This is a genomic window from Nocardia gamkensis NBRC 108242, from assembly GCF_001612985.1.
In the GTDB taxonomy this organism is placed as follows: domain Bacteria; phylum Actinomycetota; class Actinomycetes; order Mycobacteriales; family Mycobacteriaceae; genus Nocardia; species Nocardia gamkensis.
Genome location: NZ_BDBM01000010.1, coordinates 115,344 through 173,014, shown reverse-complemented (window position 1 = coordinate 173,014; position 57,671 = coordinate 115,344). Strand labels below are relative to the sequence as shown.

Sequence of the window (57,671 nt, the reverse complement as noted above, 5' to 3'; positions counted from 1 at the left end):
GGCCGACTGGGGTGCAGACGTGATCAAGATCGAGGACACCAAGGGCGGCGATCCGTGCCGCAACTTGGTTGTGGGCGGCCTCGACGGCACGGGCACGCCCGTGCGGGCCAACTTCATGATGGAGCTGGGCAACCACGGCAAGCGCAGCATCGGGGTCGACATCAAGTCCGAGCAGGGCAGGCGAATCATCGCACGATTGATCGCGAACGCGGATGTCTTCCTGACCAACTGGCTACCCGCACCGCTCGAGCGGGCCGGATTGTCGGTCGAACAGATCCGCGAGTTCAATCCGAACGTGATCATCGCCAGAGGCAGCGGTCAAGGCAGCCGTGGCCCGGAGAAGGATCGCGGCGGGTTCGACGCCGCCAGCTACCTCGCGCGCGCCGGTGTCGCCTACGCTCTGACGCCGACGAACGCCGAGTTCCCGATGGCGCAGGGACCGGCTTTCGGCGATCTCCAGGGTGGCATCACCCTGGCCGGCGGCATCACGGCGGCTCTGTTCCATCGCGAACGCACCGGCCACGCCCCGATCGTCGACAGTTCGCTGCTGGCGCAGGGCATGTGGGCCGTCGCACCGGATATCGCGGCCGCCGACTACTACGACATCGATCGAATTCCGGCCGGCGAGGCGGGCACCGCGCTCAATCCCGCGGTCAATCGCTACAAGACCCGGGACAACCGATGGGTGCAACTGGTGCTGCTCCAGGCCGATCGCTACTGGCGTGGTTTCTGCGAGCGCATCGGCCGTCCGGACCTGGGCGTCGACGAACGATTCGTCCCGCTGGCGAATCTGGTCGCCAACCAGGAGGCCGCGACGGCGGAATTGCGCAAGACATTCGCCGAGCGCGATCTGGCCGACTGGCAGAAGGCGCTCGCCGACGAACCGGGCGTGTGGGCGACCATCGCGAGCCCGCGAGAAGTACTCGCCGATCCACAGGTCACGGCCAACGGCTACCTCATGACGGTGACCGACAGCGCGGGCAACGAGTACCGGACCGTCGCAGCCCCCGTGCAATTCGACGAGACACCGGCCCCGCCGAGCCGTTCTCCCGAGTACGGGGAGCACACCGAGACCATCCTGCTCGAACTCGGCATGGAATGGGACGACATCATCGCGGCAAAAGACGCCGGCGCGATTCTGTGACATCGATCGGCACTTCATGAAACGCCACCTGAGTTGCCCCTGCGGGGAGTTCCTCGTCGGCCTCGACGAGGACGACCTCGTGGACAAGGCGCGACGACATCTCGCCGAGCAGCATCCAGATCACGAGTACACGCGAGACCAAATCCTGTTCATGGCCTATTGACCCCGCCGGAAATCCTGGTCGGAGCCATCCCGGCCAGCGCGACCATGGGCTATATTGTAAGGCATACTGTAGATATGTTAGGAGTGCGGTCGTGGATAAGAACGACATGATCCTGATCAGCGTCGATGATCACATCATCGAGCCGCCGGACATGTTCAAGAACCACTTGCCCAAGAAGTACGCCGACGATGCCCCCCGGCTGGTGCACACCGACGACGGCGCCGATGTATGGAAGTTCCGGGACACGGTCATTCCGAACGTCGCGCTCAACGCCGTGGCCGGACGTCCCAAAGAGGAGTACGGACTGGAACCCGACGGCCTCGACGAGATCCGGCCGGGTTGCTTCGATGTCGACGAACGCATCAAGGACATGAACGCCGGCGGAATCCTGGCGTCGATGAATTTCCCGTCGTTTCCCGGCTTCGCCGGACGACTGTTCGCGACCGAAGACCCGGAATTCTCACTCGCCCTGGTGCAGGCGTACAACGACTGGCACATCGACGAATGGTGCGGGGCCTACCCCGGGCGCTTCATTCCGATGGCGCTGCCGGTGATCTGGGATGCCGAATTGTGCGCCGCCGAGGTCCGCCGGGTCGCGGCCAAGGGCGTGCACTCCCTGACCTTCAGCGAGAATCCGGCGGCGCTGGGCTACCCCAGCTTCCACGATCCGTACTGGAACCCGTTGTGGAAGGCGCTGGTCGACACAGGCACCGTACTGAGCGTCCATATCGGGTCCTCGGGAAGGCTGTCGATCCCCGCGGTCGATTCACCCCCGGACGTGATGATCACGCTGCAGCCGCTGAATATCGTGCAGGCCGCGGCCGACCTGTTGTGGTCGCGGCCGGTGAAGGAGTACCCGGATCTGAAGATCGCCCTGTCCGAGGGCGGGACCGGCTGGATTCCCTACTTCCTCGAGCGCGTGGACCGCACCTTCGAGATGCACTCCACCTGGACCATGCAGGACTTCGGCGGCAAACGGCCGTCGGAGGTCTTCCGTGACCACTTCCTGACCTGCTTCATCAGCGACCCCATCGGGGTGCGGTTGCGCCACGAGATCGGCATCGACAACATCTCGTGGGAAATGGACTACCCGCACAGTGATTCGATGTGGCCGGACGCTCCGGAGGTGCTGGCCGGAGTGCTCGAGAGCGAGCAGGTCCCCGACGAGGACATCGACAAGATGACGCATCTGAACGCGATGCGCTGGTACTCCTTCGATCCGTTCAAGCACGTGCCGAAAGAGCAGGCCACCGTCGGTGCGCTGCGGGCAGCCGCCGCCGGCCACGACGTCAGCATCCAGGCACGCAGCCACCGGTCCACCACGGCCGAGGACAAGCTCCAGTCGTTCCAGTCCCAGATCAAGGCGGCCACCGCGCACACCGCGAGCTGACCGAAACGAATACGCGGCCACCCTTCCACCCGCGGCGGGGTGGCCGCATCCTCCTGCGAGACCGATGAGGTGATGCGTTGAGCATTTCGGTGATGCTCGAGATGGTCACGGCGAGTGATCCGGATCGGGTCGCCGTCGTATCGGACGGCACCCGCACGACCGCGGCGGAATTGAGCCTGCTGGCCGACCGTGCGGCCGGATTGATCCGTACGTCCGGCGCCGACCATGTCGCCTATGTCGGCACGGGCGGCCTCATGCTGCCGCTGTTGCTGTTCGGATCCGCGCGGGCCGGACGGGCGTTCACGCCGTTGAACTACCGGCTCAGCGCGGCGGCGTTGCGCGAATTGATCGACCGGCTGCCCGCGCCGCTGGTCGTGGTGGACGCCGAATACGCCGAGATGGTCGCGGGTTCCGGCAAGCAGGTCATCGACTCGGCCTTGTTCTTCGCCACCGTCCGCAGCACCGGAGGAAACGAAACGGTCGTCGACGCCGCGCCCGACGACATCGCCGTGCTGCTGTTCACCTCCGGGACGACCTCGCGCCCCAAAGCCGTCGAACTGACGCACGCCAATCTGACCAGTTACGTGATGGGCACCGTCGAGTTCGCCTCCGCCGAACCCGGAGACTCGGCGCTGATCTGCGTCCCGCCCTATCACATCGCCGGTGTCGGTGCGGCGCTGTCGAATCTGTACGCCGGTCGAAAGACGGTGTATCTGCGGCAGTTCGACCCCGGCCGATGGATCGGGTTGGTACGCGAGGAACAGGTCACCAATGCCACCGTCGTTCCGACCATGCTCGACCGTATCGTCGCAGCTTTACGAGCCACGCCCGGCGTCGAATTACCGACCTTGCGCACACTCGCCTACGGCGGATCCAAGGCACCTCTCCCGCTGGTCCGCGCAGCACTCGAGTTGCTGCCGGGCGTCGGCTTGGTCAACGCCTACGGTCTGACGGAAACCAGTTCGACGATCGCCGTGTCGACTCCCGAGGATCACCGGATCGCCTACGGCTCCGACGACCCCGCCGTCGCCAGACGACTGGGTTCGGTCGGCCGGGCCGTGCCCGGCGTAGAGTTGCAGATCCGCGACGCGGATGGCGCGGTCCTCCCACCGGGTGAAGTCGGTGAGTTGTTCGTCCGGGGCCCGCAGGTGTCGGGCACCTATGCCGAGATCGGTTCCGTCCTCGACCCCGACGGGTGGTTCCCCACGAAGGATCTCGCCGAACTCGACGCCGACGGCTACCTGTTCATCGGTGGACGCTCCGACGACACCATCATCCGCGGCGGGGAGAACATCGCCCCCGCCGAACTCGAGGAAGTCCTGGTCGAGCATCCCGACGTGCGAGAAGTCGCCGTGGTCGGCGTACCCGACGAGGAGTGGGGCCAGATCATCGTGGCTGTCGTCGTGCCCTCCGGTTCCGTACCGGATCCCGAACACCTGCGCGCGCATGTGCGCGAAAACCTCCGCGGTTCCCGGACACCGGACCGAGTCGTCTTCCGCGACCAGTTACCCACCACCCCCACGGGCAAGATCCTGCGGCGCACCCTCGTCCAGGAACTCTCCCCTGCCCTGTCCACCACCCAGGAGTCATCGTGATCAAGAGCGGCGCCCGACTCGAAAGCCAGGTCTGTGAGACCCAGGTGATCGTCATCAAATCCACCGACGCCATCGACGGGCTGCGCTGTGGTGGCGCACCCATGGTGCCGCTCGGCGAGCAGAGGGACGCCGGTGCCGTCCTCGATCCGGAGTTCTCCGGCGGCACCGCCGTGGGTAAGCGCTACGTCCACGACAGCGGCGCCGAAATCCTCGTCACGCGGGCGGGCGGCGGCACTCTCGACGTGGACGCGGTTCCGCTGGCTCTCAAGGAAGCCAAGCAGCTCCCGTCCAGCGACTGACGGTACAGGCACGGGGCGCGGAGAACCCGCGCCCCATCGGTCGAACATGTCCGGACGCAGAACTATACGGCGCTCATACCTTCCGAAGGTGGGAGCGCCGTTGTCGTGCGGCGGCCGCGGCCGGAGTCAGCGCCAGGCCGTCAGCAACTCTTCGGTCGTGGTGACGGTGGCGATCATCGACAACGTGTTGTCGATGATCGCTTCGCCGTATTCACGCGGGACGCCGGCGACGGCGTCCCGCGGCACCACGACGTCGTAGGCGGCATTGACCGCGTCCATCACCAGGTTGGGAATGGCCACATTCAGCGAGACTCCGACGGCCACGATGGTGGAGACACCGAGATTGCGTAGCACGGCATCCAGATCGGTACCCCCCATCGGCCCGAGTCCGTGCTGACGCCCGAGCACCAGATCGCTGGGCTCGGGTCCGAACTCGGGAAGCAGTGCCGCACCATCGCTACCCGGGGTCACCGCGACACCTCGCCGCCCGAGCGCGAACAATTTGGCGTTGTGATTGGAGCCGAGTCCATCGGCTCGCCGCCAGACCAGGCAGTGCACCACCCGCACGCCGGCGGCGCGGGCGACCGGAAGCAACATGCCGATATTGGGCAGAGCCCTGCGGCGCGCTTCCTCGGCCAGCACGGGCAATCCCGCGGCGGGGCCGACCACCGCGCCCTGGCATTCCTGAGTGATGACGGCGGTATGCGCGGGCGCGACGAGATCGGCCAGAGGGCGTGCGCTCATGCCACCACCCCCGAGGCCGCGTACCCGAGCGCTCCGCTCACGCCGAGACCGTCGTGGAGTCCACCGGCGGCACGTCGTAGAACTGGGTGGCCCATTTGCGCAGCGACAGATACGGTTTGGCGTCCTTCGGCGACAGCGGCGGCCGCTCGACGTACTTCTGGTAGCGCCAGATGCTCAGGTCCTCCCAGACCGTCACCAGGAACTGCTTCTCCACGCGCTCGCGGACTTCGGGCGGCGGCACATCGGAGTCGTCTCCGGGATTCTTCGGCCACCAGATCGAATAGAACAGGTCCGAGCACTCGTCGTCGACGGGTGTGGTGGCGAAGATCAGCCGGTGTTTCGACGAACCCTCGAAAGCGCTGATCGAGCCGCCGAGGCCGAACATCTGAGCGTGGATCTTCAAGGCCATCTTGTTCGGATCGTCACTGCGGGCGTCGGGCCAACCGGTCAGGAACGACCAGGTGTGATCGACCGCACTGTAGTCCAGCATCTGCGGCGTGACAGTCGCGCCGTGCACGTACTCGAAATGCAGACTGTCCGGGCCGTTCTCGAGCACCACCTGCGGGTGCACCGGCTCCCGCTCGGTCTTGCGGGAGAATTCCGGGTAGGGACGGTAATAGCTCGCGGGATCCGATTCGAGATCCGGGAACAGCCGCAGGATATCGGGCATCTCCCACTGCGGCGGCTTACCCTCGGGCTGGTGCCACATGAACACGCAGCCGTTCTGCTCGTTGACCGGATACACCTGCAACCGCAAGCCGCGGTTCACCCGATCCTCGCCGGGGATCTTACGATTCCTGCCGTCCGGCCCCCACTGCCATCCATGGAACGGGCATTCCACGCAGTCGCCGACCACCTTGCCACCGTGGCCGAGATGCGCGCCGAGATGCCGGCAATGACCGGTCAGGATATGCAATTCGCCGGACTCGTCACGGTAGGCGACCAGATCTTCTCCGAAGTACCGCAGTGGCCGCGCCTCGCCGAGCGGGAATTCGGCCGACCAGCCGACCATGAACCAACCGGTGACCTTCCAGGTGAACGGAACTTTCACAGGGCACCTCCAGGGCCGTTGAAAATAGTGTTTGGTATGTCGTTGAGCATTTCCACTGCGGTGCAGCCGACTGCCCGCCTGGATGATGTCGGAAGGTCTCGCATTCCGACCCGGATCACATGGTGACGACCGTGGCCCCCGCGGTGCCGGGAGCGCCGTAGAGAAGGGCGAATCCTGCCTTGGGCGCACCAGCGACTTGACGGTCGCCCGCGGTTCCGCGCAATTGCAGCACCAGTTCGTGGAGCTGTCGCATTCCCGAGGCACCGATCGGCTCGCCGTTCGCGATGAGTCCACCGTCGGTGTTCACCGGCATGGAGCCGGAGATCTCGGTGACACCGTCGGCGATCAGTCGCTCCTGGTCGCCGTCGGCGCAGAACCCGGCCTCGGCCATATGGATGACCTCGGCGCCGGCATCGGTGTCCTGCAACTGGATGACATCGATGTCCTCGGGCGATACACCCGCGGACTCGAATGCCGCGCGAGAGGCGTAGACCGAAGGCGACGCGTCCTCCTGTACCGGTGCGTACGCCGTGTTGACCTCGTAGGCACCGTATTTGCGCGTCCGCACCTCGACGGCTCGCACATACACGGGTTTGCTCGTGTAGCGATGCGCGATGTCGGCACGGCACATGATCACCGCGGCGGCACCTTCGTCCGGCGCGCAGAACATGTAATGGGTCAAGGGGTAGTTGAGCATCGCCGCGTTGAGGATGTCCTCCTCGGGGACCGGCTTGCGGCGGAAAGCGTTCGGATTCAATCCGCCGTTGCGGTAGTTCTTTGCCGCCACCTTGGCCAGCGTTTCCACGGAGATGCCGTGATCGTGGAGATAGCGATTGGCCTTCATCCCGAAGAACTGCGTGGTCAGGTACTGACCGTTCTCGCCGTACCACTTGGGCATTCCGACCAGGGTGGGGTCGACGGTGAAAGCTCCGCGCGGATGCTTGTCCATGCCGATCGCGATTCCGATGTCGTATTTGCCCAGCCGGATCGCGTCGGCGCACGCCTCGGTGGCGCTGGCCGACGTGGCGCACGCGTTGAAGACGTTGGTGAAGGGGATCCCGGTCAGCCCCATCAGGCCCACGATCGCGTCGGGATTCGCGACCTCCCAGCTGCCACCGATAGCGAACTGGATGTCTCGCCATTCCAGTCCGGCGTCGGCGAGCGCGGCTCGGATCGCGTCGGCCCCCATTTGCATGGCGGTCTTGCCCTCGAAGCGGCCGAAGGGATGCATACCCACGCCGATGATCGCGACGTCGTTGGTCATGTCGGAACTCCTGTCCCTCAGATGGGTTGGAAGGCGAAGGTCAGGACCTCGTTGCCTTCTTGGTCGGTGCCGAGCGGAACGGCCGTCAGCGCGACCTCCATCCCGAACGCGAGCTTCTCCGGGTCGTTCTCCGTGAGCCGGCCTTCGACTCTGATCACGTCGCCGAGCTGGACCAGCCCGACCCCGAAGGGCACGAAGGTCTTCGGCGTCTCATCCCCGAGATAGGGGGCCCCCGGAAGAAATCCTTGCGTCGTCCACGCCACCAGCGTCCCGGTGCGCGGCAACGTGATCTTCTCGATGGACTGCCGGCTGCACCGCGGGCACAGGTCCTGGATCGGGAACACCGTCGCACCGCAGTCACCGCACGACCCACCGACGAGCCGGAAATCCTCCTCCGGCCAGTTGGAGATCTCGGGGGCGATCATTCTCTGCATCTATCGTTCCTCACATTCGGATTTCTGGGAGGTGTCACCATTTCGGCTCGAAATGGTTCGACCGCGGCGCGCATTCCTCGACGAACGACAGCAGGCCGAGGTGATAGGCCGCGGCGCCGAATCCGACGCTGATGTTGTGCCCGCTCCCGGCTTGCCGGTGAACCACGAAACGTGGTGTGGCGGTGAAATATCCCTCGACCTCGGCGAGTGCGGCGGCGTCGCCTCGCCACACCCGCTCGTATTCGGCGTGAGTGAACCGCACGGGAACGCGCACCCGTGGGGCCAGCGCGGGAAAATCCGTCGGCCAGTCGCGCACGACGGCGACTTCGTATCCCGGCGTGCCGACCGTGAGTGAACGACCTCCGAACACCTCCGGCGGATAATTATCCCGCGGGGCCCAGAGAAGATCGCGAATCGCGCCCGCCTTGCGGGTATGGCGGATCTCCTCGATGATCCGGATGGCTTCGGGATGCTTGCGGATACCGGTGCCCGCCAGTTCGAGGCCGAGCAGTTCGTCGCCGCGATCGTCGGCGGCCATCCGCGCCGCCAGATCACAGCCCGCCGAATGGCCTGCGAGGAACACCCCGGCTCCTCGCCCGCTCGTTTCCAGCAGCGCGTCGATGGTGGCGTAGCACGCGTCGACTCGGCGCTGCGGGGTCTCGAAGACCTCGCCCCATGGTTCGGACGCGCCGTAGCCCGGCCGGTCCAGGGCGAGCACGGTGAATCCCAGTCTGGCGCCGAGACGCAGCAGCGACAGCCACGGGCTGCCGGGTACGTCGAAGTAACGCGCCGTGGTCGCCCCGCCGTGCACCGCGACGAGCACCGCGCGCGGATCGCCGACCTCGGCGCACAGCGCCGACATCGGGATTCCGTCCACCTCGACCGTGCGGGCGACGACGGCGCTGTGCTCTTGCACCAGGCCTGCCCGTTCGGCATTCATCGGTCCGCCCGCAACAGCATCACGCCGCTGGGCGTCAGTCCGCCACTGCTGACGACCGCGACCCTGGCATCGGGTATCTGCCGTTCGCCCGCCTGCCCGCGCAATTGCGCGACCGCCTCGTGAATCAGGCCCATCCCGTGGGTACGCCCGTGCGAGAGCTGGCCGCCGTGGGTGTTCAGCGGAAGCAGGCCGTCGCGGGCGATGTTCTTGCCGCCCCGCAGGAAGTCCTTGGCCTCGCCGATGCCGCAGAATCCGAGCGCCTCGATCCAGGACAGGCAGTTGAAGGTGAATCCGTCGTAGAGTTCCGCGACGTCCACGTCGTCGGGTCGCAGTGTCGTGCGGGTCCACAGATGCGCTGCCTGCCCGAGAACCTGCGGCTCGTGGGTGAGCGTGCTCTGGTCCCATTCCAGCCGTTCGATGATCTGGGTTCCCACCGCCTCCACGAACACCGGCGGCTTCGCCAGGTCGGCCGCGGTCTCACGCGCCGAGACGACCACGGCGACCGCGCCGTCGCACGGCACATCGCAGTCGTACAGCCCGAAGGGTGTGGTGACCGGGCGTGCGGACAGGTAGTCGTCCATGGTCAGCGGATCCCGGTAGATCGCGGACGGGTCGAGCGCGGCGTTCGCGCGCTGATTCAGCGCGATCCAGCCCAGCGTCTCCCGGTCCGTGCCGTACCGGTGGAAATGGCGTTGCGCGGTCTGCGCGAGCAGGTGCGCGGCCGAGATCGCCCCGAACGGCGTGAGCCACGGGTCGGTGATGCCCCCGGACGGCGCGATCGAGCCGGCGCGGAGGAGTTCGGCGTATGTCGATTCCCACACCGTGCGGAAACACAGCACGTGCCGAGCCAGGCCGCCTGCCACCGCGAGCATGGCGGCGATCACGGAACCGCCGGGGCCGAAGGTCTCGGCACCGCCGTTGTGCCACGTCGGATGGAGACCCAGCGCCGATTCCACCGCCGTGACGCCGCCCTCGGTGAACGGACCGAGATTCCCCGACCCCGGATAGGTGCACAGTCCGTCGATGTCTTCCAGGCGCAGTCCGGCGTCCTCGACCGCAGCACGGCAGGCCTCGAGCGTCAGTGCCAGCGGATCGGCCATGAGCCTTCGACCGATCCGAGACCTCCCGATACCGGTGATCGCGACCTTGTCCTCGAATTTCTCCCTCGTCGCCATCGGCCGGACGTGCTCGCGTATGGCGGACGGCTCGATCGGGTCCGCCGGGAGCGCGGCAGGCGGCGACCCCGGCCGCGCAGGCCGGAACAGCGGTATCCACACCGTGCCGGCCTGGTGGAACACCACCTCCATGCGCTGACCCAATTCGAGGTCGTCCGGATCGCATTCCACCGCGTTGGTGGTCAGCCGAACCCGCGAATCCTCCTCGAGCGCGACCTGGGCCACGACATACGGCGCGGGCAACCCGGGCACCGCGAAGCGGTGATTCACCGTGAAGCCGATCAGCGTGGCGAATCCCGAGACCACGCCGGCCGACATGCTGTCACCGCGGCAGTACCTGCACACCGGCTGGGGCGGATGGTTGAGTGCGGCGCAGGACCGGCACTGCTGAATCCGCAGGCGGCCGTCGGCGCCGGATAGCCAGTAGAACTCGGTCTCCGGTGTGATCGACGGCAACGGCCGTGATGTGGTGTCGGCCACGCGGGCTCCTTTCCAGCCACCTGCGGAGCTGTTCAGCTCGCCTTCGCCTTCGGCTTGGCCGGAAGCGAGTAATTGGCTCGACCGAGGCCGAGAACGTGCTGGGCGATCATGTTCCGGAAGACCTCGAGCGTGCCGCCGTAGATGCCGCACAGCGGCGCCCAGCGGTAGATGTACTCCATCCCGCCGTTGTCGGCGGCGCCTTCGGTGTCCACCGGCAGCGCCGAAGCGGGGCCGAGGATGTCCATGAGATCAGGCGAGATGTCGCGCATGGTCTGCGCGATGGCGACCCGCCCGAACATGTGCGGCGCCGACAGCGCCGCCTCCATCCGCGCGATGCTGCGGCCGAGGCGATACGCGACCGAGCGGTCGTCCAGCAGCCTGCGCCCGTCGGGGCCCTTGCGCGCCGCGACCGAGACCACCGCGTCGACCGAGTTCGCCATCATCGTCCCCTGGTGAACCATGATCGAGACATCCTGGAGGCCGTCGTCGGCGGCGCCGACCACGCCGTGTTCCTCATTGAGCGGGCCCATCAGCACCGTCCAGCCGCCGTTCACGTCACCGAGGCGGTATTTGTCGTCCACGCGGACGTCGCTGTAGTAGACGATATTGGTGCGGTCGCCGTCGACGGTGCGGATGCCCTGGATCTCGATGCCGGGGCTATCGAGCGGGACCAGGAACATAGTGAGGCTTTTGTGTTTCGACGCCTCCGGGTCGGTGTTGGTGATGAGGAAGACGTACTGGCAGTTGTGCGCACCGGTGGTGAACATCTTCGAGCCGTTGATCACCCACTGGTCGCCGTCACGCACCGCCCGCGTCTTGCACATCGCGACATCGGAGCCGCCTTCGGGCTCGGTATATCCCAGGCACAGCCTGATCTCGCCGCGCTCCAAGCCGGGCAGGACTTCTTCCTGCAATTCGGGAGACCCGTGTTTGCGAACGGATTTGGCGACGATGGCGGTCGTCCCCCAGGTCACCCAGGGAATATGGACCCGGCGCTTCTCCAGATCCCACATCCGCCGCCGCAGCCGGTTGAGACCGCCCTCTTCCTCGGAATTCAGTTCCGCGGTCAGCCACCCCTCCGCGCCGAGGGCCAAGTGCACGCCCTCGTCGAAATTGTCACCGGTCTCGCGGTCCCTGCGGCGGACCTCGTCGGTGACGTGGGTGGCGAGAAAAGTTCGCGCCCCCGCCAGGAACTCCTGGTCGTCGGCGGAAAGTTCGACTCGTGAGAAATCCATGATGTGCTCCGTCCTAGGCCGACGCGGCGGCGAAATGTTCGGCGACCTGCGCAGCGCTCGCGCCCAGATCCCCGGCGGCCAGCGGCCAACCCCTGGCCCGCACCAGATATGCCGACGCGGCCGATTCCGTGGCCACGCCGAGTCCGCCCTGCACCTGCACGGCCATGGTCGCGGCTCGCGGCGCCTCCTCGGCGATGTAGACGAACGCCGCCGCGGACAGGCCGGGCTGGAAATCGGGCTCGTGTTCGAGGAACCACGCCGCGCGCCGGGCCAGGTTACGTGCGGCATTGACCGTGATCGCGATATTGGCCAGCGGATGGGAAATGCCCTGCAGGGTGGAGATCGGCACACCCATCGTGTAGCGCGTGGTAGCGAATTCCGCCGCGATGCGCAAGGTCTCATCGACGAGGCCGACCAGCGCGGCGGCTGTCAGCACTCGCCACTCGTCGAGTGCCCTGTCGTATTCCGCGAGCGCCTCTTCTCCGCTGGCGAGCACCGTCCGGTGATCCGCGGATGCAGGGTCGACCCAAGCCATCGGCAGCCGGCCGATATTGTCGACCTTCCCTGGCCGGGTGTCGAAGCTCAGGCGCACGATCTCCTCGCCGTCACGCACGACAACGTGGTCGGCGGCCGAACCGGAGGCGATGAGCCGCAGGCCATCCGCCGAATCGACACGAGTGTCGAGGGTGACCACCCGCCTGCCCTCGACCACATCGGCGGCCTCCTGGTCGCCCCCGGTCAGCGAACCCAGCCGTGCCAGCAACCGAGCCGCGCAGATGTGATCGATCCACGGCAGCGGCGCGATCGCGCGCCCGAGTTCCTCGGCGACCAGCGACAGTTCCACCAGCGTCGCGCCGTCGCCGCCCACCGACTCCGGAAGCGCCATCGTGGTCGCGCCCGTCGCGCACAACTGCTCCCACAGATCCTTGTCGAATCCGGTTTCCTCGGCAGCGCGGACGGTGTCGAGTGAACACCGAGATTTGAAGAACTTCGCGTAAACGGCCTGGAGTTCGGCCTGATCTGCCGACAGGCTGTAATCCTGCCGGCGCAATTCGTAGCGGTCCATATTCGTTTGCTCCTGGTTCCGGCGCGTCAGTCGCCGACGGATCGGTCGCCGAAGAAGAATTCCTGCGCGTTGTTGTAGAGGTAGTTGTCCAGCACGTCCTCGGGCAGATCCAGTGCCAGCGCCTCCGGTACCAGCCTGCGCATGGCCAGCACCGGCCAGTCCGAACCGAAGATCACCTTGTTCTTACCGCGGGTGCGCATGAAGTGGATCAGGCTGTCCGGCAGTCGCTTCGGCGACCACGCCGAGGTCATCAGCCGCAGATTCTCGTATTTCATGAGCAGCCGGATCGCGGTGTCCCACCACGGATCCGCGCCGTGGATCATGCACAGACGCAGTTCGGGGAACTGGTAGCACACCCGGTCCAGGTATATCGGGTTCTGCACCTCACCCGGAATGGGCGGCCCCGGAATCCCGGTGTTCATGCACAGCGGCAGACCGATCTCCGCACATTTGTAGTAGAGCGGATAATAGACCGCGTCGGTCGGCGGATACCGTCCGTCGCCCCAGAAGCTCGGTCCCGCCGTCGTATACGACACCGGCAACCCGGCGACCAGCGAGGTGAGTTCGCGCAACGACGCGACCGGATGCAGCAGGTCCACCCCGTTCAGCGCCAGCGAGAACCGATCCGGCCGGGCCTCGACGAATTTGAGCGCGGTAATCGACGGCTTTACCATCGAAAACATCAAGATCGCCTTCTCGACGCCCTGCTCATCCATCTCATCGAGCAATTCCGTGAGATCGACCTGGGCGTACATCGAACTCCCGCCCTTGAAGTAGTCGTCGCGCACCTTGAGCATCCAGGTGGGTTGGTCACGCTCACCGAAGTGAACGTTCACCAGACAGTCGTTTACTCTCCGCATCCTCATGCTCCGATTTCTTCCGCGCCGTCCGACGCCGCTAGTTGCATCGCCCACCGATAATCCGGCTTACCGTTTCCCAGCCGCCGGATCTCCTCGACGAAGATCACCGCCTTCGGCACCTTGAACCCGGCCAATCGCGACTTGCACAACTGCCGCAGAGCGGATTCGATGCCGGCGTTCCCGGAATCGGCACACACCAGCGCGACCACTTCGTTTCCCCATCTCGCGCTCGGGCGGCCGACCACGAGCGCGTCGCTGATCTGCGGATGCGCGCGCAACACTTCCTCGACCTCCTCCACGAACACCTTCTCGCCGCCGGTGTTCACCACGAGGGCATCGCGCCCGAGCAGGCGCAATGTCCCGTCGGCGTCGACGGTCGCCCGATCGCCGGGTATCGCCATGCGAAGCCCGTCGATGACGGGGAAGGTGCGCTCGGTGGCCACGCGATCGTCGAAGTAGCCCAACGGCACGCGGCCGGTACGGGCGGCCCAACCGACCTCCGGCTCTCCCGGCGTCAGGAAGCGCGTGCGGTCGTCGGAGACGGCCGTCCCGCCCGGCATCGGGGCGAAGGTGTCCACTTCGTTGCCCTTCGTGCTGCGCCCGAATCCCATACCGCCGGTCTCCGAGGATCCGTAGCCTTCGACGACGTAGGCGTGCGGAAGCAACTCCAGCAGATTCCGCTTGTGCACCGGGTTGGTCGCCGCTCCACCGCTGCCGATCGCCAGGAGCGAGGACAGCTCGTAGTTGCCTTCGCGCAGAGCCCGTACCAGAGGTGCGGCATAGGCGTCGCCGACGATCGTCATGAGCGCGGCTTTCTCCTGCTCCGCGATCCGCAACGCGTTGTGTGCGTCGAACTTCTGCCGATCGTCGTACAGCACGATGGTCTGGCCGGCGAGCAATCCGGCGAACGACGTCCAGATCCCGGCCGCGTGCGCCAGCGGTGACACCGCGAACCACACGTGACCGGTCATCCGCGCGAGCTGGTGCAGTCCGTCGGCCGATTCGTGGTCGGCGCCGTTCATCGACGAGACGTACATGTCGCCCTGGCGCCAGAGCACACCCTTGGGCCTGCCCGTGGTGCCACCCGTGCACAGCATCACCAGGTCGTCCGGCGAGGTGGCGATGACCGGCTCGGCGGCGCCCAGGTCCACCGCTTCCTCGTAACCGATCGCGCCCGCGAGCTCGGGTGCGTCGCTGCCGTCGTCGACCGAGACGAGCAGTTCGACACCCTCCGGCACCGCCTGCTCCACGACCGATCCGAAGGACCGGTGGTAGACGATGCCGCGTGGCTGGATATAGGCCAGCAGGTCCCGGATCTCATGCGCGGTGTAGTGGTGGTTGACGTTGACCGGAACGACGCGCGCTTTCATACAGCCGAGCATCACGTCGAGGTATTGGTCGTTCCGCATCACCAGCGCGATGCGGTCCTGGCCGCACTCCCACCGCTCGAGCTCCGCGCGGGGGGTGTGCTCGCCGAACCCGCGCTCGGCCAGGAAGTTCGCGAACTTCTTCGTACGCGTCGCCATTTCGGCGAAAGTGCGGCGTCGCTCGCCGCACACGGTCACCGTACGATCCGGCACTGCCGCCGCGATTTCGTCGAAGACGGCGCTGATCGTCCATTCGGTCAACAGAGCGCTCCGATCCCGGAGCCGGGAGCCGTATGTGCTAAGTCCATGGTTTCGTTCCTTGGTCCTATCGGGACGCGGAGGCGACCGGCACCCCGAGCAGTTTTCAGGGCGTTGTCGCGCATGATCTTGCGCATGCCGGGACACCTCCTACGGTCGAACCGTATGCCGCAAGCCGAATAGATATGTCTACTGTATACGTATCAGTACGGCTCGGCGCAAGACTTGTGGAGGACGAAAATCCAGGAGCATCGGGCCCCGGTCGCGCCAGGGCCCACCCCTGCGGCACAGTGAGCGAACCGGTCGAATCCATCACCGAGATCGAAGGCAAACGGTATTCTCTACTGTATATGTGACAGTATGCACCGAGGGCCCAACACGAGCAGGAAGAATCGGGGACCACAGTGACCAACGAGAAGACCGCCGAGGAGGACGCCGGCGCGGTGGGCGTCGAGCGCGACGGCCCGGTTCTGCGCCTCATCATCGACCGCCGGAATCGGCGCAACGCACTCTCGCACGTCATGATCGACACCCTGGTGGCCACCCTCACCGACGCAGCCACCGACGACGAGCTGCGCGTCGTGCACATCAGCGGCGCGGGCGAGAACTTCTGCTCGGGCGTCGACTGGGTCGCCACCAACAGCGCGGGCAAACGGCCCCCGACCGGCGACCTGGTCCGGCGCATCCCGCATACCGCGCACCGCGTCATCGAACTCGTGCACTCGATTCACCTGCCCGTGGTCTGCACCGTCCGGGGATGGGCCGCCGGAATGGGATGCAATCTCGCGATCGCCGCCGACTTCACTCTCGCCGACACCGATGCCGTGTTCTGGGAGCCTTTCCTGCCCAGGGGATTCAGTCCCGACACGGGCTCCACGTGGCTGCTACCCCGCTTGGTCGGTGTGACCCGAGCCAAGCGGATGCTGCTGCTCGGCGAGAAGATCGACGCCGCGGAGGCCGCCGACTGGGGGCTGATCCACCGGGCAACGCCACCCGATGAACTGGACCGCGCGACCGAGGAACTGCTCACCCGCCTGGCCGCCGGTCCGACCGTCGCCCTCGGCATGGCCAAACAGTCCATCCACCGAAATCTGCGTACCGGTCTCACCGAGGCGATGGACAACGAGCTCTACGGTCTCGAACTCGCTTGCCGCACCGCGGATTTCAAAGAGGGACTGGCCGCGTTCCGGCAACGCCGCAGCCCGGAGTTCCACGGCCGCTGACCCGCAGGTGCCCATCCTTCGCCAGTCCGTAAGAAAATGAAGAGGTTCGAATGAAAACCAGAGGCGCGCTGATCTGGGGCCGTAACCAGCCGTGGTCGATCGAGGACATCGAGATCGGCGAGCCGAGGGCGGGCGAGGTGAAGGTCAGGATGGAGACGGCCGGGCTCTGCGATGCCGACCACCATCTGGTGACCGGCGACATCGCGATGGCCGATTTCCCGGTGCTGGGCGGCCACGAAGGCGCGGGGGTGGTCGTCGAGGTCGGCGCGGGAGTTCACGACCTGAACGTCGGCGACCACGTCGTGATGTCGTTCGTCCCGTCCTGCGGCACCTGCCCGCCGTGCCGGGCGGGTCTGTGCAATCTGTGCGATCTCGGCGCCGGCCTGCTCGGCGGCGCCGCCGTCGCGGACGGCACCTTCCGCGTCACCGCGAAGGGGCGCGATGTCCATCCCATGGCCCTGGTCGGAGCCTTCGCACCGTACGCCGTGGTGCACCGGGCCTCGGTGGTCAAGATCGACCCGACGATCCCGTTCGAGATCGCCTGCCTCGTCGGCTGCGATATCACCACCGGCTACGGATCGGCCGTCCACACCGCCCGGATCCAGCCGGGCGAGGATGTCGCCATCATCGGCCTCGGCGGCGTCGGAGCGTCCACCCTGCAGGGCGCGGTGCTCTCGGGAGCGCACCGGATCTTCGTCATCGATCCGGTGGAGTGGAAACGCAAACAGGCCGAGAAACTCGGCGCCACCGATGTCTATCCCGACCTGGCTGCCGCCGCCGAGGGAATCGCTGAGGCGACCGGCGGGCGCATGTGCCACAAGGTGATCGCCTCGATGGGACGGCGCGCCGGCCACGACCTGGAAGCGTGGATGGAACTCACTGCCAAGGCAGGCACCTGCGTGCTCACCGCCATGGGCACCGCGATGGCCGCGGAGGTGCCGCTGACCCTGTCGATGCGTACCCTGCTGCAGAAGAACTTGCAGGGCAGCCTGTTCGGCGGCGGCAATCCCCACGAGGACATTCTCGAGGTACTGGCCCTGTACAAACTCGGCGACCTGGATCTGAACGGCATGATCACCAAGGAATACCGGCTCGATCAGATCAACGAGGGTTACCGGGAGATTCACGAAGGACACAACTTACGCGGCATCATCCGCTATACCGATGCCGACCGCTGAGTTCGGCACGGGAAGGGCGCCGGATGCGAGTCCGGCGCCCTTCCCGTTGTCACTCAGGGGATAATGACGGTGCGCTGCACCGGCTCCGCAGCGGCCTGCCTGGCGTAGATACCCCGTTGTAGCGACAGCAGCAGCGCATTGCGGGTTTCCTCCGGCCGGATCAGCTCGTCGAACCCCATGTGCTCAGCCGAATGATAGGACGCCTTCAGTTCCATTTCGCGCAACTCGGCGGCCAGGTCGTCCTGCGCGTGGGAAGCGTTGCTCAGCGCGGCCGCGCTCATCGCGCCCATCGTCGCACCGGGATAGGCGAAGGTTCCCGCTTGACCATCGAAGCCGATCAGCGACATCACCATCGAGCCGAATCCGTACGCCTTGCGCAGGGTCACATGCAGTTTCAGCGTCGTCGCCGCGGTCTGCGCCACGAACATCCTGGCACCGCTGCGCAGGACGCCCTCCCGCTCGGACTCGCTCCCCGGCAGCATGCCCGGATTGTCGGCCAGGAAGACGATCGGCAGGTGGAAGGAATCGGCGACCATGATGAAGTGCGCCGCCTTGTCCGCGGCGTCGGCGTCGATCGACCCCGCCAAGACCTGCGGCTGATTCGCCACGACCGCGACGGGGTGGCCACCGAGGTGGGCCAGCGCGCAAATGATGGCCGTCCCGTGGTCGGGCTGCACCTCGAACCAATCCGTGCCGTCGAAGACCACGTCGAGCACGGCGCGCATATCGTAGGTGTTCCGGTTGTCGCGGGAAACGATGTTCAGCAGCTCCGGTGTCGCCCGAGGGCCCGTCGACTCGTCCGGGAGATACACCGGCGGATAGGACCAGGCGCTCGACGGGAAATACGACAAGTAGCGGCGGATCTCGTCGAGAACGTCCTCGTCGGTCTCGGCAACATTGTGGATCACCCCGCTCGGCAACGCCACGTCCGGACCGCCCAGATCCTCCTTCGAAATGTCCTCCCCCGTCGAGATCTTCACCACCGGTGGCCCCGCGGTGAAGATCGCGCCCTGCCTGCTCATGATCGCGAAATCGGAAACCGGCGCGATCAGCGCACCGTGCCCGGCCGACGGTCCCAGCACGCCGGTGACCATCGGCACTTTGCCCGAGCATTGTGCCTGAGCGAGCAGATCGGTGGGAGTACGCCCGTAGTGGTCCCCGGTGGGCCGGAACCCGGCGCCCTCCAGCAGCATCACCAACGGCACCTTGTTGCGCACCGCGAGCTCGGCCAAGCGATAGCGTTTGGAGTTGCTGCCCGGGGCGATGGTGCCGGCCAAAGTGGTGAAGTCCTCGGCGCCCACCATCACCGGCGTGCCGTTGATGAGCCCCGACCCCGTCACGATCGCGTCCGCGGCCACCTCGCCGCCGACCAGAGTGCCGAACTCCTGGAAGGTGCCTGGATCCAGCAGCCGCTCGATGCGCGTCCTGGCATCCAGCTTGCCTTTACCCCGGTGCTTGGCGAGACGCTCGGGGCCTCCCATCTCCAGTACACGCGCACGACGACGCCCGAGATCGTCGAGCGTGTCCTCCCAGGTTTCGGCATTGGTCATTTCGGGCCTTATGTGGTTCGGCGCGCTGGTGAGGGCGCGGGAGCAGGACGGGGACGCGGCTCGACCGTCCGGTCGGTCGAGGCGATGATCAGTCGAGGGAGAACCGGATCGGCAGGTGCTTGAGCCCGCCGACGAAGGTAGTGGCCGTCAGTTCGGGCTCACCCGCGAGTTCGATCGACTTCAGCCTGGGCAGCAGTTCGGCGAAGAATTTGCCGATCTCCATCCGGGCCAGCCCCGCCCCCAGGCAGAAGTGCACACCGAAGCCGAAGGCGACATGTTTGTTCGGCTCGCGGTCGATATCGAAACGGAAGGGCTCGTCGAACGCCTCTTCGTCACGATTGGCCGACACATACGACAGAAGCAACGAGTCGCCTGCCGGAATGGTGACACCGTTGACCACGGAGTCCTCGGCGGCGGTGCGCATGAACGCCTTCACCGGAGTCACCCAGCGGATGATCTCCTCGGTGGCGCGCGGCATCAGGTCGAGGTTGGCGCGCAAACGGTCGAGCTGGTCGGGATGCTCGATCAATGCGCGCAGACCGCCGGAGATGCTGCTGGTGGTGGTGTCGTGTCCCGCGGTCGCGATGATCGCGTAGTACGACATCGTCTCCACATCGGACAGTGGCTCGCCGTCGATCGTCGCGTTCGCGATGGTGGAGGCGAGGTCATCGGTCGGATTCGCCCGGCGCGAGTCGGTCAGCGTCTTGAAGTACGCGAACATCTCGAGCAACGAGTTCATCGTCTCGTCCGACGGCGTCGAACGCTTCAGTTCGTCGTCGTCACTACCCACGAGCTCCTGGGTGAGTTTCAGCATGAGCGGGAAGTCGGACTCCGGCACGCCGAGCAGCGACATGATCACATACAGCGGAAAGTTGACCGCGACTTCGCTGACGAAATCGCATGAGCCTCCGGTGTCGCGCATCTTGTCGACGTAGCGCTTGGCGAGCTCCTCGATCCTGATCCCCATGGCGCGCATCGCTTTGGGTCCGAACCAGTCCGCGGCGATCGCCCGCACCACGCGGTGCTGGGGATCATCCATGTGGATCAAGGTCTTGATCCCGACGGCCGCCTGCATCTCGTCCGACGCCGCGGTCATGAGCACGGGCCTGGGCCAGTTGGTGAACACCCGGTTGGCGCGTTCCACCGCCATCACGTCGGCGTGCTTGGTGATCGCCCAGAACGGCTTGTACGAGGGCACCTCCACCCGCGCGACCGGACGGTCGGCGCGCAGAGCGGCCAAGGCGGTATGCAGCCTCGCCTCGTCCGTGTACGCGGTGGGATCCGCGAGCACGTTCGCGGCTTCATCGACGATCGGCATGCTCATCAGCACCCTTTCCCGGTCCTCACAATAATCCCAGAGCCTCGATACGCCGCGCATGCGGCGTCCCGAGGCATTGTCTCCGACACCAGCCTGATTTATAGTTGCCCTTACTGTCAAGCATTCTGTAACGGATGCCCGTGTGCGCATCGGAACGGTGGAATCCATGGTCTCTCAGCAACGCAGGATCGTCGTGGTCGGGGCGGGGTCGGGCATCGGCGCCGCGACGGCGGCGCACTTCCACGAGCGCGGTGACCACGTGCTCGCGGTGGATCTGCGCCCGAACGACACACCCGCCGCGCAGCGGGAGACGTGCGATCTGCGCGATGCGAGTGCCATCGCCGCCTTGCTGGAACGAATCGGACCGGACTGGGATGCGCTGGCCTTTGTGGCGGGCGTGCCGGGCACCGCCCCCGCCGCCGACGTCCTGAAGGTGAACTACCTCGGCATGCGGCTGTTCACCACCGGCATGCTGCCGCTGCTGCGCCAGGGCGGCGCGATCGTCACCGTGGCCTCGGTTGCCGCGCTGGGCTGGCAGCAACGGATCGACGACCTGGCCGGCCTGCTGTCGGCGACCGACGCCGACTCCGTCGAACGCTGGCAGGAGTCGCAGGACCCGGCCTATCCCGTGTACAGCACGTCCAAGCAGGCCGCGATCATCTTCGCCAAACGCCTCGCGCCGTCCGCGTGGCAGAAGTACGGCGTCCGGGTCAACACCGTCAGCCCCGGCCCCACCGAGACGCCCATCCTCACCGATTTCGAAGCCTCGATGGGTAAGGAAGTCCTCGATACGGTGAAAGCGACGGTCGGCAGGCACGCCTCGGTCGCCGACATCGTGCCGGTGATCGCCTTCCTGGCCGGACCAGAGTCCCGCTGGGTCAACGGTCAGGACATCCACGTCGACGGAGGATTCGTCGCGCCGATGACGGTCGGCCCCGCGATCGAACTCTGACCGCAGCACGACACCCGGCGCGGTCCGCCCGACGGCGGGCCGCGCCTTGTCGTTGCGGAGCGGCACCACATCCGGCAACAGCCCCCTGGTCCACGGCATTGCCGAAGTGAATGAGGTTGTCTACTGTATGGGTTACAGTATGTTTCACTCCAACTGCCGTGCGGTGTGACTCGAGTCAGAGGTGAGCTGTGAACAGTCCAGTTGAGGACAAATCGCAAACGATCGGGGAAGTTCCCGATCCCCATGATCCCTACCCCTTCTTCGCCGCTCGACGGCGCGAGGGCGGCGTGTTCCACGGAACCGTGATGGACTACTCCAGAACCCCGGAGGAACTGCGCCCCGCCGACACCTTCGCCGCCGTGTCCTGGACAGCGGTGAACAAGGCGTTGCGCAACAACACCGTGTTCAGCACGCAGCTCTACGACAGCACGATCGGCGTGTTCATGGGACCGACCATCCTGGCGATGAACGGACTCACCCACAAAGCGCACCGGAATCTGGTGTCCGCGGCATTCAAGCCGCAATCGCTGGCGGTGTGGGAGCCGGAAGTCGTCCGGCCGATCTGCGAACAACTCATCGATGAGTTCATCGAGGAAGGGCGCGCGGACCTGGTGCGCGATTTCACCTTCGAGTTCCCCACCCGGGTCATCGCCCGGCTGCTCGGGCTACCGGAGGAGGATCTGCCGTTCTTCCGCGAAGCCGCCGTAGCCATCATCAGCTACGCGGGCAACGTGCCGAGAGCACTGCAGGCGTCCAAGGATCTGAAGGAATACTTCCTCCGTCATATCGAACTCCGCCGGTCCGCGCCGAGCGACGACATCATCAGTGATCTGGTCACGGCCGAGATCGACGGTGAGAAACTGAGCGACCGCGCGATCTATTCCTTCCTGCGACTGTTGTTGCCGGCGGGACTGGAAACGACCTACCGGTCGTCGGGCAACCTGCTCTTTCAGCTGCTCACCCATCCCGAGCAATTCGCCGCGGTCCAGCAGAACCGCGACCTGCTCCCGCAGGCGATCGAAGAAGGGCTGCGTTTCGAAACGCCGCTGACACTGGTGCAGCGGTATGTGACACAGGATACCGAGCTCGAGGGCGTCAGCATCCCCGAAGGCGCGGTGCTCGACCTGTGCCTCGGTTCGGCGAACCGCGACGAGAGCCGCTGGGAGCGATCGGAGGAATTCGACATCTTCCGCACCCACATTCCGCACATCAGTTTCACCGCAGGCGCGCACACCTGCCTCGGCCTGCACCTCGCGCGCCTGGAAACCCGGGTAGCGATGGAGTCGCTGCTACAGCGGCTGACGAACATCACCCTGCTGCCGGACGGCGATCCCCACATCTTCGGCCAGCCCTTCCGCTCGCCGACCGCGCTCCCGGTGACCTTCGATGTCGCCTGAGCCGCACCGCCACCGTAGGTTCCGACTCCGAGGAGAGCTGTGACCGACCGTAATATCTTCGATCTCACCGGCCGTTCGGCGTTGGTCACCGGCGCCGCTGCCGGAATCGGCGCGGCAGTCGCCGCCGCCTTGGCGGCGCAGGGCGCTGCGGTGCTCGTCACCGATGTAGACGGGGCGGCCGCGGCGGCCACGGCGGAGAAGATCGTCGCCGACGGCGGGCTGGCCTCCGCCGCCGCGCTCGATGTGCGGGACCGGTCCGCCGCCGATGCGGCGGCCGCGGCCGCGGCGGAGCTGACCGGCGGAACGCTGAACATCGTGGTGAACAACGCCGGAGTCACCGAGCCCGCCATGTTCAGCGCCACCACCGAGGACTCGGTGCTGCGCATGCTCGATATCCACGTGCTGGGCGCGTTCCGCTGCGCGCAGGCCGCACTGCCGTATCTGCCGACCGACGGGACCGGCCGCATCATCAACGTGACCTCGTCCGCGGGATTGGTCGGCACGCTCGGACAGGTGAACTACTCGGCGGCCAAGTCCGGCATCGTGGGGATGACGAAATCACTGGCACGGGAACTGGCGCGCAAGCAGATCACCGTCAACGCGCTCGCGCCCGCCGCGGCCACGCCGATGACCGCCACGATCCGCACCGATCCGAAATTCGCCGAGCAGATGCTGAACCGGATTCCCATGCGCCGCTGGGCCGAACCACAGGAGGTCGCGGGAGCTTTCGTCTTCCTCGCCTCCGACGCCGCCTCGTTCGTCACCGGGCAGGTACTGCCGGTGGACGGCGGCCTGGTGATGTGATGGGTGAACCTCCGGCGGGTCCGCTCGCGGGTATCACCGTGGTATCGCTCGAGCAGGCCGTCTCCGCCCCGATGTGCACACGGACACTGGCGGATTTCGGAGCGCGGGTGATCAAGGTCGAGCATCCGCGCGGCGGCGACTTCGCGCGCCACTACGACGATGTCGTCCACGGGCTCGCGGCGCATTTCGTTTGGGCCAATCGCGGGAAGGAGTCGGTGACACTCGATCTGAAGCATCCCGATGGCTTGATGATTCTGCACCGATTGCTCGACCGCGCCGACGTTTTCGTCTCCAATCTCGCGCCGGGGGCGACCGCCGCGCTCGGCCTCGCACCGGACGATCTCGCCCGGTGTCATCCGGAGGTCGTCGTCTTGGAGATCGACGGTTACGGGGCGGGCGGTCCGCTGTCGCACAAGCGCGCCTACGACCTACTGATCCAGGCCGAGGCCGGAGTCTGCGCGGTCACCGGCGGCCCGGGGGCGCCCGCGAAGCCGGGCCCGCCGATCGCCGATGTGTGCTCGGGCTTATACGGGGCCTTGGCCATTCTCGCGATGCTGCACGGCAAGCGGAGCGCGGCGCCCGGGGCACAGTCGACGGGTTCGGTGAGCCTTTTCGACACCGCCGTGGAGCTGATGGGATACGCCTTGACCTACACCAGGCACACCGGCGTGGACCAGCAGCCCCTCGGCATGAGTTCACCCGCGGTCGCCCCATACGGGGCCTACGCCACCGCCGATGGCCGCACGGTGGTGCTGGGGACGACGAACGACCGAGAATGGCAGCGTCTGGCCCGTGAACTCATCGGCAGAGCGGATCTGGCGGACGATCCCGCCTACGCGGGCAATGCCGATCGCGTACGGCACCGCGCGGAACTCGACGCGGCTTTGGCGCAGTGGTGCGCACGGCATGATCTGGCCGACATCCAGGACCGCGCCGACGCCGCCGGGATCGGGAACTCCCGTTACAACACGCCGAGCGAAGTGAACGCACACCCGCATCTGGCGGCGCGCGATCGCTGGCGTCGCGTCGACACCCCCGCCGGTTCGGTGCCGTCGCTGTTGCCACCTCCGATCATCGCGGGCTACGACCCTCCCATGGGCTCGGTTCCCGATCTCGGTGACCACACCGGCGCCGTGCTCACCGAGGCCGGATTCGGCGACACGGAGATCGCCGGATTCCGCGCATCGGGCGCGATAGGGTCCGCCGCCGACACGGCGCAGACGAAAGGATGAACCCGTGACCGACGAGTCACCCCTTCTCATCGAGGATGTGGGCGCTGTCCGCACCCTGACCTTCAATCGCCCGCACCGCAAGAACGCGATAACGATGGCGATGTGGGCGGCGCTGCGCGACACACTGCACGACGCCACCTACAACAAGAACATCCGCGCGCTGGTGCTGACCGGCGCGGGCGACGCGTTCTGCTCCGGCGCGGACATCTCCGACGCCGCGGATGTCGCCGAATTCCCCGATCCCAGCCGCGATATGCGCGCCATCAACGAGGCGGTCCTGCGTCTGCACGATCTGCAGGTGCCGACTATCGCCAAAGTGCGCGGCGTCGCGGCCGGCGCCGGATGGAATCTGGCCCTCGGATGCGATCTGGTGGTCGCCACCCCCGAGGCGAGATTCTGCCAGATCTTCAGTCGCCGGGCGCTTTCGCTGGACTGCGGAGGTTCCTGGCTGCTGCCCAAGCTGGTCGGTCTGCAGCAGGCCAAGCGCCTCGCCTTCCTCGCCGAGATGATCAGCGCGGCGGAGGCCCACTCCCTCGGCCTGGTCACCTGGGTCCAACCGGACGACGACATCGACACCTTCGTCTCCGATCTGGCGGCTCGGCTGGCCGCGGGACCACCGACGGCGCTGGCGCAGACCAAAGCGCTGTTGAACGACGGCACCGACCACACGATGCGAGACGCTCTCGCCGACGAGGCACGCGCCCAGACGATCAACCTGTCCGGACGTGACGTCCTGGAAGCTTTCGCGGCGTTCTCCGAGAAGCGTGCTCCGGTCTTCACCGGCACCTGGGGCACAGGCGGGTAACGGAACTCGGAATTCCGCGTCATCGCGGACGGGTTAATTCGAGGAGCGATCACCGAAAGTGTGACCCGCGCGACTTCGAACTGAATATGCGTGGCACCCGTGCACCGGAAGCACCGACATAACCAACCCCGGAACAGGGCGACGAATCGTACCGACAGTAACGGCCGTGGTACGATTTACCGTGCTACTTTCAGCCCGACTGATGGTCGCTCGGATCACCTTTCGCGGACTGGATTTCAGCGCAGGCTCATCGGCTTGGACCTGAAGTGACGTGTTCGTGTTCAGGTAAGTGGACCTATCACGGAAGTGGGACCGGGAATGACGAAACGAAGCGCCGCAGCGAAGCGGCCCAGGCGCGAGCGTGGTTCTCTCAATCCGGAGGACATCATCGAGGGCGCGTTCGAACTCGCCGAACAGGTGTCGATCGACGGACTGAGCATGCCGCTGCTCGGCAAGCACCTCGACGTGGGTGTCACCAGTATCTACTGGTACTTCCGCAAGAAGGACGATCTGCTCAACGCGATGACCGACCGGGCGTTGAGCCGGTATGTCTTCGCCACCCCATTCGTCGAGGCCAGCGACTGGCGCGAATCCATGAGCAATCATGCGCGCACCATGCGCAGTGTCTTTCTCGGCAATCCGATTCTGTGCGACCTGATTCTGATCAGGTCGGCGCTCAGCCCGCACGCCGCGCAACTCGGCGCACGACAGATGGAACACGCGGTGGCCAGCCTGGTGGAGGCAGGCCTGTCGGTGGACGATGCGTTCGATACCTATTCGGCGCTGAATCTGCACATCCGCGGGTCGGTCGTCCTGCAACGGCTCTACGACAAGAACAAGGAGCAGGACGCCGAGGGAGGTGCCTACTACGATGACATCCTCATCGAACCGGAGACCACTCCCCTCCTCGCCGAGGCCATGTCGAAGGGACGCAAGTCCGGCGCTCCCGACGATCGCAATTTCGAATACGGCCTGCAATGCATCCTCGATCGCGCGAGTTCGCTCATCGAGGCCGACAAGGCGAAGCCGCGCGCGCCACGCCGAACTGCCAAAAAGGCGGCGGCAGCCAACAAGTAACTCAGTTACTCATTGTAGAAACCAGGTTACTCCGAGCTCGAGGGGCCGACGCGATCGCGTCGGCCCCTCGATACGTTTCTCGGCTACCGGTTCAACTCAGGTCGGGCTCCGGCACATGGAAATGCTCGTCGCGCAGGCGGAACGCCTCCCGGGTACCGTGCTCGGCCCGGGTTTTCACGAAATTGAATTCCCCCGGTGCGAATTGCAGATTGGTGCCGAAGGCGTGGAAGATATAGCTGGCCACCTCCTCGCCCTGATAAGCCTGGCTCTGCTCGACCAGCCGGAACGCCTCCTTCGCGATGACGACACCGTCGGCGGGCATCTTCGCCGCCTTCTCGGCCCAGTAACGAGCACGCGCGGTCACCGCCGCCGGGTCACAGGTCTCGGTGAAGACGCCGAGAGGTTCCAGCTCGCTCGCTTCGACGATATCCCCGGTCAGCAGCATTCGGCGGGCGAGCACCGGACCGAGCCGATGGAAGAACATGTGCAGGCTGCCCAGCGCCGGACCGAGGAACCGCGTCGCGGGCATTCCGATCCGCGCGTCCCGGGCGATGACCGAGATGTCGGTCATCAATGCCATCTCGAAGCCGCCGCCGAGAGCGTAGCCGCTGATCTCGCCGACGGTGACCTTCGGAAAACCCATGAAGTTGTGATAGAAGCCGAAGGACTTCCGGTCCACCGTGAGGCGACGACGCTGGCTCGGCCTGCTCTTGGCGGGGCGATCGCCGTTGCCCGCGGCACGTTCGCCGTACCAGCCGTAGGCGTTGTTCATATCGGCCCCGGTGCTGAACACCCCCTCGGCCCCGCGCAGCAGCACGACGGTGATGTCGTCGTCCTCGGCGACCTCGTCCAGGTAGCGCGCGAGAGCGTCGCGCATGGCCGCGTCATAGGAATTGCGTTGTGCGGGATTGTTCAGTGTGACGGTGGCGATCCTGCGGTCCGGATCGACCTCGTAGAGCACGCGGCCGTCGGCGGCGCTGGAACTGGTCATCGAATGTCTCTTCCTTCTCGTTCACGGGATTGTGCGCGGGAGCCTTCGAACTGGTCAGATGCGCGCTGTGCGTTCGCCGTAGCGCGTGGTGGTCAGGCGGTCCGGCGGGACGGCCACCGTCCGCACGACTGCCGAACACAGCACCTCGCCGGCGCGCAGCAACCGGGCGGTCGATTCGATCCCCCGCTCCTGCACCGCGCGCGTGATGTCGAAGTCCAGCTCGACGAGGATCGGGGTGGGGCGGCGGTAGGTGATGTCCATCGACCGCGTCTTACCCGACAGGCCGGCCGCGCAGCTCTGGTGCTGGACCACGGCGTCGAAGAAGACGCCGAGGAATCCGCCGTGCACCAGACCGGGCGGCCCCTCGTGCACCAGCGGGAACGTGATGCGGCCCCGGGCCGACTCGGCGCCGATGTGGTCGAAGACGTACTCGGGAAAGCAGGGATTGAAAGCGCCGATATCGAAGGCGTGGTCCAGATAGACGCGACGGGACAACGCGTCGGCGTCGGCGCCCACTCTCGGCGCCGGATCCGGCGGGACCGCGGCGGCCAGTGCGAGTTCCCACTCGGCCATCCTGGCGAGCATCGTATCCACGGCCGGATGTGGATTCTCCAGCGACAGCAGCAGGCCGCTGATCCGGCGGATCGCCGCGGCCGCCGCGACGGTCTGCGGCAACGGGATGTCGCCGAAGCGCAGCGGCGGCCCGGCGTCGACCGCCGCGTCATCCGTAGCTGAGTTCCCGTTCTCGGCCATAACAACTCTTTCCTCGTCGGTACTCGACGCCACCTTGGCAGACGAGCTGACGGTATTGTCTACTGTACACATAACAGTATGGCCCACGCCCCGCCCCGCCCCAGGAGGACAAGCATGCCGTTCGACACCATCGGCTACGAGGTTGACGGGCATACGGCCACCATCACCCTGAACCGCCCCGCTGCCCTCAACGCGCTCAGCCCGCACATGATCACCGAACTGCGCGCCGCCTACGAGGAGGCCGAGAACGACGACAAGGTCTGGCTGCTCATCGTCACCGGAACCGGTCGCGCCTTCTGCACCGGCGCCGATGTCAAAGCGATTCCCGGCGACGGCAAGGTGGTCAACGAACGGCCGTACCTGTCGACCTACGAACAATGGGAGGCTCCGCAGGAAGGCACACCACCCTTCCGCAGCATGACCAAACCGATCCTCGCCGCGATCAACGGAATATGTTGCGGCGCGGGACTGGACTGGGTCACGACCGGCGATATCGTCATCGCCTCCGAGCGCGCGACCTTCTTCGACCCGCACGTCAGCATCGGACTCGTCGCGGGGCGCGAAGTCGTCCGCCTGGCCCGCGTGCTGCCACGGTCGGTGGCCCTGCGCATGGCGCTGATGGGCAAGCACGAGCGCATGAGCGCCCAGCGGGCCTACGAGCTGGGCATGGTCACCGAGGTGGTGGAGCACGAGCGCCTGCTCGAGCGGGCCCACGAGATCGGCGACATCCTCAACTCCAATGCCCCCCTCGCGGTCCGGGGCACCAGGCTGGCCATCGTCAAGGGACTCGATGTGCCACTGCACGAGGCCGAGATGCTGGCCGAGTCGTTCCGCGAACGAGTGACCCGCACCGAGGACGCGCTCGAGGGACCTCGGGCGTTCGTCGAAAAGCGGACCCCGGATTGGCAGTGCCGATGAACGCCGAAGTGCCGACGAATTCGGAATCGCCGTCGAGCTCCGACGCCGCGACGCACTCCGAGTACCGCACCATCCTGCTCGACGTGGACAGCACGGACCGCGTTGCCACCCTCACCCTGAACCGTCCGGAGCGGCTCAACGCGTTCGATCGCACCATGTGCGAAGAGGTGCGCGACGCCTGGCGCCGGATCAGGCTCGACGACTCGGTCAACGCGGTCGTCCTGCGTGCGGCAGGTTCGCGCGCCTTCAGCGCGGGACTCGATGTGAAGGTCCCCTACGGTCAGCCCGCCGGAATCTGGCATCACGAGGATCCCGGCGAGGCGTTGAGCCCGAAGTGGCAGAAGATGTGGAAGCCGGTGGTGTGCGCGGTCCACGGGATGTGCACGGCCGGCGCGTTCTACTTCGTCAACGAGTCGGATGTGGTGATCTGCTCGGAGGAGGCCACCTTCTTCGACTCCCACGTCTCGGCCGGACTCGTCTGCGCTCTCGAGCCGATCGGGCTCATGCGCCGGGTGGGGCTCGGCGAGACGCTGCGCATCGCGCTGATGGGCAACGACGAACGCGTGGGCGCCGAGACGGCGCTTCGGATCGGCCTGGTGTCGGAAGTCGTCGCACGCGAACAGCTCTGGTCCCGCGCGCACGCCATCGCCGCCACCATCGCGGCCAAACCGCCCACGGCCACGCAGGGCACCGTCAAAGCGATCTGGGAATCGCTGGACAAGCCTTACCGGGCCGCGCTCGACCACGGCCTCATCTACACCCGTCTGGGCAATCCGCTCGCCAAGGCGGAACTGGCTGCCGCGGCGGACGACAGGCGACTTCCCACCGAACCGAGGATCCGTTGATGACCGAGACCCATGACCATCCGCTGAGCAGGCGCATCGCCCACGTCCTCGATCTCTCGCCGGATTCGCGCGCTGTCGAATTCGACGGCAGCTGGCGCACCTGGGGGGAGATCTCCGGGGCAGCGCACCGGATTCGCGGACAGGTGGCGACGCCGTGCCAGGTGGGCATCCTGTTGCGCAATCGCCCCGAACACGTGGCGGCGTTCCTGGGCGTACTGCTCGCCGGCGGCACCGTCGTCGTGATCAATCCCGCACGCGGCGACGACCGCACGCGATCCGATATCGCCGCGCTGGGGCTGCCGATGATCATCGGCGGGCCCGACGATCTGGCATCACTGGTCGCACCGGACGCCGCGGCCCTGACGATCACGGACTTGCACTCCGCGCCGATCCCGAGCGGACCCGCGCGGGACGCGGGCACACCGATGCCTGGAGTAGCCGTCCGGATGCTGACCAGCGGAACCACCGGGCCGCCCAAACGGATCGACATCACCTACGACATGCTGGCCCGCAGTGTGATGGGCACGGATCCCGAGCACGCGACAGCGCCGGCCGCTCCCCGCCGCGGCGTCGCGATCGTCAACGCGCCCTTGGTCCATATCGGTGGCGTCTTCCGCATCCTGCAGTGCGTGACCGAAGCCAGGCCGTTCGTCTTCCTGCCGCGATTCGAGCTTCGGCGCTGGGCGGATGCGGTACGTACGCATCGTCCGGGTGCGGTGTCGCTGGTACCGGCGGCCCTGCGGATGGTGCTGCATTCGGACCTGAGCAAGGAGGATCTGGACAGCATCCGGGTGGTCACCTCGGGGACCGCCCCGCTCTCGGCCGCCGACGCCGACGCCTTCCAGGAGAAGTTCGGCATTCCGGTCCTCACCTCCTATGCGGCCACCGAATTCGGCGGCGGAGTCGCGGGCTGGACGCTTCCCGACCATCAACGGTTCTGGAACACCAAGCGCGGCAGCGTCGGCCGCGCGAGCGGAGGCGCGAGCCTGCGCGTGGTCGGCGACGACGGCACGGTACTCGGCGCGGACGAGCCCGGTCTGCTCGAGGTGAAACCCGGTCAGCTCGGGCCGAACGCGGACTGGATACGCACGACAGACATCGCCCGGATCGACGCCGACGGATTCCTGTGGATTCTGGGACGCGCCGACCAGGCCATCATCCGGGGCGGTTTCAAGATCATGCCCGACGACGTGCGCGCCGCCATCGAGGAGCATCCCGCCGTTCGCGGCGCCGCCGTCGTCGCCCGGCCCGACGAGCGTCTCGGCGAGACACCGGTGGCGATGGTCGAGTTGCGCGCGGACCGCCGATTCGACGTCGGCGAACTGGTCGAGTACCTGGGCACGCGCTTGGCCCGCTACGAGATTCCCACCGACATCGCCGTCGTGGACGCGATTCCACGCACCCCGTCGGGCAAGGCGGACCTGTCCGCGGTCCGACGGCACTTCGGCGTCGTCACCACATCCGCCCCGAGGCGTTCATGACCGCCGGCGCACTCACCGTCGCACGAATACTGCGCGAACAGGCCGAGGCTCGTCCCGGACAGCCGCTGCTCGTCTGCGACGACGAGCGCCTCGACTACGCCTCCGCGCAGCGGCGCTCGGCCCGGTTGGCGCGCGGACTCATCGCCCTCGGCGCCGGTAAAGGCACACACGTCGGTCTGCTCTATCCCAACGGAGTCGACTTCGTCGTCGGCGCCCTCGCGGCGGCACGCATCGGCGCGGTGGTGGTGCCTTTCTCGACCTTCGCGACGGCCCGCGAGATACGTCAGCAACTCGTCGACGCCGATATTCGAATTCTCCTGGCCGCCGCGAGTTTTCGCTCACACGACTACGTCGATCGGCTGACCGAGGTGCTCAGCGCCTCGAAGTTCGGCACGGGCGGACGTCTGCTGTGCAGCGGCGTACCGCAACTGCGCCACCTAGCCATCAGCTACGGCGACGGCACCGGCCGCCGGGTCCGCGATATCGCGGGTCTGGACCAGCTGGCGAACGCGGTCGACGAGGCGCTGCTCGAGGCCATGGACGACGATGTCGACGGTTCCGATTCGCTCGCCATCATCTATACCTCCGGGACCACCAGCGCCCCCAAGGGCGTCGTGCACACTCATGGCGCACTGCTGGCACATCAGCGCGAGCTCAACGGCATCCGCGGCTTGACCGAGTCGGACGTGTTGTTCTGCAACTCGCCGTTCTTCTGGATCGGCGGATTCGCCTTCGGCCTGCTCTCGACCCTGGTGGCCGGCTCGACGCTGGTCTGCTCGAATGCGGACCCACAGACGGCACTCGATCTGCTGGAGGCCGAGAAACCGACCGTTGCCAACGGATTCGCCGCGTCGATCGCGCACCTCACCCGGGACCCGAGTTTCGCGGAACGCGATCTGTCCAGCATCCGGCGCGGCAACCTGTACGCGATCATGCCCGAGGAACTGCGCCCCAGCGATCCCGAACTGCGCCACAACATGCTCGGGATCACCGAGGGGGGCGGCGTGGTGCTCTTGAGCGGGGACGAGAGTGACCAGCCCGAACACCGGCGCGGGTCGTTCGGGAAACCGGCTCCCGGCTTCGGGATCCGCGTCGTCGACCCCGACGCGGGCGTCGAGGTGCCGTGCGGAGAGATCGGTGAGTTGTGCATTCGGGGGCCGTATGTCATGCAGGGTTATCACAAACGCAGCCGTGAGGAGTGCTTCGATCCGGACGGCTGGTTCCACACCGGCGACCTGGTCCGCGTCGACGGCGACGGATTCGTCTACTACCTCGGCCGACAAGGATCGATGATCAAGACCGCGGGTGCGAACGTCTCTCCCGCCGAAGTCGAGAAGGCCATCACCAGGATCACCGATTCCGCCGCGCATGTGATCGGGCTCCCCGATCCGGACCGCGGGCAAGTCGTCGCCGCCGTGCTCGTGACGGCCGATGCAGCCGCTGTCGACGCCGACGACCTGCGGGAGAGACTGAAGAGCGAGTTGTCGGCGTACAAGATACCCAAGCGATTCGTCTCCGTCACCGCTTCCGATGTCCCCCTGCTGTCCAGCGGCAAGATCGATGTCCAACGACTCGGAAAGTTGTTCGATGCCTGAGAAAGTCGCGACGTTCACGCGCACCGTCGATGAACTGGTACGCCGGCGCGCCGTCCACGACGGGCCGACGCCCGCGGTGATCGATCCGGCCGATCGCATGACCTACGCCGAACTCGACACCACGACGATCCGGCTGGCAGCGTCGTTCGTGGAGGCCGGTATCGGTAAAGGAACTCGCGTCGGCCTGATCATGCCCAACGGGATCGAATGGGTACGCATCGCGGTCGCGCTCACCCGCATCGGCGCTGTGCTCGTGCCGCTGAGTACCCTCCTGAAGACGCCCGAACTGATCCCGCAGCTGCGGGTGGCCGCCGTGGAATACCTGATCGCGACCGAAGAATTCCGTGGCCATCGCTATCACGACGGGTTGCACCGCAGCCTCGGTCTGCCCGCTGTCGCCGGTGGGCCGATCCACCATCCCGAGTTGCCCGCGCTGCGACGGATCTGGACTGTCGAGCAGGCGACCTCGCTTCCCGTCGGCGAGGAAGCGGTCGAGGTTGCTGTGCACTCGGCCCGCACAGTCACCGCCGCCGATCCGCTGGTCATCATGTTCACCTCGGGTAGTCGCGGCACGCCCAAAGGGGTGATCCACTCGCACGGTAGCGCCTTCGGCGCGGTCCGCTCCGGGCTACGCGCCCGCTGCATCGACGGTGACACCCGGTTGTATCTGCCGATGCCCTTCTTCTGGGTCGGGGGTTTCGGTGGTGGCGTGCTGTCGGCGCTGCTGGCCGGAGCGACACTGGTGACCGAAGAGCTACCCCGGCCGGAGACCACACTCCGATTGCTGGAGCGTGAACGAGTCACCTTGTTCCGCGGCTGGCCCGACCAGGCCGAAGCCTTGGCGCGCCAGGTGGAGACGGTCGGCGCCGACCTCTCCGCGCTGCGGCCGGGCAGTCTGGACGCGCTGCTGCCTGCCGCGCACCGCGCCCGCCCCGGCGCCCGCGCCAACCTGTTCGGCATGACCGAATCCTTCGGGCCCTATTGCGGGTACCCCGCCGACACCGACATGCCCGGCTCCGCGGCGGGCAGCTGCGGTCGGCCGTTCGACGGCATGCAAGTGCGCATCACCGATCCTGCCTGCGGGACACCCGTACCCGAGGGATCGATCGGGGAGATCCAGCTCCGCGGTCCGCACATCCTGCGCGGGATGTGCCGGCGAACCCGGGAGGACTTGCTGACGGCGGATGGCTACTACCGCACCGGTGACCTCGGACGGCTCGATGCCGCCGGATTCCTGTTCTATCACGGCCGTTCCGACGACATGGTCAAGATCAGCGGTGCGACGGTGTACCCGAGCGAGGTGGAGAAGGCGTTGCGCGGTGTCGACGGGGTGACCGGCGCCTTCGTCACCGACGTCGACCTCGGCCGCGGCGCTCAGGTGGCGGCCGCCGTGGTGTGCTCCGGATCCGCTTCCGCGCGGGATCTGCGTGCCGCGGTGCGCGAGTCGCTCAGTTCGTTCAAGATTCCGACCGTCTGGCTGCTGCTCGACTCCGACGAGAGCATTCCCCGTGGCTCGACCGGGAAGGTCGACATCGTCGCTCTACGCGATCTGTTGTCCCGCAAAGGTCATGCGGCCGAATCGACGTCCGAGTGAAGCGGATGTGAGTCGCAACACCTGGGCGAATTCCATTCACCGCCATATACTGAAAGTATTACAGTAATGGTTTCGTATCGAACTCCGATACCGCGGCGACGAAGTGAGCGGACATGATGACATCCCTTCGAGAGATCAGCGGACTCCTCGACCACATCGGATTCCGCAAGGAATTCGATGCCGAGGGTTCGCTGGTCTGGGAACTTCCGGTCGCACCCCACGTGGTCAACACCTCCGGTGGACTACAGGGCGGGTTGATCGCGACACTCGCCGATATCGCGGCGGGCACCCTGGCCCTGGAGACCCGGCCCCCGAACGCGGGTGTGGTCACCTCGGATCTCAGCGTCCGGTACTTCCGTCCGATCACCGGCGGCGTGGCGCGCGCGGTGAGCAGGATCGTGCACGCCGGCAAACGGTCCATCGTCGTCCAGGTCGAAGTGCTCAGCGCGCCGGACGACACGCTGGCCGCGCTCGCCACGGTCAACTTCGCGACCGTGGATTTCGCGACGGACGGCTCGGTATCGGCGAACTCCTAGCCGAGCCACACCGACGCGTCGGCCCGATCCTCAGGGATCGGGCCGACGTCGTTCCTCGTCCCGAGAAGGACGTCATCCCCGGTGATACAACGCTGCTACCGCGTCCGTCCTCGCCTTCAAGGCCGCGTTGCGCGGAAGGTCGTCGACGACGGCTATCGCGACGGGCACATGGTGCGCGGGCAGCCGGTCTCGCACGAGTTCGAGCAATTCCGACTCCGACGGCAGCGGCATTCCGCGACGCGGCTGCACCGCCGCGAAAGGCACCTGCCCCAGTCTGCGATCGGTGACGCCGACGACGCAGGCATCCCGGACCGCGGGATGGGTGAGCAGCGCGGCGCGCACGGTCTCCGGCAGAATCTTGAAACCACCGCGATTGATCGCGCCATCGGCCCTTCCGTGCACCGTGACGAAGCCGTCGACGTCGACCGACGCGACGTCGGTGGTGCGCACCCAGGTCGAGCCGAGCGCGGCCACCTCGGCCTCCAGCAGTCCCGGTGTACCGGCGCCCACCTCCGCTCCGGTCTCGGCGTCGACGATGCGCACGCGCACACCCGGTAGCGGTTTCCCGACGCTGCCCGCCTTCTCCACACCGAATCGCTCGTGCAGTTCCGGCGTCCACGCGCAGACCGAACCCGCGAACTCCGTCGCACCGTAGGCCCACAGCAAGGGGATGCCGTAGCGGCGCTCGAATTCCGCGCGCAGTTCCGGTTCCAGCGGACCGGAGCCGCCGGGCAGATACTCCAGTGAGGCCAGGTCTTCGGGCGGCACGTCGGCTTCCAACAGCATGCGCACGATCGTCGGTTGCACGCCGGCGCGCGGGATCCGATAGGTCTTGACCGCGTGCACCCATTCTTCGACGGTGAACCGCTCGAGCAAGATCATCCGCTTGCCGAGGAACGGCGCGGCGAGCAATTGGCAGATGCCGATGCTGCCGAAAGGCCAGTACACCAACTCCGGCGGATCGTCCGGGTCCGCCTCGGTCACGCCGCCGGTCATGGTGCGGACCGTGTGCTCCAGGGCGGCCAGCGGAATCGGCACCCGCTTGGGCGGTCCGGTGGTTCCGCTGGTCAGGATGTGCAGACCGGGCACGGCCGGCACCGCGCGCGCGTCCCGAACCTTCGACAGGTCGCCGGTCACGATCGTCTCGACCGCCGGCGTATCCATCGCCACGGCGATTCCCGCGCTGCCGGCCCGTGCGCATGCGGACACGACCGGAGCCGTCCAGTCCTGCCGGTCGGCGACCACCGCGCCGAGCCGCAACTGTTCGATGTCACGAGCGATGGCTGCCGGAGACTGATAGGAGTTGATCATCGCGATCGAACGGCGCTCGGTGAGGAATCCCAGGCCCGCGGCCGCATGTGGCACCCGGTTGCGCACGACGATTCCGACCGGTTCCTCCGGGCGCACGCCGACGTGTTCGAGTGCCGCCGCGATCCGATGGATATAGGCGGTCACCTCGTCGCCCGAATACCATCTCCGCTCGAATTCGATACATGGTCGTTCGCCGTAGGAAGCGAGGCCATCGGCGAGCCTCGCCACGAGCCGAGTTGCGGCGTCACGATTCTCGCCGCGCTCCGGGGTCGACATCGGATTCCCCGCTCGTTCAGGACTCGCTGGGAGCCGGTGGCCTATAGAACAGCGCGAGCTGACCCGCGCCGGCCGCGAGGCCGAGTCCAGCAGCGATGGCGAAGCCCCACCAGCCATCCACCCGGTCCGTGCCGAGAATCAGCTCATCAATGCTGGCACGCCCCGGCCCCAGGGTGGCCACGCTCACCGCGGCGACCGCGAGCACCAAGTTGTACTCCCATCCTTCACGGACGATGAAGAACCCGTTGGACCTGTGCACGGTCCAGGCGGCCACCAGCATGAGGGCGACGAAACCCGCGGCCGCGACCGGAGTGAACAAGCCGGCGGCCAGCGCGATACCCACGCCGATCTCGCTGCCCGCGGCAAGGCGCGCGTGCACGATGCCCGGCTTCATCCCGATGCCGTCGAACCAGGCGGCCGTACCCGGTATCCGTCCGCCGGCGAAGAATTTGTTGTACCCGTGCGCTGCCATGGTGAGCCCGAGACACACCCGTAGGATTAGCACTCCGGCGTCGTACGCAGTCATCGGCACGCTGCCCCATCCGGCGTGGTCCGCACGGTGCGCACAGCTCCGGAAGCCACTGCCGTATTCCATACCGCTAGCATTACAGTAATGTTAGCTATTCTCAGCGCGTGGTCAAGCGAACGCACGGAGGACACCCTCTCGCCCGCGCGAAACAACGAGCACGACGGCGGTGGATCGCCGTGAACGAGGAGGCCCTGCCATGACGAACACGTCCACCGCAGCCGATGTGGTCACCGCGGAGGATTTCCGTGAAATACTGAGCCAGACCAAGGCTTTCGTCCGAAATACCGTCATGCCGCGCGAGCGGGAGATCGCCGAGCGCAACACCATGCCGGAGGAGATCGTCGAACAGGCCAAGGCCATGGGACTGTTCGGTTACGCGATACCCCAGGAATGGGGCGGGCTCGGCCTCGATCTCGCTCAGGACGTCGAACTTGCCATGGAACTCGGATACACCACCCTCGCGTTACGTTCCCTGTTCGGCACCAACAACGGAATCGCGGGCCAGGTTCTGGTCGGCTTCGGCACCGAGGCGCAGAAGTCCCGATGGCTCGAGCACATCGCCTCGGGCGCCGTCGTGGCGTCGTTCGCACTGACCGAGGCGGGCGCGGGGTCCGATCCGGCTTCGCTGCGCACCACGGCGGTCGAGTCGGAAGCGGGCTGGATCATCAACGGCGAGAAGCGATTCATCACCAACGCGCCGGTCGCCGATCTGTTCGTCGTCTTCGCGCGCACCCGCCCGGCCGACGACAACGGCGCCGGAATCTCGGTCTTCCTGGTTCCCGCCGACACTCCCGGCGTCGAGATCGGTCCGAAGGATCGCAAGATGGGCCAAGAGGGAGCGTGGACCGCTGAGGTGTACTTCCGTGACGTCCGCGTCGGCGCGGAAGCGCTCGTAGGTGGAAACGAGGACATCGGATACCGCGCGGCCATGACTTCACTGGCCAGGGGTCGCGTCCATATCGCGGCGCTCGCCGTGGGTACCGCCCAGCGTGCCCTCGACGAATCCGTCGCCTATGCCGCGACGGCCACACAGGGCGGCACGCCCATCGGGCGGTTCCAACTGGTGCAGGCGCACCTGGCCGATATGCAGACCGGGGTGATGGCGGGCCGCGCACTGGTGCGCGACGCCGCGCGAGCATGGGTGGCCGGCGAGGACCGGCGCATCGCGCCCTCGGTGGCCAAGCTCTACTGCACCGAAATGGCCGGGCGAGTGGCCGATTCGGCGGTTCAGGTGCACGGCGGCACGGGATACATGCGCGATGTGGCCGTGGAGCGGATCTACCGGGACGTCCGGCTGCTGCGCTTGTACGAGGGCACCAGCGAGATCCAGCGGCTGATCATCGGAGGCGGTCTGGTCCGGGCTGCCGGGCGAGCCGCGAAGTAACCAGACCTCGGCACGCCACGCCCTCGGGCGGCAGCTGCGAGCAGCGCCGCCCGAGGGCGTTCCGGATCAGTGTTCGGCCACGGCCTGTTCGCGAGCCCAGCGATAGTCGGCCTTGCCCGCGGGGCTGCGGCTGATGGCAGGGCGGAAGACGACCGCCTTGGGCAGCTTGTACCGGGCGATGGATTGCGCGGCGTGTCCCACCAGCTCGTCGGCATCGGCGGTGGCGCCTTCCACGAGTTCCACCACCGCGACGACCTCCTGTCCCCAGCGCTCGCTCGGACGGCCGACCACGAGCACGTCGGCGACCGCGGGATGGGACGCGAGGGCCATCTCGACCTCCTCGGCGAAGATCTTCTCGCCGCCGGAATTGATCGTCACGGCGTCGCGGCCGAGCAGTTCGATGGTTCCGTTCTCGAGGTGACGCGCGCGATCGCCGGGCAGCACGTATCGCACTCCGTCGATGACGGGGAAGGTCGCGGCGGTCTTGGCGGGGTCGCCCTTGTAACCGAGTGGCGTGTATTGCCGTTTCGCCAGCCAGCCGAGACCTTCGTGACCGGCCTCGAGCACCGCGCTGAAGTCCTCGGAGACCACGCGGGTGTCCAAACCCGCCGAGAAGGTGCCGGTCGAGACGAAGCCCGCTGCGGAGACGTGATGCAGCTGGGTTCCCGTTTCCGACGACCCGACGCCGTCCAGCACCACCAGGCCGGGCACCGCTTCGATCCACTGCTGCTTGACCTTCGGCGTGAGCACCGCGCCGCCGTTGGCGAGCGCGGCCAGCGACGAGACATCGGCGATCTTCGATTCCACCGCGGCGAGCAGTGGCCGGGCCATGGCATCACCCACCACGATCGCGATAGCTACCCGCTCGCGCTCGATCGTCCGCACGATCTCCGCACCGTCGATGCGGTCGACCACCGGGGAGAACACGATGGACTGGCCGGTCGTCATCGCGGTCAGCACCGCCCATTGGGCCGCGCCGTGGATCAGCGGCGGCAGGAGCATGAGCTTGACGCCCGGGTTCTCGGCGGCTCGGGCACCGATCTCCTCGTAGGATCGCACCGCCGTGCCGCTGTTCACGTCGCGCCCGCCACACGCCGCCATATAGATGTCGTTCTGGCGCCACAACACGCCTTTCGGCATTCCCGTTGTGCCCCCGGTGTAGAGGACATAGAGGTCGTCGGGCGAGGGCGTCACCGGCGGCGCCACCGGTTCGGTGGAGGCGATCACCGTTTCGTAATCGACGGCGCCGTCGAGTAATTCGTTGCCCGAATCGTCGGCGATCTGGATGAGCACCCGCAGGTGGGGCAGTTCGGATCGCACTTCGGCCACTCTGGGCGCGAACGTCGCGTGATAGACCAGCGCTGTCGCGCCCGCGTCCGCGAGCAGGTGCTGGAGTTCGCTCTTGACGTAACGGTAGTTGACATTGAAGGGCGCGACGCGAGCGCGGAACGCCCCGATCATGCTCTCGACGTACTCGTTGCCGTTGTAGGCGTAGATGCCGAGCAGATCCTGGCCGACCTCGTGCTCCGCGAGCTCCGCGCGCTCGGTGTGGCAGCCCAGTCCCTGGGCGTGCAGGTAGGCGGCGAGCCGCTTGGACCGCTCGGCGATGTGAGCGTAGGTGTGCCGCCGCTCGCCCTGGATGATGAGATCCCGATCCGGCAGCGCCGCCGCAGCGGCGTCGACGGCGCCCACGAGAGTGAATTGCGCCGAATCGGATCCGGTCGCTGATGGGGACAACGTGACTCCTCGGTTGTCGGCGGCGCGCCCAGCGCACGCGCCATGGTCATAGCAGGAACAGATGGGGGCCTCGGCCCGTCGTGTAGGCCTCAGGCGGCGGGTTCTCGCCGCGGCACGTGGTTGCGCACGCGCCGGCGGTTACGCCAGCGCGCGGCCCGCAGCACCAGGTCGACGAGTTTCGCGGTCCTACGATCGAACGGTGGCGCCGCGATGCCGGTGATCGCGAACGGCAGTTCGGTCGCCGCGACAGTGCGCATATGACTGAAGGTGTCGAAACCGGTCTTTCCGTGATACGCGCCCATTCCACTGTTCCCGACACCGCCGAACGGGGCGTTCTCGGAGAACATGTGGATCGCGAATTCGTTGCGCGCGACTCCCCCACTGCGGGTGCCGTCGACGAATCGGCGGAAATCCGATCGGTCCGGACCGAACCAGTAGGCGACCAGAGGCGACGGGCGGGCGTTGACATGGTCGATGACGTCGCCGATGCTCGCGTATGGCCGAATGAGCAGGACCGGACCGAAGGTCTCCTCGGTGGCGATCCGCATGTCGTCGGTGACGTCGAGGATCAGCGTCGGCGCGATTTTCCGCGCGACCGGATCAGGCAGCGTCTCACCGGCCGGGGCGAGCGATTCGACCCGGGCTCCCCGGGCACGGGCGTCTTCCACAAGAGCGAGCACCCGCTCGTAGTTGGCCGCGTCCACAGAAGCGGTGTAGTCGTCGTTGGCCGATATCGAGGGAAACATCCCGCGCAGTTGGGCGCGCAGGGCATCGACGAAACGATCGATGCGATCCTCGGGAACGAAGACATAGTCGGGACAGACACAGACCTGGCCGCCGTTGACCATCCTGGCGCGAGCGATCCGGTTCGCGGCGCGGTCGATATCGGCGTCCGATGCGACCACCACCGGATTCTTTCCGCCGAGTTCCAGCGTGACCGGCACCAGGTTCTCGGCCGCGGCTCGCTGCACCATGCGCCCCACGCCCGTCGATCCGGTGAAGAAGAGGTGGTCGAGCGGCAGCCGGGTGAAGGCGGCGCCGACCTCGGGTCCGCCGGTCACCACGCACAGTTCGGAGGGATCGAAATACTCCGCGGCCAGTGCCCGGGTCAGTTCCGCGGTGTGCGCGGTGATCTCCGACATCTTGATCATGACCCGGTTGCCCGCCGCGAACGCCGAAGCCGCGGGCACCACGACCAACTGGAGGGGGAAATTCCACGGGCCGATGATGCCGACCACCCCGAGCGGCGAAGGCCGGACTTCGGTGCGGATGCCGTACAGACGGGAGAGCCGGCTCGCCTGCACCGGGCGCATCCACCGAGCGACGTGCGAGCGGGTGTGCTCGAACGCGGCGAGCATCCCCACGATCTCCGCGAACAGCGTGCCGGTGCGCGAACGCGTGCCGAAATCACGCGCCATCGCCTCGACGAAGTCGTCGATGTTGTCCAGGACCATGGCCAGCAGCCGGTCGATCCGATCGCGCCGGAGTTCCGCCGACGGCGGTCCGTCGCGCAGGAACGCCCGCCGTTGCAGTTCCAGGATCGCGGTCAACTCGGCAGGGTCGGTGGTAGTGCCGTGCGGCCGGGTGACCGCGACGTCCTCGGCGTGCTCTTCGGTGGTCGTGTCCATGGGCGATTGCCTCCGATGCGAAGTCAGGTCAGGTCGAACGGGCCGTCGGCGATCGCGGCGCCCAGCCCGCCGAGGTCGATGCCGAGTTCGGCGGTGGCCGTCAAGCAGGCCGCGACGTCCTTGCGCAGGAACGGCGCGGCACGTTTCTCGAATTTCGCGAAGCCACCGGTACGCCGGATCGAATCGGCAGCGATGCTGTTGCCGCTCGCCACCGACAGTGCGTCCAGCAGCTGACCCTCCTCGATGCCCAGCTGCCTACCCACCTGTGCGGCCACGGCCACCAACTGCGCGTTCGCGGCGAACAAGGCGTTGTTGACCAGCTTCACGCCCAGCGCGCTGCCCAGCGCGCCCGTCGCGATGACGGTGCTCGCATAGGCGGCCAGCACCGATCGCACGGCTTCGACCGATTCCGGCGGCCCACCGAGCAATACCGTCAGGCTACCGTTCGCGATGTCCTCGGCCGACCCGCTGACCGGGCCGTCGAGCAGGACGGGGCCGTCCGGGCGATCAGCGGCGAGATCCTTGATCGTCGATACCGCTCCGGTGGTGTGCGAGACCACCACCGCGTCGGGGCGCGCCGTCGCCAGCACGCCCTCCGGCCCGCTGAGCACCTCGCGCAATTGTTGATCGGAGAACAGGCACACGATGATCACATCGCTGGAGGCCGCCGCCTCTCGCACCGAGTCCACGACGTCCGCTCCGGCGGCCCGCAAGCGGTCCCGCACTGGTTCTCGCCGCGCGTACACGATAGTTCGATGGCCTGCTGCGACCAATCGGCCCACCATCGGCTCGCCCATCTGGCCCGCTCCCACGAACCCGACGACCTGCGACATTCGCGCACTCCTCACTCGCGATGAACCCGGTCCCGCCACCGGCGACGACGCGGCAAGCCGCGAATAGATATTCATCCAGTAACCGCAACTGTAACAGCGAGGTCATCATCCGGCGCAGCATTCTACGGCCCACGATCCACCTCTCCGAACCGGACAGCCGCCCCGAGGGCCGAACCTCCCGGCCGCCCTTGTGCCGCGGTCCACCGACGCCATATGGTTACGGCGCGTACGTCTTACCGTTGCATTTACAATATGGCATACGATACGCAATTCCGACACCGGATGCCGCTGGAACAGGACATCTTGTCCGGCTGTCCGGCACCACCGGCGATACTCGCTTTATGACAGCACGAGGAGAGCACGTGACCGGCCGACACACTGAAAAGGTGGCATTCATCACGGGCGCGGCGCGCGGGCAAGGCCGCGCTCACGCAGTGCGCTTGGCCGCCGAGGGTGCCGACATCATCGCCGTCGACATCGCGGGCCCGCTGCCCCCGGCGGTTCCCTACGATTCGGCAACCCCGCAGGATTTCGACGAGACGGTACGGCTGGTCGAAGCCACCGGCCGCAGGATCATCACCGCCACCGTCGACACCCGGGACCTGGACGGGCTGCGCAAGGCGGTGGACGACGGCGTGGCCGCGCTGGGCCGACTCGACATCATCGTCGCCAACGCGGGCATCTGCATCCCTCAAGTGTGGAACGAGATCACCCCCGAGTCGTTCCGCGACGTCATGGACATCAACGTCACCGGCACCTGGAACACGGTGGTGGCCGGGGCCCAGCACATCATCGACGGCGGCCGCGGCGGCTCGATCATCCTGATCAGCTCGGCCGCGGGTGTGAAGATGCAGCCGTTCATGGTGCATTACACGGCCAGCAAGCACGCGGTGACCGGCATGGCCCGCGCGCTGGCCGCCGAACTCGGCAAGCACAACATCCGGGTCAACAGCGTCCACCCGGGTGCGGTGAACACGCCCATGGGCAGCGGTGACATGGTCGCCGCACTCGGGCACGCGCTGGAAACCAATCAGCAACTGGCGCACATGATCACCCCGTTCCTGCCCGCGTGGGTGGCCGAGGCCGAGGATGTGGCCGCCGCGGTGAGCTGGCTGGCCGGTGACGAGTCCCGCTACATCACCGCCACCCAGATCTCGATCGATATGGGCGCCACTCAGTACTGATCTCCTGGCACCCGGAAAGGATCTACGCCATGTCACTTCTCGAGGGCCGTGTCGCGGTCGTCACCGGCGGGGCGCAGGGCATCGGCCTCGCGATCGCGTCGACCTTCCTGCGCGAGGGCGCACGCGTGGTCGTCGGTGACCTGAATCCCGATCCGGCGCACGAGGCTCTCGGCTCCGACGGCGTGCGAGCGGTCCGCTGCGACGTGACCCGCGCCGAAGACGTCACGGCACTGCTCGACACCGCGCTCGCCGCGTTCGGCTCGGCCGACATCATGGTCAACAACGCGGGCATCACCCGGGACGCCTCCATGCGCAAGATGAGCGAGGAGGATTTCGACCAGGTCATCTCGGTACACCTGAAGGGAACCTGGCACGGCACGCGCCTCGCGTCGGCGATCATGCGAGAGCAACAACGCGGAAGCATCGTCAACATCTCCTCGCTCTCGGGCAAGGTCGGCATGGCCGGGCAAACCAATTATTCGGCCGCGAAGGCGGGGATCGTCGGACTGACCAAGGCAGCGGCCAAGGAGACGGCCCGATACGGCGTGCGGGTCAACGCCATCCAGCCCGGCTTGATCCGCTCCCCCATGACCACGGCCATGCCCGAGCACGTCTGGGACCAGAAGATGTCCGAGATCCCGATGTCACGCGCCGGTGAACCGGAGGAGGTCGCGAATGTCGCGCTGTTCCTCGCCTCGGACCTGTCCTCGTACATGACCGGCACCACGCTGGAAGTGACCGGCGGGCGGTTCATGTGACCGCCTGGCAGGCCCACACGGTCGTCACAGCCGAATACGTCGACCCCGCGCCGGTCGCCGCGCTCAGCGCGGTCCTCGACTCCGGCGCGAAACCGGTCGGCCTCGGCGACCCACTGCCGCCGCTGTGGCACTGGGCGGCGCTGGCCCGCTGGCCCGTGTCATCCGCGATCGGCCCCGACGGGCATCCCGTCCGCGGCTCCTTTCTACCACCGGTGGAACTGCCACGGCGCATGTTCGCCGGCGGCGAGGTCCAGCTCTACGAGACGGTGGCAGTCGGGTCGACGGTGCGCCGCGAGGCGCGCGTCGTCTCGGTGGAGCACAAGAACGGACGCACGGGACCGCTGGTGGTGGTCGAGGTCGAGATCCTGCTCTACACCGAGCAGGGCACCCTCGCGGTGAGGGAGCGCCAGAACCTGATCTATCGCGAGGCGGCGGCGTCTCGATCGTCCGATCACATCTGGCCTTCGGACTTGGGAAAGCCGGGGCCGCCGCTGTGGCGGCGGGGCGAATGGGATTGGGAGCTGCGCACCGATCCCACGGTGCTGATGCGGTTCAGCGCCGCCACCGCCAACCCCCATCGCATTCACTACGACTGGCCCTACGCGACCGGTGTCGAGGGCTATCCGGGCCTGGTGGTACACGGACCGCTGATGACGCTGGCGCTGGCCGAGACCATTCGGTGGGAGCGCCCCGATTCAGCCCCCGTACATCTGCGCCACCGCAACTCGTCCCCCTTGTTCTGCTTCGAACCCGCCCGCATCCGGCATCGTGACGCACCCGACGCCGAACTGGTGCTCGCCGTCCTCTCCGGCGACGGCAACCCCGGGCCCGTCGAACACTCCTCTCTGACCGCCGATTTCACCGTTGATGGAGGCCGAGCCCATGCGTGAAGCAGTGATCTGTGAACCTGTCCGCACCCCCATCGGGCGCTACGGCGGGGTGTTCGCCTCGCTCACCGCTGTCGAGCTGGGAGTCACCGCCCTGCGCGGTCTGCTCGAGCGCACCGGCATCAGCCCCGATCTCGTCGATGACGTGATCCTCGGCCACTGCTATCCGAACAGCGAAGCCCCCGCGATCGGCCGGATCGTCGCGCTCGACGCCGGACTTCCGGTCACCGTCGGCGGCATGCAGGTCGACCGGCGCTGCGGATCGGGGCTGCAGTCCGTCATCCAAGCGGTTATGCAGGTCAACAGCGGCGCGAGCGAGGTCGTGATCGCCGGTGGCGTGGAGAGCATGACCAACACCGCGTTCTATTCGCTCGATATGCGCTGGGGCGGCGCGCGCGGCGGCGTCCGCGTGCACGACGCACTGGCTCGCGGGCGCGAGACCGCGGGCGGGAAGCACCACCCGGTACCCGGCGGCATGCTGGAGACCGCGGAGAACTTGCGGCGCACCTACGCGATCCCGCGCGAGGAACAGGATCGGCTGGCGCTGATCTCGCATCAACGGGCGGTCGCCGCCGCGCGCAGCGGAGCGAGCGCCGAGCAGATCATCCCGGTCACGGTCTCCTCCCGCAAAGGCGAGACGCTGGTCGACACCGACGAGCATCCCCGTGCCGACACCACCCTCGAATCGCTGGCAGCGCTGAAACCCGTTCGGATGAAGATCGATCCGGAGTCGACGGTCACCGCGGGCAATTCCAGCGGGCAGAACGACGCCGCGTCGATGTGCCTGGTGACCACCCGCGAGAAAGCCGAACAACTCGGCCTCACACCGCTGGTCTCCTTGAAGTCGTGGGCCCTGGCCGGTGTCCGGCCGGACATCATGGGCATCGGACCGGTTCCGGCCACCGACGCCGCGCTCCGGCATGCGGGACTGTCGCTCGCCGATATCGATCTGATCGAACTGAACGAGGCGTTCGCCGCGCAGGCTCTCGCGGTCATGCGCGAATGGGAGTTCGGCGAGAAGGATCTGGACCGCACCAATGTCCACGGCTCGGGTATTTCCCTCGGTCATCCGGTCGGCGCCACCGGCGGCCGGATGCTGGCCACGCTCGCAAGAGAGATGCACCGCCGCGAAGTGCGATACGGCCTGGAGACGATGTGCATCGGCGGCGGCCAGGGCTTGGCCGCCATCTTCGAGAGAGTGGTGTGACCATGGCCCTGCGTACCTTCACCTCGGTCGAGGATCTGTCGTCCGCGATGGGAGAAACGGTCGGTCCTGGGCCGTGGTTCACGATCGACCAGGACCGCGTGGACGCCTTCGCCGACTGCACGGGTGACGACCAGTGGATCCACGTGGATCCCGAGCGTGCCGCCGAGGGACCCTACGGCACGACCATCGCGCACGGATACCTGACCCTGTCGATGATTCCCTTCCTCGGCCGCGACCTCTACGCCATAGATTTCGGCACGGCCCGGGTCAACTACGGCAGCAACAAGGTTCGCTTCCCCTCCCCCGTCCGCGTCGGCACGAGGGTGCGGGCGTCGGCGACCCCGGTCGACCTGCGCGTGGAGACGTCGCGTGGCCTGCTCACCGTCCGCTGGGTCGTCGAGAACGAGGGGCAGGACAAACCGGTGCTGGTAGCCGAAACCCTCACCGTGGTGATGCTGTGACCACCGGATCGGGACCCGTGCCGCAGGCCGCGCGGCCGCTGGCGGGGCTACGCGTCGTCGAGATCTCCAGTTACGTCGCGGCGCCGCTGGCCGGGATGACCCTCGCGCAGCTCGGTGCGGAGGTCATCCGCATCGACCCGATCGGCGGCGCTGCCGACCGCCACCGATGGCCGCTCACCGACCACGGCGCGAGCATCTATTGGGCGGGGTTGAACAAGGGCAAGCGCTCGCTGGTCGCCGATCTGCGCTCACCGTCCGGGCAGGACCTCGTCGCCCGGGTGATCGCCGAGAGCGGGCCGGGTGGCGGCATTCTGCTCACGAACGCGGTGGGCCGGGACTGGCATGGCTACGACGCCCTGGTACGGCTGCGTCCGGACCTGATCCACCTGGAGATCCCCGGCCGCGCGGACGGATCGACCGCAGTGGATTACACCGTGAATGCCGCCACCGGGTTTCCCCTGGTCACCGGCCCCGCGGAATACGAAGGACCGATCAACCACGTGGTGCCGGTCTGGGACGTGACCTGTGGGCTCTATGCCGCCCTGGCGATCACCGCGGCGGTGCGCCACCGCGAGGCGACCGGCAACGGCAGCCGGATCGTCGTTCCCCTGGACGATGTCGCGCTGGCCACGGCGGGCAATCTCGGATTCCTCACCGAGGCCGCGCTGTGCGGGCGGGAACGACCGCGTATCGGCAACGCCATCTACGGCCAATACGGCCAGCACTTCACCAGCGCGGACGGCGTGTCCTTCATGGTCGTCACGTTGACCGGAAGACATTTCCGCGATCTGGCGCGGATCACCGGCACGACCGCCGCGGTCGCGGCACTGGCCGAGGCGCTGGGAACGGACTTCGCCGACGAGGGCGCCCGGTACCGGCATCGCGATGTGCTCACCGGACTGTTCACCACCTGGTTCCGCGAGCACTCCGCCGCCGACATCACCGACGCGCTCGGCTCGACTTCCGTGCTGTGGGACCGCTACCGCACGTTCGCCGAACTCACCACGGACACCCGGGTCACCGAGAACCCGATGTTCACGATGCTGACGCAGCCCGAACTCGGGGACCATCTTGCTCCCGGCGCACCGATCGTGGTGAACGGCAGTCATATTCCCGCCCGGACCGCGCCGCGGCTCGGCGAGCACACCGAAGCCATCCTGCGTGACGAGTTGGCCATGACCGATGAAGCCGTCACCGGCTTGCGGGTCGCGGGAATCGTCGCCACCGACTCCACCGAACGGACCTCCCGATGAAACTCGGACAAACCCACGGCCTCACCGAGGCGCAGACCGAAATCCTCACTGCCGTGCGCGGCTTCGTGAACAAGGAGATCATTCCCGCCGCGCAGGAGCTCGAACACGCCGACGCCTATCCGCAGGCGATCGTCGATCGCATGGCGGAAATGGGCCTGTTCGGGCTCATGATCTCCGAGGAGTACGGCGGCCTCGGGGAATCCCTGCTGACCTATGCCCTCTGCGTCGAGGAGCTGGCGCGCGGCTGGATGAGCGTCTCCGGTGTCATCAACACCCATTTCATCGTGGCCTACCTGCTCGCCCAGCACGGCACCCCGGAACAGAAGCGATATTTCCTGCCACGCATGGCCACCGGCGAGGTGCGCGGGGCGTTCTCGATGTCCGAGCCCGAACTCGGCTCGGATGTGGCCGCCATCCGCACCAAGGCGGTCCGCGACGAGTCGGGCACATACACGCTCAACGGCCGGAAGATGTGGCTGACCAACGGCTCGACGGCAACCTTGGTCGCCGTGCTGGTGCGTACCGACGAAGGCCACGAACGTCCGCACGACAACCTCACCGCTTTCCTGCTCGAGAAGCCCGCGGGTTTCGGCGAGGTCGCACCCGGACTGACCATTCCCGGCAAGATCCACAAAATGGGCTACAAGGGCATCGACACCACCGAGATGCTGCTCGACAACCATGTCGTCGCGGCCGACGCCGTCCTCGGCGGCGCACCGGGGCAGGGTTTCAAGCAGATGATGGACGGTATCGAGGTCGGCAGAGTCAACGTCGCGGCACGGGCTTGCGGAATCGCCCTTCGCGCTTTCGAGCTCGGCGCGCGCTACGCGCAGCAGCGCAGAGCCTTCGGCAAACCCATCGTCGAGCACCAGGCCATCGGGTTCTCGCTGGCCGAGATGGCCACCAAGGTCGAGGCGGCCCATCTCATGATGGTCAACGCGGCCCGTCTCAAGGACTCCGGCCAGCGTAACGACGTCGCAGCGGGTATGGCGAAGTATCTGGCCAGCGAATTCTGCAACGAGGTCACCCAGGCCAGTTTCCGCATCCACGGCGGCTACGGGTACTCCACCGAATACGAGATCGAACGCCTGATGCGCGAGGCGCCGTTCATGCTCATCGGAGAAGGGACCAGCGAGATCCAGAAGCGCATCGTCGCCAACGGCGTCCTGCGCGACTATCGACTGTGATCCACCCGGCTGTGGCGGCCGCTCAGGGGTGCCGCCACAGCGGCGCCCGGAGTGCGGCGATGGTGTCGATGAGGGTGTGGTGCAGTTGGACGAGATCGCCTTGGTACACGCGTTCACTGCCGATGCCGATGCTGGACGCGCCACTGGCGAGAGTCCGGAGGGTGTTGTCGATGAGCGCCTCGTCGGCGTAGGTCACCGCGGGATTGTCTGCCCAGGCCAGCGATATCCCCCACTCCACGATCAGCTGCGTCGGCACTTCGGGGTCACAGAGCGAATCCCTGCCGCCTTTGACCGGCGCCTCGTTACGCAGCAGTTGCGACACGATGGCCAGACCCGCGACGGTCCGGCCGACCAGGTCCGCGGAAATGGGGTGGGTCGGCCCGAGTTCGGCCAGATCCGAATCGCGCACCTCCTCGGAGGAGGAGAAAACCCGGCAGCAAGGTTCGACGTCGTCGCCGCGGGAACCGGCGGCATCCGGGGGGACCGGATCCCGGTCCTCGTCGTACGAACGGGCGGCCGTTCGCTGCCGGAACTCGGTCAGGACCTTCTCCACACGTACCCGCCTTCCACGATCGCCGAGGGCACGCGTTCATACTGCCACCGATCCGGCGGATGGTGCACCGACCGCTCGAACGCGGCCGGCGTGCGGGTTCACGATTGCGCCGTGCCGCTCCCCCGCGACGAAGGCGTGAACAGCAGGTCAGGGGATGGACACTCGACTGGCCAGCCAGCGATCGTCGACCCGCTCCATGGTCATCATGACCCGGCTGCGGTCCACCCGCGGATCGGCCGATGCCGAGTTGCTCACCGTCTGGTCGATGAACAGCAGCACTTCCACCTTCGTCGGGGTCGCCGACTTCACCGCCGCGTCGAGCACCGTCCCCTTGCCGGTCGCCTTGTTGTCCAGCAGCAACTGACGCAGCTGTCCGCTGGAACGCGTATACATGTCCTTGAACTCCCCGGTGGAACCGTCGAGTACCGCGGTGAAGTCGCGGTCGAGGTTTCCGGAATCCACGCTGGTCAACGTCACGGCGTAGGCACGGGCCGCCGCGAGTCCGGCGGCCGCCGCGTCGTCGGTGTCGTTCTTCTGCTTCAATTGCCACCCGAAGATCACCGCGAGCACCACGGCCACCACGGCCACCAGGATGAGCAGTGGGATGCGAATCTTGCGCCAGATGAGCGCGAGAACCATGCGGCGGATCGCCCACTTGGACGGCATCACGAATTCGGGCTCGGCCGGCGCGTCCGGCGTATCGCCGGCGGGCGTGTTCACCGCCTGGTCGGCGGCCTCGGCCGACTCCTTCTCCGTCGATACGGGCCGGTCGGTGTCGGAGACGTGCTCGTCGGTGGTCGCGGTGTCGGTCTTCTCATTCATCACGGGTTCCTCGGGTCAACGGAAATAGGGCTGGCAGGGCTGTTCACCTGGGTGGAGCGGGCACCGTCTGCCCGGAGCCGACCAGCGGCAACGGCAACGGCAGCGAGAACGGGCCGGTCGGTGTGGGTGTCGCAGTCCGATCGGCGGGTTCGCCCGGCGGCGGTGGGCCGGGAATTCGCTCCCCCGGTGGGCGAGGCGCGTTGTGCGCGCCTCTGACCAGGACCGATGGGTCGTCGTCGGGGCAGTAGGTGTAGAGGTAGGGTTCGGAGTAGTCGGCCAGCGACGGCGGCTTGCGCGGCAAGTCGTAGACGCAGGTGTATCTCGGGTACAGGCTGACCAGCCCCCAGAGGCCGCCGTCGTGGATCACCATCGCCAACGCGTCGAGCGTCGACCCGGCTCGCTGGGTCGGGAAGAAGAACTCCTGCATGGCCGGAACACGCGTGTTCGTCACCTGCGCGACGGTCGAGAGGTTCGTCAACATCGCCACGGCCGCCGCGGAGTTGTCCGCCAGCACCGCGTCCAACGCCGCCAGCGTCCCCGGCGCCGCGCCGAGGAGGTCGGCGAAACCTCCGGTCTTCGCCTCGACGCCGCGCATAACCTTCGCGGCGTCGGCCGCGAAGCGAGTCAGACCCGGCGAGCCGGCACCGAGGGTCGTCAGCACCGTCTTGCTGTCGCGCACCAGTCCGACCGTCTGTGGGAGCACGGAATCCAGCGTGGCGACCAAGAAGATCCCGCCGTCGAGGATGTCCTTCAATTTCCGCGGCCCTTCCGGCCCCACGCCGAGTTCGTCGACTACCGAGGCGAGCCGGGCGGGATCGATCTGCGCCAGGGTCGAATCGAAGGTGCCGAGCATCTGCCACAGCGGCGTCGGGGTCGAGGTTCGATCGGTAGCGATCTCCGCGCCGTCGGAAAGGTACGGCCCGGCCGAACGGGTGGGCCGGAAATCGAGGAACTGCTCCCCGGCCGTCGACAGGCTGGTCACGTCGACCGTGCCGTCGTCGGGCACCCGCACATCCGCATCGATGCTCGCGACCGCTATCACGCCGCCCGGTTCCAGGTCGATCGACCTGACCTCGCCGATCGGAACTCCGCGCAACGTCACGTCCTGGCCGGGCAGCAGCCCGCCGGACCGGGCGAGATGCACCCGCACGGTGATGGTCGCCGCGGTCGGATCGACGCCGAGCGCCCCGAAGACCAGATAGGTCGCTCCGATCACCGCGGTGACCGCCAGCGCGACAGCCGACAGCGCGAGCCGATATGGCCGCCCACCGCGCACCGCGCCGACCAGCAACCGTGCCGGCGCGTCCGCGGCCGTGGCCACGAATGCGGCGAAGCCTCCCCGGCCCGCGCTCATCGTCCCGGTCCCAGAACGCGCTCGCGCAGCGTGAGCAAGGTGTAGGTGAGCGAGCCGACCAATGCCTGCCAATCACTCGCATCGGGTATCCGGCTGCCGGGATCGGCCTCGTGGTTCGGATCGGGCAGGGCTCCCACCGCGAAGTCCTCCAGGTCGACGTTGCCGTGCGCGGACGTGCCGCTCGTGAGTCTGATGACCGAGGGAAGCAGGGCGTTCATCGCGGCGAGACTCGCGTTCGGATTCAAGATGGCATCGTTGAGCCCCGCGGAGATCCGGTCGAGGTTCGCGATGAGTCCGCCGATCTCGCCACCGCGCAGGACCGGGAACTTCGCCAGCTGGGCGCTGATGTCGTCCACCTGCCGCACGAGTGCCAGCGCCTGCTGCGCATTGCCGTCGATGGTCGCCATCGCCGGACCGGCGACACTGACGAATTCGTCGATCACGCCGCGTTGGTCCGCCAGTTCACTGACCAGTTTGTCGGTTTCGGCGAGTGCGACGCGGATGTCCTCGGAGCGGGCGGCCAATGCGGTGACCAACTCGGTCGACTGGTCCAGCAGCGCCCCGACATGGTCCCCGCGATCGCCGACCGACCGCCCCAGGCCGTTGACGACACTGGTGAGATTACGGATCGCGCCACCGTTGACCAGCAGGGACGCCGTGGTCAGCAGTTCCTCGACAGTCGCTGCCGCCGACGTCGCCTGGACGGGAATGGTGTCGCCGTCGTGCATGGACGCGGTCGCGGACGAGGCATCCGGCGGTGCGTCGAGTGCCACGTAGACGTCGCCGAGCGGTGTGGCGGAGCGCAACTGCGCCCGGGTGCCCACCGGAAGGGCGACCTCCTCGCGAATACGCAGCGACACCAGGGCCGTGTAATCGGCGACGGTCATGTCCGCCACCTCGCCGACATCAGCGCCCGCCAAGCGCACCTTCGCCTTCGCGGGAAGATTCAGCGCATTGGCGAAAGTCGCCTTGATCGTGTAACCGGACCCGCCCGCTCCCGGCCCGGACAGCGGCAGATCACCGAGCCCGACGGCGCATCCCGACGTCGTCGCCAGTACGGCCGTCAATGTTGCGGTCATCAGCACGGAATACCTGGTTCTCATCGAGGCAACCTACTCATCGCTTCCAACATGTCGGTGATACCGAAATCCGGCCCGAAGTCCTGCAATGTGCCCGTGCTGCAACCCAATTGCCGGAGACCGAGGATATTGCAGACTTCCTTGACCATCTGACCGTCGAAGGCGACCCGGTCCAGCAGCGCGTGGATCCGCGCACCGCCCGCCTGCTGATCGACCACGTTGTAGCCGTTGTCCAGCAACATCGGCGTCAGGTCGAGGAATTCGGCCAGCTGGTCGCGGTAGTCCGCGAGCGCCTTCATGACGGTGCCGGTATCGGAGGCCGCGGATCGCAGTGCCTCCCGGTTGGCGGTCAGCAGGTCGTCGGCCTGGTGCATGACGGCGTTGATCTGCGCGCCGGTGGATCCGGAGCCGATATCCAGCTGCGCCAGCATGTCCCCGAGTTGCCCTGAGGCAGCCCCGAATTCGCGGATGACCTGATCACCGCGAGCGGCGGCGGCGACCAGCGCCGACAATTCGTTCACGATCTGGGTCACCGCGTCCCGCGTCCCGGCTCCCGCGTCGTCGCCGAGGCGAAGCGCTCGCGACAACTCGTCCATGGTGGCGCGCAATTGTTCTCCGTTGCCGCCGGTGGCCGAGGCCGCGACGGCGAGCAGTCGTGCGATCGGCCCGTCGCCGGGCTGTTGTCCCTGAAGGTCGCCGGACATCCGGTCGGCCGTCGCGATCAGCCGGTCCACGCCGACCGGTGTCCTCGTGCGGTCCATCCCGAGCCTGGCGCCGTCCCGCAGGGCGTCTCCGCCCCGGTACCCGGGCGTGAACTCCACATGCCGGTCGGTCAGCACCGAGGTGGACACTGTCACCGCGGTGGCGTTCGCGGGAATCTTCGCGTTGCCGTCGACACGCATGGTCACCTCGACGTACGCGCCCTTCGCGGCGATCTCGGTCACCTTGCCGACCGGCATCCCGAGGACGGCGACGGCGTTGCCGACGTACAAACCCGCGGCACTGTCGAACTGGGCCACCACCGTGATGTCGTCCGGACCACGATTCAACGGACCGCTCGCGCAGCCGACGACCGCGCAGACCGCCAGCACCGCCAGCGCGCGCACGACCCTGAACACTGTTCTCATCGGCAATCTCCGAAGTATTGCGGCAGTTTCGCCAGTTCGGCGCGTCCGCTCAATGCGCACATCCACGAGTCCACCAGCACACCGCCGGGAGAGTTGAAGTCCACGGAGTTGCCGTTGCCCGACGCGTTGGTGAGGTTGCGGACCGCGACGGGCAGGATCTCCAAGGTGTTGCGCAGCAGATCGTCGTGCCGGGCGAGACTGCCGAGCAAGCCGTTGAGCCCATTCAGCAGGTCATCGAGCTTCGTCCGATCGTCGACCACGATGCCGCGAACCTGGTCGACCAGTCGCGTGGTCGCCGACATCAGCATCTCGATCGCCTGCCTGCGCGCGGCGATGTCGCTCAACAGATCTCGTCCGACGGTGACGATGGCGGCGACGTCGGACTCCTGACCGGTGACCATCGAGGTCAGTTGACGAACTCCGGCCAACAGCGAACCGAGTTCGTCGCGGCGGCTGCCGAGAATGCTCGCCAGCGCCCTGACATTGGTCAGCACGCCCGGCAGTACGGCCGGGACCCCGTCGAGCTGGGTGGCCAGCGCGTCGAGGGAGCGGCCGAGCTGCGCGGCGTCGACCTGCTCGAAGGTCGTGGTGGCGTTCTCCAACGCCTGCTGGAGATCGTAGGGGACGACGGTATGCGACAGCGGGATTCGCCGGTCAGGGAGCCGCCCGCTGCCCGCGGGCCGCACTTCGACGTAGCGAGCGCCGAGCAAGGTGGTCAGTTTGATCGCCGCCGTGGTCTCGGTGCCGAGCGGCACATCGTCGGCGATCCGCATCGTGACCACGACCCGGTCGCCGACCAGCTCCTGATCGATGACCGAACCGATCTGGACACCGGCGACGGTGACGCCGTCACCGACGCGCAGGCCCGCCGCTTGGGCGAATTCGGCTTGGTAGGTTCGCTCGCCGATGCCGAGGGAGTTGACTCCCACGGCGGCGGCGAGAACCCCGATCAGCGCGGTGAGCGCGATGACTCCCAGGACGCGCGAGTTCTGCGTTTCGAGCGGCCGCCGGATCGCGGAGATCAGGCGTCGGATTCGTGTCGATGTCGTCATGGCTGCCTCACCTACAGATCGGCGATTGCTGAACGGTTCCCGACGGCGAGGCCATCCTGACGATCGCCGGTATCAGATCCGACAGAGCCGGGATCGCCGTGAAACCGAGATTGCAGAGGTAGACGTTCAGATTCGCGCCTTCCTGGCCGGCCCGGGCCATACCTTTCAGCAGGGCGGGGAGGTTGAAACCCAGATAGGCGAACTGGTCCTTGTTCGCTTCGAAATGCCGCGTGAATCCCGGTTCCCTGTTCATCAGCCGCTCCAGCGCCGACCGGTCCTCGGTCACGACCGTCGCCATCCGGTCCGCCACGCCCGACACGTCGGTCAGCGTCGTCAGCAACTCCTCGCGATGCCGGGCCAGCCCGTCGATGATGGACCTGGTCCGGCTCAGCAGGGTGCCGAGTTCACCGCGCCGGACCGCCAGGTTCTGTACGACCTGATTCAGATTCGTGATAACCGCGCCCAGCACCTGGTCCGGGCCTGCCAGCGACTGCGCCAGGGTGGACATCTGCTCGATGAGCATCGTCAGCGAACCCGCGTCGCCTTGCAGAGCTTTCACGAGCGCGGCCGTCACGTTGTCGACCTGATGCGGATCGAGTCCACCGAAGAGCGGTTCGAATCCGTTCAGCAGCGCGGAGAGATCGAACGACGGCTCGGTGCGCTCCACGGGAATCTCGGCGCCGCCCGGCAGTTCGGTGGGCTGCCCGGCGTCGCCGCGGGACAGTCCCAGGTAGCGCTGGCCGATGACGTTCTGATAAGTGATCGCGGCCTTCGTGTCCCCGTAGAGCCGCTGGGTGTCCTGGACGCGGAAGCGCACCCTGGCGCGGGTGCCGTCGAGTTCGACGGTGTCGACGCGGCCGACGCGCACCCCGGCCATCCGCACGTCGTCGCCGACCCGCAGCCCGGTCACATCGGTGAACATCGCGGAATATGACGTGGTCGAGCCGTCGATGCCGCGGTGCAACGTCACGAAGGTCATCCAGATGAACGCGACCGCGACGACGAGGAAGGCGCTGAGCCCGGCCACCGAGCGACGAAATTTCATCGCGGGACACCTCCTGTTGCCGGAATTCCTGTGGTGAGTAGGTGGGCCAGAACTTGTTCGGCAGCGTTGGCGTCGCCGCCGAGCACCCTGCCGATAAGGTCTTGCAGCTCCGGCGCCAGCACGGGTTCGGGTACCGAGCGTGGGTCGAGCGACGCGGGCAACGGCGGCACCGAAGCCGCCACCGGCGCGGTCTTGCAGCTCGGACCCTCGAGGCTGCCGTAGCGAGGGCAGTCGGCGCGAACGTAGGGGGTGTCGGGGGTGAACCTGATCTGGAATTTGCCGGTTCCGCT

At 67.0% G+C, this 57,671-nt stretch carries 54 protein-coding genes (2 of these 54 cut by a window edge); 27 read left to right on the top strand and 27 right to left on the bottom strand.

What is annotated here, in order from left to right:
• From NG1_RS11820 to NG1_RS11805, 5 genes are all read left to right on the top strand, one after another.
• Positions 1–1,144: the 3' portion of a CaiB/BaiF CoA transferase family protein gene (locus tag NG1_RS11820; RefSeq protein WP_062970086.1), read on the top strand. The gene continues 77 nt to the left of window position 1, outside the view; only the last 1,144 of its 1,221 coding nucleotides appear in the window; its start codon lies off the left edge, out of view; it ends in the stop codon at positions 1,142–1,144.
• A 16-nt stretch (positions 1,145–1,160) separates the two neighbouring features.
• Positions 1,161–1,307 (top strand): hypothetical protein, encoded by a 147-nt coding sequence (locus NG1_RS34960; protein WP_063910322.1) that lies wholly within the window; start codon positions 1,161–1,163, stop codon positions 1,305–1,307.
• A gap of 91 nt (positions 1,308–1,398) precedes the next feature.
• Entirely contained in the window at positions 1,399–2,697 is a 1,299-nt protein-coding gene (locus NG1_RS11815; RefSeq protein WP_062970085.1) for an amidohydrolase family protein, read from the top strand.
• A gap of 77 nt (positions 2,698–2,774) precedes the next feature.
• A complete protein-coding gene (locus tag NG1_RS11810; RefSeq protein ID WP_062970084.1) occupies positions 2,775–4,292 on the top strand; it encodes a class I adenylate-forming enzyme family protein in 1,518 nt (505 codons plus the stop codon).
• The gene (locus NG1_RS11805) at positions 4,289–4,591 is read left to right on the top strand and encodes a hypothetical protein (RefSeq protein ID WP_062970083.1); all 303 of its coding nucleotides are present in this window, start codon (positions 4,289–4,291) and stop codon (positions 4,589–4,591) included. Before NG1_RS11810 ends, NG1_RS11805 begins: the two co-directional genes overlap by 4 nt.
• Before the next feature lie 126 nt (positions 4,592–4,717).
• On the opposite strand, the gene NG1_RS11800 is transcribed toward NG1_RS11805, so the two are convergent.
• The 10 genes from NG1_RS11800 to NG1_RS11755 all read right to left on the bottom strand — a co-directional run bounded on the left by NG1_RS11800 (position 4,718) and on the right by NG1_RS11755 (position 15,468).
• The gene (locus tag NG1_RS11800; RefSeq protein ID WP_062970082.1) at positions 4,718–5,335 is read right to left on the bottom strand and encodes a cysteine hydrolase family protein; all 618 of its coding nucleotides are present in this window, start codon (positions 5,333–5,335) and stop codon (positions 4,718–4,720) included.
• Between the two features lie 37 nt (positions 5,336–5,372).
• Positions 5,373–6,386 (bottom strand): aromatic ring-hydroxylating oxygenase subunit alpha, encoded by a 1,014-nt coding sequence (locus tag NG1_RS11795; RefSeq protein ID WP_062970081.1) that lies wholly within the window; start codon positions 6,384–6,386, stop codon positions 5,373–5,375.
• Between the two features lie 115 nt (positions 6,387–6,501).
• Positions 6,502–7,650, bottom strand: coding sequence for a thiolase family protein (locus NG1_RS11790; protein WP_062970080.1), 1,149 nt, complete (start codon positions 7,648–7,650; stop codon positions 6,502–6,504).
• A gap of 17 nt (positions 7,651–7,667) precedes the next feature.
• Positions 7,668–8,084 (bottom strand): Zn-ribbon domain-containing OB-fold protein, encoded by a 417-nt coding sequence (locus tag NG1_RS11785; protein ID WP_062970079.1) that lies wholly within the window; start codon positions 8,082–8,084, stop codon positions 7,668–7,670.
• Between the two features lie 34 nt (positions 8,085–8,118).
• Positions 8,119–9,024 carry an alpha/beta hydrolase gene (locus NG1_RS11780; protein WP_084498856.1) on the bottom strand — a complete coding sequence of 302 codons (906 nt, stop codon included), beginning with the start codon at positions 9,022–9,024 and terminating at the stop codon, positions 8,119–8,121.
• Positions 9,021–10,679, bottom strand: coding sequence for a thiolase C-terminal domain-containing protein (locus tag NG1_RS11775; protein WP_062970078.1), 1,659 nt, complete (start codon positions 10,677–10,679; stop codon positions 9,021–9,023). Before NG1_RS11775 ends, NG1_RS11780 begins: the two co-directional genes overlap by 4 nt.
• A gap of 32 nt (positions 10,680–10,711) precedes the next feature.
• A complete protein-coding gene (locus NG1_RS11770) occupies positions 10,712–11,914 on the bottom strand; it encodes an acyl-CoA dehydrogenase family protein (RefSeq protein ID WP_062970077.1) in 1,203 nt (400 codons plus the stop codon).
• Between the two features lie 13 nt (positions 11,915–11,927).
• Positions 11,928–12,980 (bottom strand): acyl-CoA dehydrogenase family protein, encoded by a 1,053-nt coding sequence (locus NG1_RS11765; protein WP_062970076.1) that lies wholly within the window; start codon positions 12,978–12,980, stop codon positions 11,928–11,930.
• 26 nt (positions 12,981–13,006) lie between these two features.
• Positions 13,007–13,840: an amidohydrolase family protein gene (locus tag NG1_RS11760; RefSeq protein ID WP_157113997.1), complete on the bottom strand. Its 834-nt coding sequence runs from the start codon at positions 13,838–13,840 to the stop codon at positions 13,007–13,009.
• A 2-nt stretch (positions 13,841–13,842) separates the two neighbouring features.
• Complete coding sequence (locus NG1_RS11755) at positions 13,843–15,468, bottom strand: AMP-binding protein (protein WP_062970074.1); 1,626 nt, start codon at positions 15,466–15,468, stop codon at positions 13,843–13,845.
• A 401-nt stretch (positions 15,469–15,869) separates the two neighbouring features.
• On the opposite strand from NG1_RS11755, the gene NG1_RS11750 reads away from it, so the two are divergent.
• Positions 15,870–16,688, top strand: coding sequence for an enoyl-CoA hydratase/isomerase family protein (locus tag NG1_RS11750; protein WP_062970073.1), 819 nt, complete (start codon positions 15,870–15,872; stop codon positions 16,686–16,688).
• Positions 16,689–16,738: 50 nt separating this feature from the next.
• On the top strand, positions 16,739–17,866 hold the full coding sequence (locus NG1_RS11745) for an NDMA-dependent alcohol dehydrogenase (RefSeq protein WP_062970072.1): 1,128 nt from the start codon (positions 16,739–16,741) through the stop codon (positions 17,864–17,866).
• A gap of 53 nt (positions 17,867–17,919) precedes the next feature.
• On the opposite strand, the gene NG1_RS11740 is transcribed toward NG1_RS11745, so the two are convergent.
• Both NG1_RS11740 and NG1_RS11735 read right to left on the bottom strand, forming a co-directional pair.
• A complete protein-coding gene (locus NG1_RS11740) occupies positions 17,920–19,416 on the bottom strand; it encodes an acyl-CoA carboxylase subunit beta (RefSeq protein ID WP_062970071.1) in 1,497 nt (498 codons plus the stop codon).
• A gap of 88 nt (positions 19,417–19,504) precedes the next feature.
• A complete protein-coding gene (locus NG1_RS11735; RefSeq protein WP_062970121.1) occupies positions 19,505–20,740 on the bottom strand; it encodes a cytochrome P450 in 1,236 nt (411 codons plus the stop codon).
• A 160-nt stretch (positions 20,741–20,900) separates the two neighbouring features.
• On the opposite strand from NG1_RS11735, the gene NG1_RS11730 reads away from it, so the two are divergent.
• From NG1_RS11730 to NG1_RS11705, 6 genes are all read left to right on the top strand, one after another.
• Positions 20,901–21,686 (top strand): SDR family oxidoreductase, encoded by a 786-nt coding sequence (locus NG1_RS11730; protein WP_062970120.1) that lies wholly within the window; start codon positions 20,901–20,903, stop codon positions 21,684–21,686.
• 188 nt (positions 21,687–21,874) lie between these two features.
• Positions 21,875–23,083, top strand: a complete 1,209-nt coding sequence (locus NG1_RS11725; protein ID WP_062970070.1) for a cytochrome P450 — start codon at positions 21,875–21,877, stop codon at positions 23,081–23,083.
• A 39-nt stretch (positions 23,084–23,122) separates the two neighbouring features.
• On the top strand, positions 23,123–23,887 hold the full coding sequence (locus NG1_RS11720) for an SDR family NAD(P)-dependent oxidoreductase (protein WP_062970069.1): 765 nt from the start codon (positions 23,123–23,125) through the stop codon (positions 23,885–23,887).
• Complete coding sequence (locus NG1_RS11715; protein WP_062970068.1) at positions 23,887–25,119, top strand: CaiB/BaiF CoA transferase family protein; 1,233 nt, start codon at positions 23,887–23,889, stop codon at positions 25,117–25,119. The genes NG1_RS11720 and NG1_RS11715 overlap by 1 nt, the downstream gene beginning before the upstream one ends.
• 4 nt (positions 25,120–25,123) lie before the next feature.
• Complete coding sequence (locus NG1_RS11710; protein ID WP_062970067.1) at positions 25,124–25,924, top strand: enoyl-CoA hydratase/isomerase family protein; 801 nt, start codon at positions 25,124–25,126, stop codon at positions 25,922–25,924.
• 318 nt (positions 25,925–26,242) lie between these two features.
• Positions 26,243–27,001 carry a TetR/AcrR family transcriptional regulator gene (locus NG1_RS11705; protein WP_062970066.1) on the top strand — a complete coding sequence of 253 codons (759 nt, stop codon included), beginning with the start codon at positions 26,243–26,245 and terminating at the stop codon, positions 26,999–27,001.
• Between the two features lie 91 nt (positions 27,002–27,092).
• Here the strand turns inward: NG1_RS11705 and NG1_RS11700 are convergent, their stop codons facing one another.
• Both NG1_RS11700 and NG1_RS11695 read right to left on the bottom strand, forming a co-directional pair.
• On the bottom strand, positions 27,093–27,992 hold the full coding sequence (locus NG1_RS11700; protein WP_062970065.1) for an enoyl-CoA hydratase/isomerase family protein: 900 nt from the start codon (positions 27,990–27,992) through the stop codon (positions 27,093–27,095).
• A gap of 54 nt (positions 27,993–28,046) precedes the next feature.
• Positions 28,047–28,745 carry a hotdog family protein gene (locus NG1_RS11695; RefSeq protein ID WP_062970064.1) on the bottom strand — a complete coding sequence of 233 codons (699 nt, stop codon included), beginning with the start codon at positions 28,743–28,745 and terminating at the stop codon, positions 28,047–28,049.
• A 114-nt stretch (positions 28,746–28,859) separates the two neighbouring features.
• Here NG1_RS11695 and NG1_RS11690 point away from each other — a divergent pair, with 114 nt between their 5' ends.
• The 6 genes from NG1_RS11690 to NG1_RS11665 all read left to right on the top strand — a co-directional run bounded on the left by NG1_RS11690 (position 28,860) and on the right by NG1_RS11665 (position 35,714).
• A complete protein-coding gene (locus tag NG1_RS11690; RefSeq protein ID WP_062970063.1) occupies positions 28,860–29,663 on the top strand; it encodes an enoyl-CoA hydratase/isomerase family protein in 804 nt (267 codons plus the stop codon).
• On the top strand, positions 29,660–30,508 hold the full coding sequence (locus tag NG1_RS11685) for an enoyl-CoA hydratase/isomerase family protein (protein ID WP_084498860.1): 849 nt from the start codon (positions 29,660–29,662) through the stop codon (positions 30,506–30,508). Before NG1_RS11690 ends, NG1_RS11685 begins: the two co-directional genes overlap by 4 nt.
• Positions 30,508–31,989, top strand: coding sequence for a class I adenylate-forming enzyme family protein (locus NG1_RS11680; protein ID WP_062970062.1), 1,482 nt, complete (start codon positions 30,508–30,510; stop codon positions 31,987–31,989). The genes NG1_RS11685 and NG1_RS11680 overlap by 1 nt, the downstream gene beginning before the upstream one ends.
• Complete coding sequence (locus NG1_RS11675) at positions 31,986–33,584, top strand: class I adenylate-forming enzyme family protein (RefSeq protein WP_062970061.1); 1,599 nt, start codon at positions 31,986–31,988, stop codon at positions 33,582–33,584. Before NG1_RS11680 ends, NG1_RS11675 begins: the two co-directional genes overlap by 4 nt.
• Positions 33,577–35,178: a class I adenylate-forming enzyme family protein gene (locus NG1_RS11670; RefSeq protein ID WP_062970060.1), complete on the top strand. Its 1,602-nt coding sequence runs from the start codon at positions 33,577–33,579 to the stop codon at positions 35,176–35,178. The genes NG1_RS11675 and NG1_RS11670 overlap by 8 nt, the downstream gene beginning before the upstream one ends.
• A gap of 113 nt (positions 35,179–35,291) precedes the next feature.
• The gene (locus NG1_RS11665; RefSeq protein ID WP_245659865.1) at positions 35,292–35,714 is read left to right on the top strand and encodes a PaaI family thioesterase; all 423 of its coding nucleotides are present in this window, start codon (positions 35,292–35,294) and stop codon (positions 35,712–35,714) included.
• Between the two features lie 72 nt (positions 35,715–35,786).
• Here NG1_RS11665 and NG1_RS11660 read toward each other — a convergent pair whose 3' ends face one another.
• Positions 35,787–37,301, bottom strand: coding sequence for a class I adenylate-forming enzyme family protein (locus tag NG1_RS11660; protein ID WP_062970059.1), 1,515 nt, complete (start codon positions 37,299–37,301; stop codon positions 35,787–35,789).
• 16 nt (positions 37,302–37,317) lie between these two features.
• Positions 37,318–37,827 carry a DoxX family protein gene (locus NG1_RS11655; RefSeq protein WP_062970117.1) on the bottom strand — a complete coding sequence of 170 codons (510 nt, stop codon included), beginning with the start codon at positions 37,825–37,827 and terminating at the stop codon, positions 37,318–37,320.
• A 199-nt stretch (positions 37,828–38,026) separates the two neighbouring features.
• Between NG1_RS11655 and NG1_RS11650 the strand changes: the two genes are divergently transcribed.
• Positions 38,027–39,214, top strand: a complete 1,188-nt coding sequence (locus tag NG1_RS11650; RefSeq protein WP_062970058.1) for an acyl-CoA dehydrogenase family protein — start codon at positions 38,027–38,029, stop codon at positions 39,212–39,214.
• A gap of 66 nt (positions 39,215–39,280) precedes the next feature.
• Here the strand turns inward: NG1_RS11650 and NG1_RS11645 are convergent, their stop codons facing one another.
• The 3 genes from NG1_RS11645 to NG1_RS11635 all read right to left on the bottom strand — a co-directional run bounded on the left by NG1_RS11645 (position 39,281) and on the right by NG1_RS11635 (position 43,412).
• Positions 39,281–40,951: an acyl-CoA synthetase gene (locus NG1_RS11645; RefSeq protein ID WP_084498855.1), complete on the bottom strand. Its 1,671-nt coding sequence runs from the start codon at positions 40,949–40,951 to the stop codon at positions 39,281–39,283.
• An 89-nt stretch (positions 40,952–41,040) separates the two neighbouring features.
• Positions 41,041–42,492 carry a coniferyl aldehyde dehydrogenase gene (locus NG1_RS11640; protein WP_062970116.1) on the bottom strand — a complete coding sequence of 484 codons (1,452 nt, stop codon included), beginning with the start codon at positions 42,490–42,492 and terminating at the stop codon, positions 41,041–41,043.
• A gap of 110 nt (positions 42,493–42,602) precedes the next feature.
• On the bottom strand, positions 42,603–43,412 hold the full coding sequence (locus tag NG1_RS11635) for an NAD(P)-dependent oxidoreductase (RefSeq protein WP_062970056.1): 810 nt from the start codon (positions 43,410–43,412) through the stop codon (positions 42,603–42,605).
• Positions 43,413–43,753: 341 nt separating this feature from the next.
• Between NG1_RS11635 and NG1_RS11630 the strand changes: the two genes are divergently transcribed.
• Genes NG1_RS11630 through NG1_RS11600 form a run of 7 tightly spaced genes read left to right on the top strand, consistent with a single transcriptional unit; the run spans position 43,754 to position 50,349 of the window.
• Complete coding sequence (locus NG1_RS11630) at positions 43,754–44,596, top strand: mycofactocin-coupled SDR family oxidoreductase (protein ID WP_157113996.1); 843 nt, start codon at positions 43,754–43,756, stop codon at positions 44,594–44,596.
• Between the two features lie 29 nt (positions 44,597–44,625).
• Positions 44,626–45,354 carry a 3-oxoacyl-ACP reductase FabG gene (gene fabG, locus NG1_RS11625; RefSeq protein ID WP_062970054.1) on the top strand — a complete coding sequence of 243 codons (729 nt, stop codon included), beginning with the start codon at positions 44,626–44,628 and terminating at the stop codon, positions 45,352–45,354.
• The gene (locus NG1_RS11620) at positions 45,351–46,244 is read left to right on the top strand and encodes an HTD2 family dehydratase (RefSeq protein ID WP_062970053.1); all 894 of its coding nucleotides are present in this window, start codon (positions 45,351–45,353) and stop codon (positions 46,242–46,244) included. The genes fabG and NG1_RS11620 overlap by 4 nt, the downstream gene beginning before the upstream one ends.
• Entirely contained in the window at positions 46,237–47,448 is a 1,212-nt protein-coding gene (locus NG1_RS11615; protein ID WP_062970115.1) for an acetyl-CoA C-acetyltransferase, read from the top strand. Before NG1_RS11620 ends, NG1_RS11615 begins: the two co-directional genes overlap by 8 nt.
• A gap of 2 nt (positions 47,449–47,450) precedes the next feature.
• Positions 47,451–47,909, top strand: coding sequence for a MaoC family dehydratase (locus tag NG1_RS11610; protein ID WP_281218173.1), 459 nt, complete (start codon positions 47,451–47,453; stop codon positions 47,907–47,909).
• Positions 47,906–49,162, top strand: a complete 1,257-nt coding sequence (locus tag NG1_RS11605) for a CoA transferase (RefSeq protein ID WP_062970052.1) — start codon at positions 47,906–47,908, stop codon at positions 49,160–49,162. The genes NG1_RS11610 and NG1_RS11605 overlap by 4 nt, the downstream gene beginning before the upstream one ends.
• On the top strand, positions 49,159–50,349 hold the full coding sequence (locus NG1_RS11600; protein WP_062970051.1) for an acyl-CoA dehydrogenase family protein: 1,191 nt from the start codon (positions 49,159–49,161) through the stop codon (positions 50,347–50,349). The genes NG1_RS11605 and NG1_RS11600 overlap by 4 nt, the downstream gene beginning before the upstream one ends.
• A 22-nt stretch (positions 50,350–50,371) precedes the next feature.
• On the opposite strand, the gene NG1_RS11595 is transcribed toward NG1_RS11600, so the two are convergent.
• The 8 genes from NG1_RS11595 to NG1_RS11560 all read right to left on the bottom strand — a co-directional run.
• On the bottom strand, positions 50,372–50,902 hold the full coding sequence (locus NG1_RS11595) for a hypothetical protein (RefSeq protein ID WP_062970050.1): 531 nt from the start codon (positions 50,900–50,902) through the stop codon (positions 50,372–50,374).
• A gap of 147 nt (positions 50,903–51,049) precedes the next feature.
• Complete coding sequence (locus NG1_RS11590) at positions 51,050–51,724, bottom strand: Rv1363c family protein (RefSeq protein ID WP_062970049.1); 675 nt, start codon at positions 51,722–51,724, stop codon at positions 51,050–51,052.
• Positions 51,725–51,767: 43 nt separating this feature from the next.
• Positions 51,768–53,078, bottom strand: a complete 1,311-nt coding sequence (locus NG1_RS11585; RefSeq protein ID WP_062970048.1) for an MlaD family protein — start codon at positions 53,076–53,078, stop codon at positions 51,768–51,770.
• Positions 53,075–54,157, bottom strand: a complete 1,083-nt coding sequence (locus NG1_RS11580) for an MlaD family protein (RefSeq protein WP_245659864.1) — start codon at positions 54,155–54,157, stop codon at positions 53,075–53,077. Before NG1_RS11580 ends, NG1_RS11585 begins: the two co-directional genes overlap by 4 nt.
• 20 nt (positions 54,158–54,177) lie before the next feature.
• Positions 54,178–55,284: an MCE family protein gene (locus NG1_RS11575; RefSeq protein ID WP_157113995.1), complete on the bottom strand. Its 1,107-nt coding sequence runs from the start codon at positions 55,282–55,284 to the stop codon at positions 54,178–54,180.
• Complete coding sequence (locus NG1_RS11570; protein WP_062970045.1) at positions 55,281–56,336, bottom strand: MCE family protein; 1,056 nt, start codon at positions 56,334–56,336, stop codon at positions 55,281–55,283. The genes NG1_RS11575 and NG1_RS11570 overlap by 4 nt, the downstream gene beginning before the upstream one ends.
• 7 nt (positions 56,337–56,343) lie before the next feature.
• Entirely contained in the window at positions 56,344–57,381 is a 1,038-nt protein-coding gene (locus tag NG1_RS11565) for an MlaD family protein (protein WP_062970044.1), read from the bottom strand.
• A protein-coding gene (locus NG1_RS11560) for an MlaD family protein (protein WP_062970043.1) crosses the window boundary here: on the bottom strand, positions 57,378–57,671 show its end. It continues 972 nt past the right edge of the window; the window shows 294 of its 1,266 coding nt (coding positions 973–1,266); its start codon lies off the right edge, out of view — the gene reads right to left on this strand; its stop codon occupies positions 57,378–57,380. Before NG1_RS11560 ends, NG1_RS11565 begins: the two co-directional genes overlap by 4 nt.

Coding starts and splice junctions, on each gene's coding strand:
- NG1_RS34960 (WP_063910322.1), top strand. CDS start 1,161: ATGAAACGCCACCTGAGTTGCCCCTGCGGGGAGTTCCTCGTCGGCCTC.
- NG1_RS11800 (WP_062970082.1), bottom strand. CDS start 5,335: ATGAGCGCACGCCCTCTGGCCGATCTCGTCGCGCCCGCGCATACCGCC.
- NG1_RS11790 (WP_062970080.1), bottom strand. CDS start 7,650: ATGACCAACGACGTCGCGATCATCGGCGTGGGTATGCATCCCTTCGGC.
- NG1_RS11785 (WP_062970079.1), bottom strand. CDS start 8,084: ATGCAGAGAATGATCGCCCCCGAGATCTCCAACTGGCCGGAGGAGGAT.
- NG1_RS11780 (WP_084498856.1), bottom strand. CDS start 9,024: ATGAATGCCGAACGGGCAGGCCTGGTGCAAGAGCACAGCGCCGTCGTC.
- NG1_RS11770 (WP_062970077.1), bottom strand. CDS start 11,914: ATGGATTTCTCACGAGTCGAACTTTCCGCCGACGACCAGGAGTTCCTG.
- NG1_RS11765 (WP_062970076.1), bottom strand. CDS start 12,980: ATGGACCGCTACGAATTGCGCCGGCAGGATTACAGCCTGTCGGCAGAT.
- NG1_RS11760 (WP_157113997.1), bottom strand. CDS start 13,840: ATGCGGAGAGTAAACGACTGTCTGGTGAACGTTCACTTCGGTGAGCGT.
- NG1_RS11745 (WP_062970072.1), top strand. CDS start 16,739: ATGAAAACCAGAGGCGCGCTGATCTGGGGCCGTAACCAGCCGTGGTCG.
- NG1_RS11740 (WP_062970071.1), bottom strand. CDS start 19,416: ATGACCAATGCCGAAACCTGGGAGGACACGCTCGACGATCTCGGGCGT.
- NG1_RS11735 (WP_062970121.1), bottom strand. CDS start 20,740: ATGAGCATGCCGATCGTCGATGAAGCCGCGAACGTGCTCGCGGATCCC.
- NG1_RS11730 (WP_062970120.1), top strand. CDS start 20,901: ATGGTCTCTCAGCAACGCAGGATCGTCGTGGTCGGGGCGGGGTCGGGC.
- NG1_RS11715 (WP_062970068.1), top strand. CDS start 23,887: ATGGGTGAACCTCCGGCGGGTCCGCTCGCGGGTATCACCGTGGTATCG.
- NG1_RS11705 (WP_062970066.1), top strand. CDS start 26,243: ATGACGAAACGAAGCGCCGCAGCGAAGCGGCCCAGGCGCGAGCGTGGT.
- NG1_RS11700 (WP_062970065.1), bottom strand. CDS start 27,992: ATGACCAGTTCCAGCGCCGCCGACGGCCGCGTGCTCTACGAGGTCGAT.
- NG1_RS11695 (WP_062970064.1), bottom strand. CDS start 28,745: ATGGCCGAGAACGGGAACTCAGCTACGGATGACGCGGCGGTCGACGCC.
- NG1_RS11690 (WP_062970063.1), top strand. CDS start 28,860: ATGCCGTTCGACACCATCGGCTACGAGGTTGACGGGCATACGGCCACC.
- NG1_RS11685 (WP_084498860.1), top strand. CDS start 29,660: ATGAACGCCGAAGTGCCGACGAATTCGGAATCGCCGTCGAGCTCCGAC.
- NG1_RS11680 (WP_062970062.1), top strand. CDS start 30,508: ATGACCGAGACCCATGACCATCCGCTGAGCAGGCGCATCGCCCACGTC.
- NG1_RS11675 (WP_062970061.1), top strand. CDS start 31,986: ATGACCGCCGGCGCACTCACCGTCGCACGAATACTGCGCGAACAGGCC.
- NG1_RS11670 (WP_062970060.1), top strand. CDS start 33,577: ATGCCTGAGAAAGTCGCGACGTTCACGCGCACCGTCGATGAACTGGTA.
- NG1_RS11665 (WP_245659865.1), top strand. CDS start 35,292: ATGATGACATCCCTTCGAGAGATCAGCGGACTCCTCGACCACATCGGA.
- NG1_RS11660 (WP_062970059.1), bottom strand. CDS start 37,301: ATGTCGACCCCGGAGCGCGGCGAGAATCGTGACGCCGCAACTCGGCTC.
- NG1_RS11655 (WP_062970117.1), bottom strand. CDS start 37,827: ATGACTGCGTACGACGCCGGAGTGCTAATCCTACGGGTGTGTCTCGGG.
- NG1_RS11650 (WP_062970058.1), top strand. CDS start 38,027: ATGACGAACACGTCCACCGCAGCCGATGTGGTCACCGCGGAGGATTTC.
- NG1_RS11635 (WP_062970056.1), bottom strand. CDS start 43,412: ATGTCGCAGGTCGTCGGGTTCGTGGGAGCGGGCCAGATGGGCGAGCCG.
- NG1_RS11630 (WP_157113996.1), top strand. CDS start 43,754: ATGACAGCACGAGGAGAGCACGTGACCGGCCGACACACTGAAAAGGTG.
- fabG (WP_062970054.1), top strand. CDS start 44,626: ATGTCACTTCTCGAGGGCCGTGTCGCGGTCGTCACCGGCGGGGCGCAG.
- NG1_RS11615 (WP_062970115.1), top strand. CDS start 46,237: ATGCGTGAAGCAGTGATCTGTGAACCTGTCCGCACCCCCATCGGGCGC.
- NG1_RS11610 (WP_281218173.1), top strand. CDS start 47,451: ATGGCCCTGCGTACCTTCACCTCGGTCGAGGATCTGTCGTCCGCGATG.
- NG1_RS11600 (WP_062970051.1), top strand. CDS start 49,159: ATGAAACTCGGACAAACCCACGGCCTCACCGAGGCGCAGACCGAAATC.
- NG1_RS11590 (WP_062970049.1), bottom strand. CDS start 51,724: ATGAATGAGAAGACCGACACCGCGACCACCGACGAGCACGTCTCCGAC.
- NG1_RS11585 (WP_062970048.1), bottom strand. CDS start 53,078: ATGAGCGCGGGCCGGGGAGGCTTCGCCGCATTCGTGGCCACGGCCGCG.
- NG1_RS11580 (WP_245659864.1), bottom strand. CDS start 54,157: ATGACCGCAACATTGACGGCCGTACTGGCGACGACGTCGGGATGCGCC.
- NG1_RS11575 (WP_157113995.1), bottom strand. CDS start 55,284: ATGAGAACAGTGTTCAGGGTCGTGCGCGCGCTGGCGGTGCTGGCGGTC.
- NG1_RS11570 (WP_062970045.1), bottom strand. CDS start 56,336: ATGACGACATCGACACGAATCCGACGCCTGATCTCCGCGATCCGGCGG.
- NG1_RS11565 (WP_062970044.1), bottom strand. CDS start 57,381: ATGAAATTTCGTCGCTCGGTGGCCGGGCTCAGCGCCTTCCTCGTCGTC.